Source organism: Cellulosimicrobium composti (assembly GCF_010287905.1).
Taxonomy (GTDB): Bacteria; Actinomycetota; Actinomycetes; order Actinomycetales; family Cellulomonadaceae; genus Cellulosimicrobium; species Cellulosimicrobium composti.
Genome location: NZ_JAAFAN010000026.1, coordinates 1 through 54,008, shown reverse-complemented (window position 1 = coordinate 54,008; position 54,008 = coordinate 1). Strand labels below are relative to the sequence as shown.

The window sequence follows — 54,008 nt, the reverse complement described above, 5'->3', positions numbered from 1 at the left end:
GTCGAGGACGCCCCGACGCGGCCGGTCCGCCGCGTGCCGGCGGCGACGGGCGAGCTCGTGCCGTCGAACGGCGCGCGCACCGGACGCCCCGCGGGCCGTGGCGCGGCCTCCGGACGCGGTCCGGCGGGTCCCGCCGCACCCGTCGGGGTCGTGTCGCACGGCATGGCCGCGCGCCTCGCCGAGCGCGACGCCATGCGGCGGCACCGGATCCGCACGCGCGTGCTCGCGTGGACCGGCGGGCTGCTCGTGGTCGCGGGCCTCGCCTGGGTCGCGTTCTTCTCGTCCGTGCTCGGGCTCGACCTGGAGGACGTGACGCTCGCGGGCGAGGGGACGGTCGTCGACCCGGCCCAGGTCGAGGCCGTCGTGGCCGAGTCCGCGGGGGTCCCGCTGCCGCGGCTCGACACGGTCGCGCTGCGCGAGCGCGTCCTCGACCTCAACGGCGTGCGGGACGTCGAGATCCGGCGGGTCTGGCCGTCGGGGCTCGCGGTGCTCCTGGAGTCGCGCGAGCCGGTGGTCGCCGTCCCCGTGGACGACGGCTTCGCGCTGCTCGACGCCGAGGGCGTGCACGTGCGCACCGACCCTGCCGTGCCCGAGGGGCTCCCCGAGATCGACGCCCCGCTCGACGAGCAGGGGGCGCGCGCGCTCGACGCGGCGCTCGTGCTGCTCAACACGCTCCCGCCCGACCTGCACGCGCAGGTCGCGGAGGTCTCCGCGCCGACGCGCGACGCCGTCCGGATGACCCTGCGCGACGGCGTGGTCGTCGAGTGGGGGAGCTCCGAGGAGGCCGCGCTCAAGGTGCGCGTCCTGCAGACGCTGCGGGCCGTGCCGGAGAACGCGGGCGTCACCGTGTACGACGTCTCGGCGCCGACGATGCCGGTGACGCGGTGAGCGCGCACGGCGATCGCCGACACGCGCGAGACGGTCGTTGATGATGGGCACGTCGACACCTACGGTCGACCCATGAACGACCTGACATAACTATAACCCTCTAGTTGAGGGTGAAGGTTCAGGGCTGACCGATCGAGAGGCATTGACGTGGCAACTCCGCAGAACTACCTAGCAGTGATCAAGGTGGTCGGCATCGGCGGTGGGGGCGTGAACGCCGTCAACCGGATGATCGAGGTCGGCCTCAAGGGCGTCGAGTTCATCGCGATCAACACGGACGCGCAGGCGCTGCTCATGTCGGACGCCGACGTCAAGCTCGACGTCGGCCGCGAGCTCACGCGCGGCCTCGGCGCCGGCGCCGACCCGGAGGTCGGCAAGAAGGCCGCCGAGGACCACGCCGAGGAGATCGAGGACGTGCTGCGCGGCGCGGACATGGTCTTCGTGACCGCGGGCGAGGGCGGCGGCACCGGCACGGGCGGCGCGCCCGTCGTCGCGCGCATCGCGCGCTCGCTCGGCGCGCTCACCGTCGGTGTCGTGACCCGGCCGTTCACGTTCGAGGGGCGCCGCCGCTCGGTCCAGGCGGACCAGGGCATCGAGAACCTGCGCAACGAGGTCGACACCCTCATCGTCATCCCCAACGACCGCCTCCTGTCGATGTCCGACCGCAACGTCAGCGCGCTGCAGGCGTTCCACCAGGCCGACCAGGTCCTGCTCTCCGGTGTCCAGGGCATCACCGACCTCATCACCACGCCGGGCCTGATCAACCTCGACTTCGCCGACGTGAAGTCGGTCATGCAGGGCGCGGGCAGCGCCCTCATGGGCATCGGCAACGCGCGGGGCGACGACCGCGCCGTCCAGGCCGCCGAGATGGCGATCTCGTCGCCGCTGCTCGAGGCGAGCATCGACGGCGCGCACGGCGTGCTCCTGTCCATCCAGGGCGGCTCCGACCTCGGCCTGTTCGAGATCAACGAGGCCGCGCGCCTCGTCCACGAGGCGGCGCACACCGAGGCGAACATCATCTTCGGCGCGGTGATCGACGACGCGCTGGGCGACGAGGTGCGCGTCACGGTGATCGCGGCGGGCTTCGACGGCGGCGCGCCCCAGGTCCGCGGCGACGCGCGGGCGCTCGGCCAGGTCGCGGGCGCGCAGCGTCCCGCGACGAGCGCGATCCCCGCGGTGCCCGCCGCGCGCCAGACCCCGCCGGTGCCGGCCCCCGCGACCGGGGCGCACACGCTGCCCCGCCCGGTGGTGCCGATCCAGCCGGAGGCCGACGACGTCCCGGTCACGCTCGACGGCGGCCCGGGCCCCGTGCCGGTCCAGCCCGCGACGCCCGCGCCCACCTTCACGGTCGTCGGGTCCGACGACGCGGCGGGTGCGGCGAACCAGAACGCCGACGCGGCCCCCGGCGGGCAGAACCCCGGCGTCGAGGTCCCGCCGCGGATCTTCGACGAGGAGCCCGCGCGCCGGAAGGTCGAGGAGCTCGACGTCCCGGACTTCCTCAAGTGACGGGTCGCGGGCGGCGATGAGCGTCGGCCGGATGCAGCACGGGAGGGGCGGCGTCGACGACGCCGCCCCTCCCGTCGTGCTCGAGGTCGACCTGGGTCCCGGGGTGCGCGCGGGCTTCACGACACGGGCCGGCGGGGTGTCGCCCGAGCCGTGGCAGTCCCTCAACCTCGGTCTCAACGTCACCGACGACGCGGCGCGCGTGCGCGCCAACCGGGCGCGCGCGGGCGCGTGGCTGGGGGCGCCGGTCGCGTTCGCGAGCCAGGTGCACGGCACGGACGTCGCGGTCGTGACGGACCGGGGGAGCGCCGCCGACTCGGTCGGCGAGGCCGACGCGATGGTCGCGGTCGCGGCGGGCGTCGGGCTCGGCGTCCTCGTCGCCGACTGCGTCCCCGTGCTCCTCGCCGACGTCGAGGCGGGCGTGGTCGGCGTCGCGCACGCCGGGCGCCGCGGCCTCGCGCACGGGGTCGTGCCCGCGGTGCTCGACGCGATGCGCTCCGCGGGGGCGAGCGTCGGGCGCGTGCGCGCCGCCGTCGGCCCGAGCGCGTGCGGCCGCTGCTACGAGGTCCCCGCGACGATGCGCGACGAGGTCGCGCTCGCGCGGCCGGCGACGTGGTCGACGACGACGTGGGGCACGCCCGCGCTCGACCTCCCGGCGGGCGTCGTCGCGGACCTGGAGGCCGCGGGCGTCGCGGACGTGGTGCACGTCGGGGCGTGCACGATCGAGGACGAGCGGTTCTTCTCGCACCGCCGGGCGGCCCGGGGCGGCTCGACGACGGGCCGCTTCGCGGGTCTCGTGGCCCTCGCGGGCGCGTGAAGGGCACGACCTCGACCTGCGGGTGAGGTTGACAGGTCCGGGCGTGTCGCTCCGGGATCGCCCGATCCCCTCGGTTAGCGTGAACGCACCGGTCCGACAGCCGGTGGACCGACGGATCGATCGAGGACGGAGCAAGGCCCATGGCGGGAGCGCTGCGCAAGACCATGCTGTATCTGGGCCTCGCTGATGATCGTGGCGAGGACGGGCAGGACGAGTACGTCGACGAGCTCGACGAGACGGGGGCGGACGTGTCGCACGACTACCAGGCCCAGGTGACGCCGCTGCACCGGGCGCTCGGCCCGCGCGAGGTGCCGCAGACGAGCATGACGGCGGCCGAGCTGCGCCGGATCACGACGGTGCACCCGCGCTCGTACAACGACGCGCGCGTCATCGGCGAGGCGTTCCGCGGCGGCACGCCGGTCATCATGAACCTCTCGGACATGGACGACGCGGACGCGAAGCGCCTCGTCGACTTCTCCGCGGGCCTCATCTTCGGCCTGCACGGCGCGATCGAGCGCGTCACCAACAAGGTGTTCCTGCTCTCGCCCGAGCACGTGGAGATCACGGGCGAGGAGCAGGCCGCCTCGCCGGCGCCCGGCCGCGCCGGGTTCTACAACCAGAGCTGACGGTCCTCGCGGCACGGCGCCCCCGCCGACCGCCCGCCGCACGGACCGCACCGGAGGGGCGGGCGCGCCGCGCCCGTCCCTCCGGCGTGCGCGGGGTCGAGCGCCCGCGTCGCGTGTCCCGCGCCCGGGGCGGGCGCGCTCGTCTGGCACAGTTGACCCGTGATCTGGGACCTCATCACAGGGATCGTCGGATTCCTGCTCTGGCTCTACCTGCTGCTGCTCATCGGTCGGCTCGTGTTCGACTGGGTGCAGTTCTTCGCGCGCGAGTGGCGGCCGAGAGGCGCGGTGCTCGTGCTCGCCGAGGTGATCTACTCGGCGACCGACCCGCCGCTGCGCGCGCTGCGCCGGCTGATCCCGCCCCTCACGCTGGGGCAGGTGCGTCTCGACCTGGCGTTCATCATCCTGTTCTTCGCCGTGACCATCGCGGCGCAGATCGTCTCCGCGCTCTGAGACGCTCGTCACTCGCCGGGCCGGCGGTCGGCCCGAACCGCGCCGCTACGTCCGGTTCGCCCCGCCCCCTGTCCGCACCCCGACGGCGCCCGCCCGCACCCCGCGGCGCGCGACCACGGGGCCGCTCCCGGCTCCCCGGGGCAATGTCCGCTACTTTGGAGTCTTGGTGATCGCGAGGTCGCCCGGACCGACACGCAAACGCTATGAGGTGAACCGATGGCACTGCTCACTGCAGAGGACATCCTGAACAAGAAGTTCTCGGCGACGAAGTTCCGCGAGGGGTACGACGTCGAAGAGGTCGACGACTTCTTGGACGAGGTGGTGAGGACCCTCAACTCCGTGCAGGAGGAGAACGAGGACCTCAAGTCGAAGCTCGCTGCCGCGGAGCGTCGTATCGCCGAGCTCAGCCGGGCCGACGCGTCCAGCGCTGCGGTGCAGGCTCCGGTCGTCGACGCGCCCCAGGCCCCCGAGCCGGAGCCGGCTCCGGCCGCGCCGATCTCGCAGGCCGTCGTCTCGAAGAACGCGGCGGAGCCCGAGTCGGCCACGGGCATGCTGCAGCTCGCCCAGAAGCTGCACGACGACTACGTGCGCTCGGGCCAGGAGGAGGGCGACCGGCTCATCGCGGAGGCGAAGGAGGAGGGCTCGCGCATCGTGCGCGAGGCCGAGGAGACCTCGCACCGCACGCTCTCGCAGCTCGAGCAGGAGCGCTCGCTCCTCGAGCGCAAGATCGACGAGCTGCGCATCTTCGAGCGCGACTACCGCACGCGCCTCAAGAGCTACCTGCAGAACCTGCTGGGCGACCTGGACAACCGGGGCAGCGCCCTCCCGCCGCGCAGCAACGTCGGCGGGGCCGCCCGCACGAGCGACCTCGCTCCCGGCCTCTAGCACCTGCGTCGACCGTCCGGCAGCGGCCGGTACGCCTCGCACCTGCCTTCTCCGCTCCGGCGGACCGGCGTGGTGTGTTGTGCGTACCGGCCGCTGCGTCTACTCTCGCGTGACTCGAACTTGGAGGGGCGACATGACCAAGCTCACCACCGCGGCCCGGTCGGCCGTGCGCGACCGCTTCCCGAACCTCGCGAAGGACGTCAAGTCCTTCCCCGTGCGCGACGGGGAGGACCCCTGGACCCTGCGCGAGGTCGAGGAGCTCGCCGCGGAGCTCCTCGCCGAGAAGGAACGCCTGGAGGGTGAGCTCGCCGCCGCGGACGAGGAGCTCTCGAACCTCCTGCGGCACTCCGGCGACGGCGCGGGCGACGACCAGGCGGACTCCGGGTCGAGCGCGCTGGAGCGCGAGCAGGAGCTCACGCTCGTCAACAACGTCCGCGACCTGCTCGCCCAGACGACGCACGCGCTCGACCGCATCGCGGCCGGGACGTACGCGACGTGCGAGGAGACGGGGCTGCCGATCGGGAAGGCCCGCCTGCAGGCGTTCCCGCGCGCGAACCTGTCCGTCGAGGCGAAGCAGCGCGCCGAGCGCCGCTGACGCCGCCACCCGGGGGACCCCGGCGGGCCGACGACGTGGCAGACTTGCCGCCGATGTCCACCTCCGCACGCCCCGAGCCCACCGACCCCGCCGAGCCCGTCGCGGCGTCCGCCCCGGAACCGTCCCGCCATGGTCCCCGACGCGCCCTCGTGGTCTGGACGGTCGTCCTCGCCGCCCTCGTCCTCGTGGCCGACCAGCTCACCAAGTGGTGGGCCGAGTCGAGCCTCACGCTCGGCGACGACACGATCCCGCTCGTGGGGTCGCTGCTCGGCCTGCGGCTCGTCTACAACCCCGGGGCCGCGCTCTCGATCGCGACCGGGATGACGTGGGTGCTGACGATCGTCGTCGTCGCCGTCGTGGTCGTCGTCGTGCGGATGGTGAGCCGCATCGGCTCGCGTGCGTGGGCCGTCGCCCTCGGGCTCCTGCTCGGCGGCGCGCTCGGCAACCTGCTCGACCGGTTCTTCCGCGAGCCCGGGTTCGCGCGCGGTCACGTGGTGGACTTCCTCGCCTACGGGAACTGGTTCGTGGGCAACGTCGCGGACGTCGCGATCGTCGGCGCCGCCGTCATGATCGCGGTCCTGTCGGTCCTCGGGATCGGCCTCGACGGGTCGCGCCACGGGCACGACGCCGCCGACGACACGGACGCCGAGCGGTCCGCGGCGGACGCCGACGCGTCGGCCGAGCACGCCGGCCCGGGCGAGGTCCCGACGGTCGCCTCGCCGGACCCTGCCCCGGAGGCTCGCGACAGCGAGGCTGCGGGTGCCGGCACGCAGGGGCCGGCCGCCGACGCCGGCACCGCGCCCACGACGGCCGAGCGCGAGGGGGACCGGTGAGCCTGCGGTCCCTCCCCGTGCCCGACGGCCTCGCGGGCGAGCGCGTCGACGCGGGGCTGTCCCGCCTCCTCGGCCTCTCGCGCACGCGCGCGGCCGAGCTCGCCGCCGCGGGCGCCGTGCGCCTCGACGGACGGGAGGTCGGCAAGTCCGACCGCCTCGTCCCCGGCGGGTGGCTCGAGGTCGACGTGCCCGACGCCGCCCCCGCGGCGGTCGAGGTCGTCGCCGAGCCCGTGCCCGGCATGGGCATCGTCCACGACGACGACGACGTCGTGGTCGTCGACAAGCCCGTGGGCGTGGCCGCGCACCCGTCGCCCGGGTGGACCGGCCCGACCGTCGTGGGGGCGCTCGCTGCCGCGGGCTACCGGATCTCGACGTCCGGTGCCGCCGAGCGCCAGGGCATCGTGCACCGCCTCGACGTCGGCACGTCCGGCCTCATGGTCGTCGCGAAGAGCGAGGTCGCGTACACGGCGCTCAAGCGCGCGTTCAAGGAGCGCACGGTCGACAAGGTCTACCACGCGCTCGTCCAGGGCCACCCCGAGCCGACGACCGGGACGATCGACGCCCCGATCGGGCGGCACCCGAGCGCCGACTGGAAGTTCGCGGTCACCGCCGAGGGCAAGCCGTCGGTGACGCACTACGAGGTCCTCGAGATGCTCCCCGCGGCGTCGCTCGTCGAGGTGCACCTCGAGACCGGGCGCACCCACCAGATCCGGGTCCACTTCTCCGCGCTGCGCCACCCGTGCGTCGGCGACCTCACCTACGGCGCGGACCCCGTCCTCGCCTCGCGCGTCTCCCTGACCCGGCAGTGGCTCCACGCGGTGCGGCTCGGCTTCGAGCACCCGACGACCGGACAGTGGCTCGAGCTGACCAGCGAGTACCCCGACGACCTCGCGCACGCGCTCGAGGTCCTGCGCGGGGCCTACGCGTGAGCGCGACCCGACCCGTCCCTCTCCCGGAGGGCGGGCGGCTCGTCGTCGAGCGCGTGTCCGACGACGCCGGGCTGGCAGCCGCGCACGCGCTGCGGCTCGCGGTGTTCGTCGACGAGCAGGGCGTGCCCGTCGAGGAGGAGATCGACGACCTCGACGCCGCGCCGACGACGACGCACGTCCTCGTCCGCGACCGCGAGCGGGACGGCGAGGTCGTCGGGACGGGTCGTCTGCTCACCGACCCGGCGCACCCCGGCGAGGTGCACGTGGGCCGGGTCGCCGTCGCCGCGTCGGCCCGCGGCACCGGGGCGGGCGCCGCCGTCATGTTGGCCCTGGAGCGCCTCGCGCTCGCCGAGCACGCGGTGCCCGGCCCCGACGGGCGGTCCGCGGTGCGGGTCCTGCTGTCCGCGCAGGTGCAGGCGATCGGGTTCTACGAGCGCCTCGGCTACACCGTCTCGGGGCCGGTCTACCTCGACGCCGGCATCGACCACCGCGACGCCGCGAAGACCGTCACCGTCGACGCCTGACGCCGTCGCCGGGGCGTGTGCGTCGTGGCACAGCACACGCCTGCCGAGGGTGGGCGGGAGCGTGGGCGGGCCGACTTAGGATCGACGCATGCCGACCGCCACCGAGGACTTCGTCCATCTCCACGTCCACACCGAGTACTCGATGCTGGACGGCGCGGCCCGGATCGGGGACCTGTTCGACGAGGTCGAGAGGCTCGGGCAGAAGGCGATCGCGACGACCGACCACGGGTACGTGTTCGGGGCGTTCGAGTTCTGGTCGCGCGCGCAGGCGAAGGGCATCAAGCCGATCATCGGCGTCGAGGCGTACATCACGCCGGGCACGAGCCGGTTCGACCAGACGCGCGTGCGGTTCGGGCAGCAGGGCCAGGAGGCGGACGACGTCTCGGCCCGCGGTGCGTACACGCACATGACGTTGCTCGCGAAGGACAACGAGGGCCTGCACAACCTGTTCCGCGCGTCGTCGCTCGCGTCGCTCGAGGGGCAGATGGGCAAGTGGCCGCGCATGGACCGCGAGCTTCTCCAGACGTACGGCAAGGGGCTGATCGCCACGAGCGGGTGCCCGTCGGGCGAGATCCAGACGCGGCTGCGGCTCGGCCAGTGGGACGAGGCGGTGCGGACCGCGGGCGAGCTGCAGGACATCTTCGGTCGCGAGAACTTCTTCGTCGAGCTCATGGACCACGGGATCGAGATCGAGACCCGGGTCACCAAGGACCTGCTGCGCCTCGCGGAGACGATCGGCGCGCGGCTCGTCGCGACGAACGACCTGCACTACGTGCGCGAGGAGGACGCGTCGAGCCAGGAGGCGCTGCTCGCGATCAACTCGGGCTCGACCCTGGACGACCCGGACCGGTTCAAGTTCGACGGCACCGGCTACTACGTGAAGTCTGCGGCGGAGATGCGCCGCGTGTTCGCGGAGCTCCCCGAGGCGTGCGACAACACGCTCCTCATCGCGGAGCAGTGCGACGTGTCGTTCGACACGAACGCGAACTACATGCCGAAGTTCCCCGTCCCCGAGGGCGAGGACGAGACGAGCTGGTTCGTCAAGGAGGTCGAGCGGGGCCTGCACCGGCGCTACCCGAACGGCATCCCGGACGCGGCGCGCAAGCAGGCGCAGTACGAGACCGAGGTCATCATCCAGATGGGCTTCCCGGGGTACTTCCTCGTGGTCGCCGACTTCATCAACTGGGCCAAGGAGCAGGGCATCCGTGTGGGGCCCGGGCGCGGCTCGGCCGCGGGCTCGATGGCGTCGTACCTCATGGGCATCACGGAGCTCGACCCGCTCGAGCACGGCCTGATCTTCGAGCGGTTCCTCAACCCCGAGCGCGTGTCGATGCCCGACGTCGACGTCGACTTCGACGAGCGCCGGCGCGGCGAGGTCATCCGGTACGTCACGGAGAAGTACGGCGACGACCGCGTCGCGCAGATCGTCACGTACGGCACGATCAAGGCCAAGCAGGCGCTCAAGGACTCGGCGCGCCTGCTCGGCTTCCCGTTCGCGATGGGGGAGAAGCTCACCAAGGCGATGCCGCCGGCGGTGATGGGCAAGGACATCCCGTTGTCCGGGATCTTCGACCCGAAGCACGAGCGGTACGCCGAGGCGGCGGAGTTCCGCCAGCTCCACGACTCCGACCCGGAGGCGCAGCGCGTCGTCGAGCTCGCGCGCGGCATCGAGGGCCTGAAGCGGCAGTGGGGCGTGCACGCGGCGGGCGTCATCATGTCGAGCGACCCGCTCATCGACATCATCCCGATCATGCGCCGCCCCCAGGACGGTGCGGTCATCACGCAGTTCGACTACCCGACGTCCGAGGGCCTGGGGCTCATCAAGATGGACTTCCTCGGGCTGCGCAACCTCACGATCCTCGACGACGCGCTCGAGAACATCACGATGAACGGCAAGGACCCGATCGAGATCGAGTCCCTCCCGCTCGACGACAAGGCGTCCTACGACCTCCTCGCGCGCGGCGACACGCTCGGCGTGTTCCAGCTCGACGGCGGCCCGATGCGCGCGCTGCTGCGGCAGATGAAGCCGGACAAGTTCGACGACCTCTCGGCCGTCATCGCGCTGTACCGCCCGGGCCCGATGGGCATGAACTCGCACACGAACTACGCGCTGCGCAAGAACGGGCTGCAGAAGATCGAGCCCATCCACCCCGAGCTCGCGGAGCCGCTCGCGGAGATCCTGGACGAGACGTACGGCCTCATCGTCTACCAGGAGCAGGTGCAGCGCGCCGCCCAGATCCTTGCGGGCTACTCGCTCGGCCAGGCCGACCTGCTGCGCCGCGCGATGGGCAAGAAGAAGAAGGAGATCCTCGACAAGGAGTTCGTCCCCTTCCAGGCGGGCTGCCGCGAGCGCGGCTACTCCGACGCGGCGATCCAGGCCGTGTGGGACACGCTCGTGCCGTTCGCCGGGTACGCGTTCAACAAGGCGCACTCGGCCGGGTACGGGCTCGTGGCGTACTGGACGGCGTTCCTCAAGGCGAACTACCCGACCGAGTACATGGCTGCGCTGCTGCAGAGCGTGCGCGACGACAAGGACAAGCTCGCGCTCTACCTCAACGAGTGCCGGCGCATGCACATCACGGTGCTCCCGCCCGACGTCAACGACTCCGCGGCGAAGTTCACGGCCGTCGGGACGGACATCCGCTTCGGCCTCACGGGCGTGCGCAACGTCGGCGCGAACGTGGTCGACGCGATCATCCGCACGCGCGAGGAGAAGGGCGCGTTCACCTCCTTCACGGACTTCCTCGACAAGGTGCCCGCGGTCGTCTGCAACAAGCGCACGATCGAGTCGCTCATCAAGGCGGGCGCGTTCGACTCGCTCGGGCACGCGCGCCGCGCGCTGCTCGTGGTGCACGAGCAGGCCGTGGACTCGGTCATCAGCGTCAAGCGCAAGGAGGCGGAGGGCCAGTTCGACCTCTTCGCGGACTTCGGGGGCGCGGACGACGAGGACGGCCTGTCCTTCTCGGTCGACGTGCCCGACCTGCCGGACTGGGACAAGAAGCAGCGGCTCGCGTTCGAGCGCGAGATGCTCGGCCTCTACGTCTCGGACCACCCGCTGTCGGGGCTCGAGCACGTCCTGACGCGCGCGGCGGACACCGGGATCGCGAACCTCCTCGCGGACGAGGGCCGGCCGGACGGGTCGACGGTGACGATCGCGGGTCTCATCACGTCGCTCCAGCGCAAGATGAGCAAGAACGGCAACCCGTGGGCGGCCGTGACGATCGAGGACCTCGAGGGCGCCGTGGAGGTCATGTTCTTCGGCGAGACGTACCTCGCGTACTCGACGATCCTCGCCGAGGACCAGGTCGTCGTGCTGCGCGGGCGCGTCCGCCGCCGCGACGACACGATGCAGCTGCAGGCGATGGAGGTCTCGCTCCCGGACATCACCGTGGGCGCGGAGTCCCCGCTCGCGGTCAAGGTGTCGCACACGCGGTGCGTCGAGCCGGTCATCCTGCGCCTGCGCGAGGTCCTCGCGACCCACCCCGGCTCGGCCGAGGTGCACGTGCAGGTGCTCGAGCCCGGCAAGACGACGATCGTGCGCGCGGGCGACGGCCTGCGGGTCGAGAAGTCGCCCGCGCTCTTCGGCGACCTCAAGGCCCTGCTCGGGCCGTCGTGCCTCGTCTGACGCGGTCGCGGCGGCGCGCCGCGGCGGCGGACCTAGACTCGCGAGCGTGATCCGACTCAACCCCGAGCAGCGCGTCTTCGTCACCGAGCGGCACCTGGCCACGCTCACGACCCTGCGGGAGGACGGGAGCCCGCACGTCGTGCCGGTCGCGTTCACGTGGGACCCGGACGCGGGCGTCGTGCGGATCACCACGAACCGCGGGTCGGTCAAGGCCCGCAACGCGCGCCGGGCCGGGCCGGACGGGGCACGCCCGCGTGCGGCCGTGTGCCAGGTCGACGGCGGGCGCTGGCTCACGCTCGAGGGCACGATCGAGGTCGTCGAGGACCCGGACGAGATCGCCGACGCGGTCGCTCGGTACGCCCGCCGCTACCGGCCGCTCGAGCCGAAGACCGAGCGTGTCGTCCTGCGGCTCACGCCCGACAAGGTGATGGCGTCGACCTACATGGCGTGACGCCGGCCCGCAGACCCCACTGGCACCACTGGCTCCGCGGGACGGCCGCGGGGGGCTCAGGCGACGGTCGCGCTCTCGGAGCCCTGCGGCCGGTCCACCGAGACGACGTCCCCGCGGTGGAGCTGGCGGCCCCGGCGCGTGTCGACCTCGCCGTTGACGCGCACCTCACCCTCGGTGACGAGCTCGCGCGCCTCGGCGCCGGACTCGGCGAGCCCGGCGAGCTTGAGGAACTGCCCGAGGCGGATGACGTCGTCGGAGATCTCGACCGGGCGGGCGTCGCGGGGGAAGCTCATGGTGACCATTGTCCCCGGCCGTGTGCGCGGTGACGACCGCCCGGCATGCGCGGTGCGTCGCGACCGGTGGACGGGACGCCTCGTCGCGCCGGTGCGCGGGCTCCTAGACTCGTCCCATGATCACCCGCATCGATCTTCGAGGGCGTTCCCTGTCCGCACGCGAGCTCGCCGAGACCCTGCCCCGCGCGGAGGTCGGCGTCGAGGACGCGGCGCATCAGGTGGCGCCCATCATCGAGGCGGTGCGGACGCGCGGTGCCGAGGCCCTGCGCGAGTACGCCGAGCGCTTCGACGGTGTGCGCCCGGAGCACCTGCGGGTGCCCGCGGACGCGATCGCCGCGGCGCTCGCGGACCTCGACCCCGCCGTGCGCGCGGGTCTCGAGGAGGCGATCCGGCGCGTGCGGCTCGTGCACGCCGCGCAGCGTCCGCAGGACTTCTCGGTCGAGCTCGGGCCCGGGGCGCGCGTGCGCCAGCGCTGGGTGCCCGTACGCCGGGTCGGGCTCTACGCGCCGGGCGGGCTCGCGGTGTACCCGTCGTCCGTCGTCATGAACGTGGTCGCGGCGCAGGAGGCCGGCGTGCGCAGCCTCGCGGTCGCGTCCCCGCCGCAGCGCGACGGCGCGGGGCTCCCGCACCCGACGATCCTCGCGGCGTGCGCGCTGCTCGGCGTCGAGGAGGTGTACGCCGTCGGGGGAGCCCAGGCCGTCGCGATGTTCGCGTACGGGGCCGCGGGGAGCGAGCCGCAGGACGGCGACGTGCTGTGCGAGCCGGTCGACGTCGTCACCGGCCCGGGCAACGTGTTCGTGGCCGCGGCCAAGCGGCTCGTGCGCGGCGTCGTGGGGATCGACGCCGAGGCGGGCCCGACCGAGATCGCGATCCTCGCGGACGGCACCGCCGACCCGGGGCACGTCGCGGCCGACCTCATCAGCCAGGCGGAGCACGACCCCCTGGCCGCGGCGGTGCTCGTCACGCCCTCCGTCGAGCTCGCGGCCGCGGTCGAGGCGCGCCTCACCGATCTCGTCCCGGCGACGAAGCACGCGCAGCGCGTCGCGCAGTCGCTCGCGGGCCCGCAGTCCGCGGTCGTGCTCGTCGACGACCTCGAGCACGGCCTGCAGGTCGTCGACGCGTACGGCGCGGAGCACCTCGAGATCCAGACGGTCGGCGCGTCCGAGCTCGCGGACCGGGTCACGAGCGCGGGCGCGATCTTCGTGGGCCCGTGGGCGCCCGTGTCGCTCGGCGACTACATGGCCGGCTCGAACCACGTGCTCCCCACGGGCGGGTGCGCGCACTTCTCCAGTGGCCTCGGCGTGCACAGCTACGTCAAGGCGGTCCAGGTGATCGAGTACGACCGCGACGCCCTCGAGGAGCTCGCCGACCGGATCGTCGCCGTCGCGAACGACGAGGACCTGCCGGCCCACGGCGAGGCGGTGCGGGCGCGGTTCCTGTGACCCGGCCGCGCGGGGTCGGCGTGCCGGTGCGGCGCGCCGTCCCGCGCGACGCCGACGACCTCGTCGGTCTGCGCGTCCACCTCATGCGCGCGATGGGTGAGCGGGACGCCGACGACCCGACGTGGCAGGCGCGTGCCCGCGCGTGGTTCGCCGACCGCCTCCGGACCCCCGACGTCGTGGCCTTCGTGGTCGACGGGTCGGACCGCGTCGCCGCGTGCGCGCTCGTCGAGCTGCACCGGTCGGCCCCGTCGGCGCGCAACCCGCACGGCACGACGGCGCACCTGTCGAACGTGTGCACCGTGCCCGGCGCCCGCGGCCGGGGGTACGCGCGCGCGTGCGTCGAGGCGGCGCTCGACTGGGCGCGCGAGGTCGGCGCGGACTCCGTCTCCCTGCACGCGACGCCGGACGGCGAGCGGCTCTACCGTGCGCTCGGGTTCGTCGACACGACGTACACGGAGCTGCGGCTGCGGTGGTGAGTCGCGCCCGGCGCGCTCAGCGCACGCCGAGCACGAACGGGTGCACGGCCGCGGCGCCCGCACGGCGCAGGAGCCGCGCCGCGACCGCGAGGGTCCACCCCGACTCGGTGTAGTCGTCGACCAGGAGCACGCGCCGGCCCGCGAGCCCGGCGAGCGCCGGGTCCGACAGCTCGAGCTGCAGGCGCCCCGCGACCCCGGCGAGGCGCGTCGCGGAGTTCACGTCGTGGCGGCCGGGCTCCTCGCGCCCGGGGACCGGGCCGACGGCGCCGATGAGCGGGCGCCCGAGGTAGCTCGCGAGGCCGTGGGCGAGGTGGAACGTCAGCCGGGGGCGGGTCACCGACCGCACGGCCACCACGCCGTCGACGAGGAGCCGGCGCTCCGGTGCCGCTCCCGCTCCCGCCCCCGCGCCCGGGGCGCCGTCCTCCGGGTCCGCCTCGGCCCCTTCCTCGGCCGCCGGGGTCTCGTACAGGTCGGGCCACTCGTCGAGCACGCGCGCCGCCGCGCGCCGCAGCGCGACGGGCGTGTCGTCGTCGGGCGTCGCGGGCGCGAACAGCTCGCGCAGCGGGGCCGACCAGCCCAGGCCGTCGAGCCGCGCCACGGCGCGTCCCGTCTCGGCGAGCTCGTCGGGGCCGAGGCGGCCGCGCAGGTCGAGCCCGAGGCGGTCCATGCCGCTCGGCCACTGGCGGCGCGCCACGACCTCGACCCCCGGACGGTCCATGTCCGCGCGCGCGGCCGCGACCGCCTCCGCGTCCGGCAGCGCGGGCAGGGTCACGCCGCCGCACGAGTCGCAGCGGCCGCAGCGCCACCCGTCCTCGAGCTCCGGGTCGTCGAGGGCGGCGCGCAGGAACGCCATCCTGCACCCGTCGGTGGCCTCGTAGTCGAGCATCGCCTGCTGCTCGGCCGAGCGCGTCGCGTCGACGCGCTCGTACCGCTCGGCGTCGTACGTCCACGGCTCGCCGGTCGCCTCCCAGCCGCCCTTGACGCGCCGCACCGCGCCGTCCACGTCGAGCACCTTGAGCATGCCCTCGAGGCGCGAGCGCTTGAGGTCGACCTGCGTCTCGAGCTGCGCGACCGACTGCGTGCCGCCAGCGGCCAGCGCGTCGAGCGTCGCGCGGACCTGCGCCTGGGGCGGGAACGCGGTCGACGCGAACCACTCCCAGATCCGCCGGTCCTCCTCGCCCGGGAGCAGCACCACGACGGCCGAGTCGACGCCGCGCCCGGCGCGGCCGACCTGCTGGTAGTAGGCGATGGGCGAGCTCGGCGCCCCGAGGTGCACGACGAAGGCCAGGTCCGGCTTGTCGAAGCCCATGCCGAGCGCGGACGTCGCGACGAGCGCCTTGACGCGGTTCTCCTTGAGGTCCTCCTCGAGGCGCTCGCGCTCGGCCGGGTCCGTCTGACCCGTGTACGACGCGACGGCGAGGCCCGCGGCCCGGAGCTGGCTCGCGACCTGCTCCGCGGCCGAGACGGTGAGGCAGTAGACGATGCCCGAGCCGTCGACGTCCTGCAGCGCCTCGGCGAGCCACGCGACGCGCGTCGGCTGGTCGGGCAGGCGCAGCACGGCGAGGTACAGCGACTCGCGGTCGAGCCCACCACGCAGCACGAGCACGTCCTCGTGCCCCTCGCCCGGCGCGCCTGCGGCGTGCGCCGCGCTCACGCCGAGCTGCTCCGCGACGTCCGCGGTGACGCGCGCGTTCGCCGTCGCGGTCGTCGCGAGGACGGGGATGCCCGGCGGGAGGTCGGCCAGGAGGGTGCGGATGCGCCGGTAGTCGGGCCGGAAGTCGTGCCCCCAGTCGGAGATGCAGTGCGCCTCGTCGACGACGACGAGCCCGGCGTCGGCCGCGAGCCGGGGGAGCACCTCGTCGCGGAAGCCCGGGTTGTTGAGCCGCTCGGGCGAGCACAGCAGCACGTCGACCTCGCCCGCGCCGATCGCGCGGTGGACGTCGTCCCACTCGGTGACGTTGGCCGAGTTGATCGTCACCGCCTTGATCCCGGCGCGCGCGGCGGCCGAGATCTGGTCGCGCATGAGCGCGAGGAGCGGGGACACGATCACCGTCGGGCCGGCGCCGCGGTCGCGCAGCAGCCGGGTCGCCACGAAGTACACGGCCGACTTGCCCCACCCGGTGCGCTGCACGACGAGCGCACGACGGCGGAACGCCACGAGCGCCTCGATCGCGCGCCACTGATCCTCGCGCAGCGTCGCGTCGTCGCGCCCCACCAGGGCGCGCAGCGCGGTCTCGGCGTCCTCGCGCAGCGACTGCCCGTCGAGGAGACCGCGCAGCATGGCGAGCTTGGCCCGCCTGGCGGCCTCCCCGCCGTCGGACGCCGGAGGGGAGTCCGGGGCCGGCGCGGTCGCGGTGGCCCGGCCGCCCTCGCGCGGCGCGACGTCGGCCGGCGGCGCGTCCGGCTCCGGGCCGGCCGGTGCCGCCCCGGCCCACGGGTCGCCGAGCGGGTCTGCGGGCTCGTCGAGCGGCGGCTCGTCGGCCGGGTCGAAGGGCAGGTCGGCGTACGGGTCGGTGGGGCTCACCCGCACGATCGTAGGCGCACCTGCCGACCCTCGGGCCGTCGTGCACAGGGCGTGGCCCGCGCCGCCCGGGTGGGCGTGCGGGCCGCGGTGCGCGACGGCGTCGGACGGGTCAGGACCGCATGTCCATGACCACGCGCCCGTCGATCCGGCCCTCCTCCATCTCGGAGAAGATCGCGTTGACGTCGTCGAGGGGGCGCACCGTGTACGTGGGGCAGACCTTGCCGCGCGCGAAGAAGTCGAGCGCCTCCGCCATGTCCTTGCGCGTCCCGACGATCGACCCGCGCACGGTGAGCCCGAAGAGCACGGTCGTGAAGATGTCGAGCGGGAACCGCTCCGGCGGGAGCCCGACGAGGGACACCGTCCCGCCGCGGCGCAGCGCACCGACGGCCTGCGGGAACGCGTGCGCGTTGACGGCGGTGACGAGCGCGCCGTGGACGCCGCCGCCCGTCTGGCCCTGGATCTCGGCTGCGGGGTCGGGCGACGTGGCCGCGTTCACCGTGACCTCGGCCCCGTGCTTGCGCGCGAGCGCGAGCTTCTCCTCGTCGACGTCGACCGCGGCGACGCGGCGACCCATCGCGACCGCGTACTGCACCGCGACGTGCCCGAGCCCGCCGATCCCGGAGACGAGCACCCACTCGCCCGGCTTGGTGTCGGTGACCTTGAGCCCCTTGTACACGGTGACGCCCGCGCAGAGGATCGGGCCGACGGCCGACAGGTCCACCCCGTCCGGGATCACGGGGCAGTAGCGTGAGTCGACGAGCATGTACTGCCCGAACGACCCGTCGACGGAGTAGCCGCCGTTCTTCTGGTCCGGGCACAGCGTCTCCCAGCCCGTCTCGCAGTACTCGCACTCGCCGCACGCGCTCCACAGCCAGGCGTTGCCGACCGTGTCGCCGACCCGGACCCGCGTCACGCGGTCGCCGACGGCGACGACCGTGCCGACGCCCTCGTGGCCCGGGACGAACGGGGGAGCGGGCTTCACGGGCCAGTCGCCGCGCGCGGCGTGCAGGTCGGTGTGGCAGACCCCGGTGTAGTCGACCTGGACCAGGGCCTCGTACGGCCCGGGGGACGGGACGTCGACCTCGTCGACGACCAGGGGCTCGGTGAACGAGCGGACGACGGCGGCACGCATGGTGGGCACGGGGATCACCTCGGTTCTCGCGACGGGCGGCCGGACCGTGCCGGCGGTCCGGCCTCGTCTCGACGCTACGCGCGCCGCGACGCCCGGTCACGGGCCGCGGCGCGACGCGCGACTCAGGTCCGTGCGGCTCGTGACCTTCGCCCCTCCACGACGAGGGCGAGCGTCCCGGCGACGACGACGACCCACTCGCTCGCCGCGGCGAGCACCTGCTGCGTCCCGCCGACCGACTCGTGGACGCCGAAGAAGCCCACCGTCGTCGAGAGGTAGAACGCGGCGAGCGTGAGGGCCCCGAAGCCGACCGCGCCGAGGAGCGGGAGCCAGTGCCGCCACACGAGCACGAGGAGCCCGAGGACGAGGCCTGCGACGGCGTTCAGCGCGAACAGCGGCCCGACGACCTCGATGTCCTGGTACCCCTCGACGAAGAGGACGAGGTGGACGTCGGCCGAGAGCAGCAGGCCGGCGGCGGTCAGTCCCCGCAGCACCCACGCCCCGAGCGCGCGTCCCTCGCGCGCCGGCGGGACGGGCGGGCCCCCGGTCACGGCCATGGTCGCTCCCTGCGGGTCGGGGCGCGGTCGGCTCGCGCCGGTGCTTCAATTGAACCGCCGTCCCGGTCGCAGCGCGCGCGGGCGGCGGGACGGGCCGCGGGCCCGTCCGTCCACGCACCGCGCGAGGAGGCCGGCCATGGACGTACCGCGCCCCGGACCCGACGTCGACGAGAGCGGTCCCAGGACCGTTCCGTCCCCTCCCGGCACCGCGCCCGCGACGGGCGTCCGGCCCGGCGCGTGCCTCGCGTGCGCGGGGACCGTCGAGAGTGCGGACGGGCGGCGCCCGGTCGTGGCGACGCGGCGCGCGGTTCTCGCGGGGTCCGGTGCGAGCGCGGCGCTCCTGCTGCTCGCCGCGTGCGGGGGCGAGCCGCCGTCGGGCACGCGCGGCGGGAGCGCCGACGACGACGCGGACGACGACCGGGACGACGACGGCGGGGGAGGGCGGCTCGTCGGACCGGGGGAGGCGCTCGCGAGCACGTCCGACGTCCCCGTCGGCGGCGCGCTCGCCGTGACGGTCGGCGGGGCGCAGCTCCTCGTCACCCAGCCCGAGGAGGGCACGTTCGCGGCGTTCAGCGCGATCTGCACGCACGAGGGCTGCACGGTCGGTCCCGGGGACGGCGAGCTGCTGTGCCCGTGCCACGCGTCGCGCTACGACCTCGCGACGGGCGCGGTGCTCGGGGGGCCCGCGCCCGCGCCGCTGCCCGAGGTGCCGGTCACGGTCGACGGCGGCGAGGTCACCTCGGCCTGACGGGGCTCCGGCGGGCGGGGAACCGTGCCCGCGTGCCGGACGTCACGGACGCGGGGCGGCGCACGGTTCGTAGACTGTCCTGGTGACCCCACCCCCCGTCGCGGGACGACCCGTGCTCCCGCTGCGCCCCGAGCTCGCCGGCGTCGAGCCCTACGGCGCGCCGCAGCTCGACGTCCCGGTCCTGCTCAACGTCAACGAGAACCCGTACGCGCCGAGCGCCCGCGTGGTCGACACGATCGCGCAGGCGGTGCGCGACGCCGCCGCGGGGCTCAACCGCTACCCCGACCGCGACTTCCTCGGCCTGCGCGCCGACCTCGCGGCGTACCTCGGCACCGAGTCGGGCGTCGCCCTCGCCCCCGAGCAGCTCTGGGCGGCGAACGGCTCGAACGAGATCATGCTCCACGTGCTCCAGGCCTTCGGCGGCCCGGGGCGCACCGCCGTCTCGTTCGCCCCGACGTACTCGATGTACCCCGAGTACGCGCGCGACACGCACACGGACTGGGTGGTCGGTCGCCGCGCGGACGACTTCACGATCGACCCGGAGCACGCGCGCGAGGTCGTCGCGCGCGAGCAGCCGTCCGTCGTCCTGCTCGCGAGCCCGAACAACCCGACCGGCACCGCGCTGCCCGCGGCCACCGTCGAGGCGGTGTGCGAGGCGGCGCTCGCGGTCCGCGTCCCGCTCGCGGACGGTGGCGCGGCGCCCGCGGTCGTCGTCGTCGACGAGGCGTACGGCGAGTTCCGGCGCGCCGGGACGCCGTCCGCGCTCGAGCTCCTCGACCGCTACCCGAACCTCGCCGTGACGCGCACGATGTCGAAGGCGTTCGCGCTCGCCGGCGCGCGCGTCGGCTACCTCGCGGCGTCGCGCGAGGTCGTCGACGCGCTGCGCGTGGTGCGTCTGCCGTACCACCTGTCGGCGGTGACGCAGGCGGTCGCGCGCGCGGCCCTCGCGCACTCCGCCGAGCTGCTCGCCCAGGTCTCGGAGCTGCGCGAGCGCCGTGACGAGACCGTGGCGTGGCTGCGCTCGCTGCGGCACCCGGACGGGCGCCCGCTCGAGGTCGCCGAGTCCGACGCGAACTTCGTGCTGTTCGGGGCGTTCGAGGACCGGCACGCGGTCTGGGCGGCGTTGTTGGAGCGGGGCGTGCTCATCCGGGAGACTGGTCCCGACGGCTGGCTGCGGGTGTCGATCGGCACCGGCGACGAGATGAGGGCCTTCCGACAGGCCCTCGTGGAGGTGGCAGGACTGTGAAGCGCACCGCGCGCGTCGAGCGCGCGACGTCCGAGTCGAGCGTGCTCGTCGAGCTCGACCTCGACGGGACGGGGCGGACCGAGATCTCGACGTCCGTCCCGTTCTACGACCACATGCTCACGGCGCTGGGCAAGCACTCGCTCATCGACCTCAAGGTCGTCGCGACGGGTGACACCCACATCGACGCGCACCACACGGTCGAGGACGTCGCGATCACGATCGGCGAGGCGCTGCGCGTCGCGCTCGGCGACAAGGCGGGCATCGGGCGCTTCGGCGACGCGACGGTCCCGCTCGACGAGGCGCTCGCGCTCGCGGTGGTCGACGTCTCCGGGCGTCCGTACCTCGTCCACTCGGGCGAGCCCGAGGGCCAGGAGTACCACCTCATCGGCGGGCACTTCACCGGGTCGCTCACGCGGCACGTGCTCGAGTCGATCGCGCACCACGCGGGCATCTGCATCCACGTGCGAGTCCTCGCGGGCCGCGACCCGCACCACATCGTCGAGGCGCAGTTCAAGGCGCTCGCCCGCGCGCTGCGCGCGGCCGTGTCGCCCGACCCGCGCGTCGAGGGCGTCCCGTCCACGAAGGGGGCCCTGTGAGCACGCACGACGACGACGCGCTGGGCGGCGTCGAGATCCCCGACGACCTGTCGTCCCTGACGGGGCCCGCGGCGCCGGACCTCGTCGCGCTCATCACGCAGATCGCGGGCGCCGAGCCCCTCGCCGCGGCGTGCTCGCTCGCGCAGGTCGAGGCGGACGTCGTGCCGACGGACGTGGGCGCGGTCGCCGTGCTGCGCGACACGTCCGGCGACGCGCCCGCGCACGCGGCCGCGGCGCTGACGACCCTCGTCAAGGGCGTGCCGCTCGTGCTCGTCGAGCGCACCGGCGAGCAGCTCACCATGACGCGCTGGAGCGACGGCGAGCCCGGCGACCGCCTCGCGCCCGGCCTCGTGCTGGGCGGTGCCCCCGAGGCGCTCGAGGACCTGCTGACCGGCACCACGACGCTCGCCGACCAGGAGGGCGTGGTCGCGAGCTCGTCGATCTCGCGCTGGAAGGCGATGCGTCTGCTCACGTCGGCCGCGCGCCGGGCGAGGAAGGGCGGCGCATGAGCGAGCAGCCCACGTCGGCGTCCTCGGGCACCCGGCGACCGTCCGTCGTCGTCCTCGACTACGGGTTCGGCAACGTCCGCTCCGCCGTGCGCGCGCTCGAGCGCGTCGGCGCCGACGTCGAGCTGACCGCCGACCGCGCCCGCGCGCAGGACGCGGACGGTCTCGTCGTGCCCGGCGTCGGGGCGTTCGCCGCCGTCATGGCCGGGCTGCGCGGCGTGCGCGGCGACGAGATCGTGGGCCGCCGCCTCGCCGGCGGGCGGCCCGTGCTCGGCATCTGCGTCGGCATGCAGGTCATGTTCGAGCAGGGCGACGAGCACGGCACGCTCACCGACGGGCTCGGGGAGTGGGCCGGACTCGTCGACCGGCTCGAGGCGGACGTCGTGCCGCACATGGGCTGGGACACCGTGGACGTCCCCGAGGGCAGCGTGCTGTTCCGGGGCGTCGAGGACGAGCGCTTCTACTTCGTCCACTCCTACGCCGCCCGGACGTTCACCACGGGCCAGGACCTGCCCGCGGACTCGCCCGTCCGTCGGCCTCTCGTCACGTGGTCCGAGCACGGCGGCCGGTTCGTCGCCGCCGTCGAGAACGGCCCGCTGTCCGCGACGCAGTTCCACCCCGAGAAGTCCGGGGACGCGGGCGCGACCCTGCTCGAGAACTGGGTCCGCTCGCTCTGACCTTGCGCGCCCCGCGGCGCGCACCCCCACCGGCGTGCCGACGCGCCCGCCGCCCGCACGACCGACACCGATGGAGAACCCCGTGACCGACCGCCTCGTGCTGCTCCCCGCCGTCGACGTCGCCGACGGCCAGGCCGTCCGCCTCGTCCAGGGCGAGGCGGGCTCCGAGACCTCGTACGGCGACCCGCTCGCCGCCGCGCTCGACTGGCAGTCGGGAGGCGCCGAGTGGATCCACCTCGTGGACCTCGACGCCGCGTTCGGCCGCGGCTCCAACGCGGAGCTGCTCGCCGACGTCGTCGCGCGCCTCGACGTCCAGGTCGAGCTCTCGGGCGGCATCCGTGACGACGCGTCGCTTGAGCGTGCGCTCGCGACGGGCGCGCGCCGCGTCAACCTCGGCACGGCCGCGCTCGAGAACCCCGAGTGGACGGCGAAGGTCATCGCGGAGCACGGCGACGCGATCGCCGTCGGCCTCGACGTGCGCGGCACGACCCTCGCGGCGCGCGGCTGGACGCAGGAGGGCGGCGACCTCTGGGAGGTCCTCGACCGCCTGGAGGCGGCCGGGTGCGCCCGGTACGTCGTCACCGACGTGACGAAGGACGGCACGCTCCGCGGCCCGAACCTCGACCTCCTGCGCGACGTCGCGGCCCGGACCGAGGCGCCCGTCGTCGCGTCGGGCGGCATCTCGAGCCTCGAGGACCTCGAGGCCCTGCGCTCGCTCGTGCCGGCCGGCGTCGAGGGCGCGATCGTCGGCAAGGCCCTCTACGCGGGCGCGTTCACGCTGCCGCAGGCGCTCGACGTCGCGGGCCGGCCGTGACGACGGACCACGACCCCGCGCGCCCGGGCAAGGCGCTCCCGCCGAGCTCCGGCTTCGCGGGCGACGACGGGTCCGCCGACCCGGCGCTCGTCGCCCTGCTCGACGCGTACGCCGCGGGCACGGCACCGCTCGCGGACGTCGTCGCGCGGCTCGGCGAGACGCGCGTCCTCGTGCCGATCCTCGCCGAGCTCGAGAGCGCGGAGGAGGGCGAGCACGGGCACACGGTCGACAAGGAGGCGTCGGCGGGCGTCGTCGCGATCCAGGCGCCCGACGGGCGGCGCGCGCTGCCCGTGTTCACGTCCGTCGCCGCGATGGCGGCGTGGCGCGCGAGCGCGCGGCCGGTCCCGGTCGACGCCCGCCGTGCGGCGCTGTCCGCGGTGAGCGAGGACTGGTCGCTGCTCGTCCTCGACCCGGGCGGTCCCGTGACGGCCCTCGTCCCGCGCCCGGCCGTGTGGGCCCTCGCCCAGGGCAAGACCTGGGCGCCCGCCGTCGTCGACGGCGTCGTCGCCCCCGAGGTGCTCGACGCCGTGCAGCGCTCGGTCGCCGGGATCGAGCACGTCGCGCAGGTGTGGGCCGAGCCCGGCCGCCGGGCCGAGGTCGCCGTCGTGCTGCGCATCCACGCGGGCCTGGACCGCACGGGCCTCGACGCCGTCCTCGGGCAGGTCAACGCCGCGCTCGCCACGGACCCCGTGGTGTCCGAGCGCGTCGACGGCCTCGAGCTGCGGGTCGGCCGCGCCGGCTGAGCGTGCTCAGCGGCGGCGCAGGCGGCTCAGGCCCCACGCGAGCGCGGCCGAGAACGCGACGACCGCGCCGAGCGCCTGGCCCCCCAGGATGACGCGGTTGAGGTCGAGCGCGGGCTGCCACCGCACGCCCGCGTCGTCCACGACGTACACGCCCTTGGCCACGACGCGGACGCCGAAGCCTCCGCCGCCGCCCGAGCCCTCGCCGCCCGCCTCGCCGCCGGCGTTCCCGGACCCCGGGTCGGACGACGAGCCCGCGCCCTGCGTCCCCTCGCCGTCCTGCGCCGCGGCGGCCGCCGCGCCGACGCGCCGGCGCCAGTCCGCGGCGCCCTTGCCCGAGAGCTCGCCCGCGCCGGAGCCCCATCCCGAGCCCGTCCCGCCCCAGACCGTGGCGACGGGGATGACGAGCGTGCCGTCCCGCTCGTAGGACTCCCCGAAGACGCGGCGCACGGTGAGCGTGTCGCGGGCCGCGTGGGTGATGTGCGCCGGGTCGACAGGCGCCGTGTCCGAGCTCCCGTGTGTGCTCATGGCACGAAGGGTAGACCCGGGGTCCGCGCTGCGCGCGGGAGGCGTGCGCGGGAGCGGTGCGCGGCAGGACGCCCGCGGGTTCGCGACGCCCGCGCCGCGCGGGTCAGGCGTCGCACTCCGGCAGCTCGGTGAACGCCGACTCGTCGCCGAGGAGCGTCTGCAGCGTGCTCACGGGCACGAGGAGCGACTTGTCGGTCGAGGTCTTCGCGTAGACGACCCCGATGACCTCGCCCGCGTCGTTGAGCGCGGCCGAGCCGGAGCTGCCGGGCTCGACCGGGGCGTCCGTGACCAGCACCTCGCCGAGGTTCTCGTTGAGCGGGTCGGTCGTCGTGCCGATCACCGCGCCCTGCGTCACCGTGAGGCGACCCCCCTCGGGATAGCCCACGACCGTCACCGCGTCTCCCGGCGCCGGGTCCGACGCCGCGAGCGTGGGCGCCGACGGCAGGTCCTCGGCCGTGCGGACGATCGCGAGGTCCGCGAGGCCCGCGACGCTCGCCGTCTGCGCCGCGATGTCGCGGCCGTCGTACGTGAGGAGCTGCAGCGAGCGCGACGAGTCGACGACGTGCTTGTTCGTGATGAGCGTCCGCGAGTCGACCGCGAACCCGGACCCTGTCGACAGTCCGTCGCAGCGGACGTTGCGGATCCGGACGGCCATGCGGCGCACCGCGTCGAAGCCGTCGGGGGAGAGGTTCTCCGAGCCGGCGGGGTCGTCGGGCGCGACGAGCGACGGGACGACCGAGTCCGGCACCGGGTCCGGGAGCTCCGGGAGCACGCCGCACCCCGCGAGCGCGCCCGCGCCGAGCGTCCCGGCGACGGCGAGCGCGACGACCCGGCGGGGCCCGCGCGTCATCCGGCGAGCTCCTGCTGGAGCTGGGCGTTCGCGTCGGTCGCCTCCTGGCACAGCAGGTCGACCTGGTCGGCGAAGCGCTCGAGGTCCGCGGGGTCGTACGCGTCGCGGTTGTTGAGGTAGCCGATGAGCTGGGACTGCGCCGTCGTGCACTGGCCGAGCGCGGCGGCGACCTTGCCCGCCGCCTCGGAGACACGGCTCTGGTAGTCGAGGTACTGCTGCGACGCCTCGTTCTCGTCGCCGAGCTGGGCCTTCTCGTTGGCGAGCTCGCTGATGCGGTCCTGCGCCGCGGTGAGCTGCGTGCGTGCGGACTCGAGCTCCGCGTTGGCGCCGTCGAGCTCGGTGCGCAGGCGTGCGACGTCCTCGCCGAGGCCGCGGGCCTCGCGCTCCCAGTCCGCGCTCGTCTCCTGCCAGCGCGTGGTCGTCAGCCACAGGTACGCGCCCACGCCCAGCGCGGCCACGAGCGCGAGGGAGAGCACGACGATCGCGACGACGGCGCCGCGGCGGCGGCGGGGTCGCGGAGCGGGCGCGGGCTGCTCGGCGGACGCGCCACCGGTCCCGACGCCGGACGCGGCGGCGGGGCCGGCCGGCGCCTGTTCGGTCGGGACGCGACCGGTGACGCCGGAGCCGGGCGGGACGGAGGCCGGCGCGGGCGGGTGCTCCGCGCCGTGGGCTCCCGGTGCGGGCGCGCCGGAGGCCGGGGCGAACGACGGCGGGCCGCCGGCGCGCGACGCCGGCGCGCCGGGGGGCGCGGGCGGGGTCGCTCCGTGCGGCGGCGGGACCGGCGGCGTGCTCAACTCACCGCGCCCGTGTACTTCTCGCCCGGGCCCTCGCCCGGGGCGTCCGGGTAGACCGACGCCTCGCGGAACGCGAGCTGGAGCGAGCGCAGCCCGTCGCGCAGGGAGCGGGCGTGCTGGTTGCCGATGTCCGGGGCGCTCGCGGTGACGAGCGCGGCCAGCGCGTTGATGAGCTTGCGCGCCTCGTCGAGGTCGAGGTGGCCCTGCTCCTGGGCGTCCTCGGCGAGGCCGCACTTGACGGCGGCGGCGCTCATGAGGTGCACGGCCGCGGACGTGATGACCTCGACCGCGGCGACGTCGGCGATGTCGCGCACGGCGTCCGCGGCGGGGTCGGGCACGGCGGCGTTCTCGGTACTCATGACGTCCATCTTTCCATCCGCGCCGCGGGGCCGGCCACGCGCGCGACCGCCCCGGGACGACGTCGGTCGTCGCCCGAGGACGACGTCGGCCGCCGCCCCGGGGGACGGCGGCCGACGTGCGGACCGGGGCGGCGGGGCCGCCGGTCGTCAGACGCGGACGGGCTCCGCGGCGGTGCCGGGCTGGCCGCCCTCGACCGGGGCGCCGGTCGCGGCGAGCGCGGCGCGCAGGGCCTCGCCGAGGCCCGTGTCGACGTTCGTCCAGTACGTGATCGCGCGCTCGCGGATGTCCGCGCTGCGCACGGCGCCCACGTGCCCGGTGATCGTCTCGAGGAAGCGCTCGCGCGCGGCGTCGTCGAACACCTCGCGGTAGAGCGTGCCCGCCTGGCCGAAGTCGTCGTCCTCCGGGTGCAGCGTCGCGGCCGAGCGCGTCAGCTCGCCGTCCGCCTCCCACCCGGTCGACTCGGCGGCGCGCGCCGGGTCGGCGTGCGCGCCGCCCTGGCTGTTGGGCGCGTAGACCGGCGTCGTGGCCGAGGAGAAGGAGTAGCGCATCGCGCCGTCCTTCGCGTACGAGTGACCGCCCTCGGCGGCCGCGTGCGGCGCGTTGACGGGGAGCTGCGCGTGGTTCGTGCCCACGCGGTACCGGTGCGCGTCGGCGTAGGAGAAGATGCGCGCCAGCAGCATCTTGTCGGGGCTCGCCGCGATGCCCGGCACGAAGTTGCTCGGCGCGAACGTCGCCTGCTCGATCTGCGCGAAGTAGTTCTCCGGGTTGCGGTTCAGCTCCATGACGCCCACCTCGACGAGCGGGTAGTCGGCGTGCGGCCACACCTTCGTGAGGTCGAACGGGTTGAAGCGGTACGTCTTCGCGTCCTCGTACGGCATCACCTGGACGGACAGCGTCCAGCGCGGGAAGTCGCCCGCCTCGATGTGCTCGTACAGGTCACGGATGTGGTGGTCCGAGTCCGAGCCCGCTAGCTGCGAGGCCTCGTCGGCCGTGAGGTTGTCGATGCCCTGCTGGGTCTTGAAGTGGTACTTGACCCAGAAGCGCTCGCCCGCGGCGTTGATCCACTGGTACGTGTGCGAGCCGAACCCGTCCATGTGGCGCCAGCTCGACGGCAGGCCGCGGTCGCCCATGAGCCACGTCACCTGGTGCGCGGACTCGGGGGACAGGGTCCAGAAGTCCCACTGCATGTCGTTGTCGCGCAGGTTGGAGCCCGGGAGACGCTTCTGCGAGCGGATGAAGTCGGGGAACTTGATGCCGTCGCGCAGGAAGAACACGGGCGTGTTGTTGCCGACGAGGTCGTAGTTGCCCTCGGTCGTGTAGAACTTCAGCGCGAAGCCGCGCGGGTCGCGCCACGTGTCGGGGGAGCCCTGCTCGCCCGCGACGGAGGAGAAGCGCGCGAGCATCTCGGTCGTCGTGCCGGGCTGGAAGAGCGCGGCACGCGTGAACGCGCTGACGTCGTTGGTCACCGTGAACGTCCCGAACGCACCGCCGCCCTTGGCGTGCACGACGCGCTCCGGCACGCGCTCGCGGTTGAACTGGGCGAGCTTCTCGACGAGGTAGTGGTCGTGCAGGACGATCGGGCCGTCGGCACCCACCGACTGCGAGTGGGCGTCGGACGCGACGGGCGCACCGGCGTTCGTGGTGGTGAAGGGGGCGGTCATGGGTCTCCTTCCGGGACCGCGAGGGCGATCCCTGATCCGGTCATTACGGGGCAAATAGGGTGCCGGACGGGCGCGCGGGAGCCCGGTCCGGCAGAGGGGTCAGGTCAGTCCGCGCAGTCGGGGCACAGGCCCCAGAACGTCACCTCGGCGGTGTCGATCCGGAACCCGGAGGTGCTGCTGGGCGTGAGGCACGGGGCGTGACCGACCGTGCAGTCGACGTCGGCGACGGCGCCGCACCCGCGGCACACGACGTGGTGGTGGTTGTCGCCGAGCCGGCGCTCGTAGCGCGCGGGGTGCCCGGCGGGCTCGATGCGGCGCACCAGGCCCTTGTCGGTGAGCGTGTGCAGGACGTCGTACACGGCCTGGACGGAGACGGAGCCGAGCGCCGCGCGCGCGGCCCGCAGGACGTCGTCCGCGTCGGCGTGCTGCTGGACCTCCACGGCGTCGAGCACGGCGAGGCGCGCGGCGGTGACGCGCAGGCCGTGGTCGCGCAGCTCGCTCTCGTGGCGCGCGCGTCGTGCCCCGTCGTCGAGGCCCGAGCCCGCGGTCGTCGTCGCTCCAGTCGCCATGGCACCACTCTAGTCACATAAACTGGAAGAGTTCCAATGATGGATCGACTCAGGTATTCGCCGGACGTGGTGACCGCCGCGCGGGGACGAGCGGCACGCGAGGTCTGCTATCCTTGATGGCTGACCGACTCGTACGCGTCCGCACCGCCCGGTTCCGGGAGGCGCAGGGGCGTACCAGTGCGCAAGTGGATTCCATCCCACCCGGGTCTCGACCGCCGACGAACGTCGCGACAGAGGCCGGGTCCTGGTCCGGGACGAGCCCCTGGGGGTCCGACCCGCCGTGGCCGTCGCGTCCCCCCCGACGGCCCGACCTGATGGCCTCCGCCCTGCGCTCAGGGACGGAGGCCTTCTTCGTCCCGGGCGGTCTACCGACGACTTCCTAGGAGCATCACATCAGCGAGCCTCGCATCAACGATCGGATCCGCGTCCCCGAGGTCCGACTCATCGGTCCCGGCGGGGAGCAGGTCGGCGTCGTCCGCACCGAGGTTGCCCTGAGCCTTGCCCAGGACGCCGACCTCGACCTCGTCGAGGTCGCCCCGGACGCCCGGCCCCCCGTCGCCAAGCTCATGGACTTCGGCAAGTTCAAGTACGAGTCCGACATGAAGGCGCGTGAGGCGCGGCGCAACCAGGCGAACACGGTCCTCAAGGAGATCCGCTTCCGCCTGAAGATCGACCCGCACGACTACGGCACCAAGAAGGGCCACGTCGAGCGCTTCCTGGCCGCGGGGGACAAGGTCAAGGTCATGATCATGTTCCGCGGTCGCGAGCAGTCGCGCCCCGAGATGGGCGTGCGCCTGCTGCAGCGCCTCGCGGAGGACGTCGCGGAGCTCGGCTTCGTCGAGTCGATGCCGAAGCAGGACGGCCGCAACATGACGATGGTGCTCGGCCCGGTGAAGAAGAAGGCCGACGCCAAGAGCGAGCAGCGCAAGCGCGCGCAGGAGGCGGAGCCCCGTCTGACCAAGTCCGCGCAGCGCGCCGCCGCCCGGACGACGGACGCGCCGGAGGCCGAGGCACCGGAGACGACGGCCCCCGAGGCCGCTGCCGCCCCGGCGCCCGAGCCCGCTCCGGCGCCCGAGCCCGCTCCGACGCCCGAGGCCGCCCCGGCACCCAAGGCTGCCCCGGCACCCAAGGCTGCCCCGGCACCCAAGGCCGCTCCGGCGCCGAAGGCCGCCCCGCGCCCCGCCGCGGCACCGCGTCCCGCGACGGAGTCGAAGCCTGCCGCGCCGCGGCCGGCCACGCCCCGTCCGGCGCCCGCGGCCTCGCCCGCGTCGTCGGGCTCTGCGAAGCCTGCGGCACCCAAGCCCGCCGCGCCCAAGCCGGGCGCCCCGCGCCCGGCGCCCAAGCCGGCGCCGCGGGGCAAGGCCGGCTGACGCCGGCAGCACGGACCGACCCTGCTCGGGGTCCGAGCCCACCGGCCAGGACCCGAACACGTCGGCCGCCGCGAGGCGGCTGACCGGACACAAGGAGAGACGGCAGTCATGCCGAAGAACAAGACGCACTCGGGTGCCAAGAAGCGCTTCCGCATCACGGGCAGCGGGAAGGTCATGCGCGAGCAGGCCAACCGCCGTCACCTGCTCGAGCACAAGGCGACCAAGCGCACGCGCCGCCTCGCCCAGGACCAGGTGGTCTCGCCCGCCGACGTCAAGACCATCAAGAAGCTGCTCGGCAAGTGACCCGGCAGGTGGCGGGACCCGCCACCGACCGGCTCACCCCTGAGCCCCGAACTGCAAGGAGCATCACGTGGCACGCGTGAAGCGGGCGGTCAACGCCCAGAAGAAGCGCCGTACGACCCTCGAGCGCGCCAGCGGCTACCGCGGCCAGCGCTCGCGCCTCTACCGCAAGGCGAAGGAGCAGGTCACCCACTCCCTCGTCTACTCCTACCGCGACCGCAAGGCGCGCAAGGGCGACTTCCGCAAGCTGTGGATCCAGCGCATCAACGCCGCGTCGCGCGCCCAGGGCCTGACGTACAACCGCCTCATCCAGGGTCTCAAGGCCGCGGGTGTCGAGGTCGACCGTCGCCTGCTCGCGGAGCTCGCGGTCAACGACGTGGCCGCGTTCAACGCGCTCGTCCAGGTCGCGAAGGACGCGCTGCCCGAGGACGTCAACGCGCCGAAGGCCGCAGCCTGACCAGCGCGCACGACGCCACGGACGCCCGGACGGCGCACGGCCCGCTCGACCCCACGCTGACGAACCCTCGCAGCGACCGGGTCAAGGCGGTCCGCGCGCTGGCCGGGCGTCCGGCGCGTTCACGGCACAAGCAGCTCCTCGTGGAGGGGCCGCAGGGCGTGCGCGAGGCCGTCCGGCACGCGCCCGCGCGCGTGCGCGACGTCTACGTGACGCCCGCCGCGGCCGGACGCCACCCGGAGATCGTCGACGACGCGCGCGCCGCCCAGCTGCACGTGCACGTCGCGACGGCCGAGGTGCTGGCCGCGATGAGCCCGGACGCGCAGGGCGTGCTCGCCGTCGTCCGGGCCGAGGCGCCGAGCCTGGCGGACGTGGCGGCGTCGCTCGCGCGCCCGGACCGCGACCGGCCCGCGCTCGTGGCGGTCCTCGCGACCGTCCGCGACCCCGGCAACGCCGGCACCGTCGTGCGTGCCGCCGACGCGGCGGGTGCGGACGCCGTCGTGCTCGCGGGGGAGTCGGTGGACGTGCACAACCCCAAGGTCGTGCGCTCGACCGCCGGGTCCCTGTTCCACCTGCCCGTCGTCACGGGCGTGAGCCTCGCCGACGCGCTCGCCGCCCTGCGCGGCGCGGGCCTCACCGTGCTCGCCGCGGACGGTGCGGGCGACCTCGACCTCGACGACCTGCTCGACGTGGCCGGGTCGGGCGGGGCGGACGGCGCCTCGCGCCCGGCCGTGGACCTCGCGGCACCCACCGCGTGGGTGTTCGGCAACGAGGCGTGGGGTCTGCCCGTGGAGGACCGCGCGCTCGCCGACGCCGTGGTGCGCGTCCCGATCCGCGGGCGTGCCGAGTCGCTGAACCTTGCGACGGCCGCGACCGTGTGCCTGTACGCGTCCAGCCGGGCCCACCGCCCCCGGCGCGGCGCGGCGTGAGGCTCTTCGCGGCGCTGTACCCGGGCGCGGGCGCCCTCGACCACCTCGCGCTCGCGCTGGCGGACGCGCACGCGCAGGAGGCGCGGCGGCCCGACGGCGCCCCGCTCGTGCGGTGGACCGCGCCCGAGACGTGGCACCTCACCGTCTCGTTCTTCGGGGACGTGCCCGAGGGCGCGGTGCCCGAGCTCGCTGACGCGCTCGAGGCGGTCGCGCGCGACGTCCCGCCGCTCTCGCTGAGCCTGCGCGGTGCGGGCGTGTTCGACCGACGCGTGCTGTGGGTGGGGGTCGGGGGCGACGGTGCCGACGCCCTGCACGACCTGAGCGTCGCGGTCGCCGAGGCCGCCGGGGACGTCGGCGTCCGCGTGGACCGCCGTCCGCGCCGGCGCGCCCACCTCACCGTGGCGCGCGCGGCGGCCGGGGCGCGCCAGGCGCAGCGCCGCGCGCGCTCGCGCGCGGGCGGGCCGGGCCGGCGCCCGGACGTCACGGCGGGCGACCCGCTCGCCGGGCCCGCCGCCGCCCTGGCGGTGTACGCCGGTCCGGTGTGGACCGCGGACGTGCTCCACCTCGTCGAGTCCGACCTCGGCGACACGTCGGGGCACCCCGTGCACCGGACCCTGCGCACTGCGCCGCTCGGCGGTCCCGGTGCGCGTGCGGACGCCCACTCCTGACGGGTGCGCACGACCCCCGCCGGCGCCCGGGTGCCTGTGCGAGGATGGCGGCATGTGCACGCGCGGTGGTCGTCGATTTCCCGGGCCCGTCACGGGCCCGCGCGACTGACACGCGCTCCCTCCCGCCGTGCGCGGGACGGACCGGGCCCGGACGGGCGCCCTAGAATGACGGCGACGCGCGCACGAGCGCGCCCCGCGCGTGCCGCCCCGGGCGGCGCGACCCGCGGGGCGACGCCGCCCGCCGCCCGCTCCCCGCAGTCCCGCCCCCGCCAGGAAGGCACGCATGTCCAGCCCTGACGCCGACGTCGTCACCCCCCAGACGGGGGACGGCGGCCCGGACACCACCGCACCCTCCCCGCTCGACGCCGACGCGCTGCAGCGCGCGCTCGACGCCGGCCTCGCCGCGATCGCCGCGGCGCGCGACCTCGACGCCCTCAAGGCCGCGCGCACCGAGCACATGGGCGACCGCAGCCCCCTCGCGCTCGCGAACCGCCGGATCGGGTCGCTCGACCCCGCGGACAAGAAGACCGCGGGCAAGCTCCTCGGCCCCCTGCGCGGCCGCCTGAACCAGGCGCTCGCCGCGCGCCAGGCCGAGCTCGAGGCCGAGCGCGACGAGCGCGTCCTCGTCGAGGAGGCCGTCGACGTCACGCTCCCCGTGGACCGCGTGCCGTCCGGTGCGCGCCACCCGCTCGAGACACTGCAGGAGCGCGTCGCGGACTTCTTCGTCGGTCTCGGCTGGGAGATCGCCGAGGGCCCCGAGGTCGAGGCGGAGTGGTTCAACTTCGACGCGCTCAACTTCGGCGTCGACCACCCGGCGCGCCAGATGCAGGACACGTTCTACGTGGCCGGCCCGGACGGCGCCGACGGCACCCCCCAGCCGTCCAACATCGTGCTGCGCACGCACACGTCGCCGGTCCAGGCCCGCTCGCTCCTCGAGCGCGGCGTGCCGCTGTACGTCGCGTGCCCGGGCAAGACGTTCCGCACCGACGCGCTGGACGCGACCCACACGCCCGTCTTCCACCAGGTCGAGGGCCTCGCGATCGACAAGGGCCTGACCATGGCGAACCTGCTCGGGACGCTCGACGCGTTCGCGCGCGCCATGTTCGGCCCCGACGCGCGCACGCGCCTGCGCCCCGCGTACTTCCCGTTCACCGAGCCGAGCGCCGAGATGGACCTGTGGTTCCCGCAGAAGAAGGGCGGCCCGGGCTGGATCGAGTGGGGCGGCTGCGGGATGGTCAACCCCAACGTGCTGCGCTCGGTCGGGGTCGACCCCGACGAGTACTCGGGCTTCGCGTTCGGCATGGGCATCGAGCGCACGCTCATGCTGCGCCACGGGATCGCGGACATGCACGACATGGTGGAGGGCGACGTGCGCTTCTCCGCCCAGTTCGGAACGGAGATTTGATGCCCTACGTCGCCATCGACTGGCTGGGCGACCACGTCGAGCTGCCCGAGGGCCTCACGGCCGAGCGGCTCGCCGCCGACCTCGTCCGCGTCGGCCTGGAGGAGGAGGCGATCCACGGCGCCGCCGTGACGGGGCCCCTCGTCGTGGGTCGCGTGGTCACGATGACCCCCGAGCCGCAGAAGAACGGGAAGACGATCAACTGGTGCCTGGTCGACGTCGGTCCGGAGCACAACGCCACGGAGATCAAGGGCGTGGACCCCGCCGACATGCCGGCGGGCGGCGCGCGCGGCATCGTGTGCGGCGCACACAACTTCGCCCCGGGCGACCTCGTCGTCGTCGCGCTGCCGGGCTCCGTCCTGCCCGGCCCGTTCCCCATCGCGAGCCGCAAGACGTACGGGCACGTGTCCGACGGCATGATCTGCTCGCAGCGCGAGCTCGGCCTCGGCGAGGACCACGACGGCATCATCGTGCTGCCGCGCCTCGGGTACGCGGCGCAGGACCTCGTGCCGGGCCAGGACGCGGTCACGCTCCTCGGCCTGGGCGACGAGGTACTCGAGATCAACGTGACCCCCGACCGCGGGTACGCGTTCTCCTACCGCGGCGTCGCGCGCGAGTTCGCGCACTCGACGGGCGCGCGCTTCACGGACCCGGGCCTGCCCGGCTCCCTGCCCACGCCACCGCCCGCGGCGACGCCCGACGGCTTCCCCGTCGAGGTGGACGACGCGGCACCGGTCCACGGCGTGGTCGGGTGCGACCGGTTCGTCACGCGCGTCGTGCGCGGGATCGACCCGGCCGCGACGACGCCGGCGTGGATGCAGCGCCGCCTCACGGCGTCGGGCATGCGGCCCATCTCGCTCGCGGTCGACGTGACGAACTACGTCATGCTCGACCTGGGTCAGCCGCTGCACGCGTACGACCTCGACAAGGTCGCCGCGCCGGTCGTCGTGCGTCGCGCGGCGCCCGGCGAGCGGCTCACGACGCTCGACGACGTCGACCGCGCGCTCGACCCCGAGGACCTGATCATCACGGACAGCCCCGACGGCGCGCGCGGGTCGCGCGTGCTGGGCCTCGCGGGCGTCATGGGGGGCGCGTCGTCCGAGGTCGGCCCGACGACGACGGCGGTCCTCGTCGAGGCCGCGCACTTCGACCAGGTGTCGGTCGCGCGCACCTCGCGCCGCCACAAGCTGTCGAGCGAGGCGGCCAAGCGGTTCGAGCGCGGCGTGGACCCGCTCCTGCCCGCGGTCGCGGCGCAGCGCGTCGTCGACCTGCTCGTCGAGCTCGGGGGCGGGACCGCCGACCCCGCGGTGAGCGACCTCGACCGCGTGACGCCGCCCGCCGCGATCCGCCTCCCCGTGGGCGAGGCCGAGCGTCTCGTCGGCGTGCCGTACACGCTCGAGCAGGTCGTCGGCACGCTCGGCGCGATCGGGTGCACGGTCGAGGCCGACGACGTCGACGCGACGGGCGTGCTCGTCGTGACGCCGCCGTCGTGGCGGCCCGACCTCACGGAGCCGGCCGAGCTCGTCGAGGAGGTCGCGCGACTCGTCGGCTACGACGAGATCCCGTCGCTGCTGCCCGCGGCCCCGGGTGGTCGTGGCCTCACGCGCGAGCAGCGCGTGCGCCGGTCCGTCGCGCGGGCGCTCGCCGAGGACGGTTTCGTCGAGACGCTGAGCTACCCGTTCGTGGGTGCCGCCGAGCTCGACGCGCTGCGCATCCCCGCGGACGACGAGCGTCGCCGCGCGCTACGCCTCGTCAACCCGCTCGCGGACGACCGCCCGCTCCTGCGCACCGACGTGCTGAGCACGCTCCTGGAGACCACGCGCCGCAACGTCGGCCGCGGTCTCACGGACGTCGCGCTGTTCGAGGTCGGTCTCGTCACGCACCCGCGCCCCGGCGCGCCGGCCGCGCCGTCGCTCCCCGGCGGCGTGCGTCCGGGCGACGACGAGCTGGCCGCGATCGACGCCGCGCTCCCGGCGCAGCCCCGGCACGTCGCGGGGGTCCTCGTGGGCCGTCGGGAGCGCGCCGGCTGGTGGGGCCCGGGCCGCGCCGCTGACTGGACCGACGCGCTCGGGGCGGCCCGCCGGGTCGCCGCGCGCGCCGGCGCGGAGGTCGGCGTCGTCGCCGACACCGGGCGCGCGCCGTTCCACCCCGGGCGGTGCGCGCGCCTCGAGCTCGCGGACGGGACCGTCGTCGGGCACGCGGGCGAGCTGCACCCCAAGGTGCTCGAGAACGTCGGCCTGCCGGCGCGGACGGTCGCGTTCGAGGTCGATCTCTCGGCGCTCGTCGCGGGCGCGTCCGACGCGCCCGTGCAGGCGACGCCCGTCTCGGGCTTCCCCGCGGCGAAGGAGGACCTCGCGTTCGTCGTCGACGAGTCGGTGACCGCGGAGTCGCTGCGGGCGGCGATCGTCGAGGGCGCCGGCGGGCTGGCCGAGGAGGTCGCGCTGTTCGACGTCTTCACGGGCGAGCAGGTGGGCGCCGGGCGCAAGTCGCTCGCGTTCTCGCTGCGGCTGCGTGCCGCGGACCGCACCCTCACCGCGGACGACGTCGCGCGCGTCCGCGAGGGCGCCGTCACCGCCGCGCGCGAGCGGGTCGGCGCGGAGCTGCGCGCATGAGCGGGCCGGGCCCCGCGGGCGCCGTCGCGCCCGCCCGGACCGCGCTCGTCACGGGCGCGTCCCGCGGCATCGGCCGCGCGATCGCCGTCGGGCTCGCCGCGGCCGGCCTCGACGTCGCGCTCCTCGCGCGCGACGCCGACCGTCTCGCCGGGGTCGCCGCGGAGATCGCCGCGCTCGGCGAGCGGGACGGCGCGGCCGGTCGCGCCGTCGTCGTGACGGCGGACGTCACGGACGCCGGCGCGGTCGCCGCCGCGGTGCGCGCGGCGGAGGACGCCCTCGGCGGCGTCGACCTCCTCGTCAACAACGCGGGCCGCGTCGACGCCGAGGTGCCGCTGTGGGAGGCGGACCCCGACGAGTGGTGGGCGATCGTCGAGACGAACGTCCGCGGGCCGTTCCTCCTCGCGCGTGCGGTCGTGCCGGGCATGCTCGCCCGGGGCGGGGGCCGCGTCGTCGACCTCAACAGCGGCGCGGGCTCGCACGACATGGACGGCGCGAGCGCGTACAACGCGAGCAAGACGGCGCTCCTGCGGATCGGCGCGAACCTGCACCGGTCCGGGTTCGACCGCGGCCTGCGCACGTTCGAGGTCTCGCCGGGCGTGGTGCAGACCGACATGACCGCGTCGATGACCATGCACGAGGGCCGCACCGAGTGGACGCCCGTGGAGCGCACGGTCGAGATGGTAGTCGCGATCGCGGCGGGCGAGCTCGACGCGTTCTCCGGCGCGTTCGTGCGCGTCACGCACGACTCGCCGCAGTCGCTGCGGGCGGCGCTCGTGGCGGGGGAGCGCGACGGGCGCGCGGTCCCCGGCCAGGACGGGCGACGCCTGCGCGTCACGCGCTGGGGCGACGACGACCCGATGCCGGGCGCGCTCCCGGCGCGCTGAGGGGCGCGACAGCAGGACGTGGGCGGAGCCCGTCCCGGCGACGCCGGGGCGGGCTCCGCCGCGTCACGGGCACCCTGCCGGGGCCGGCGCGCGGCGTCGTAGGATGCGGTGACCGACACGGGGTGCCCCGCGCACGCGGGGCTGAGATCACACCCGTCGAACCTGCTCTGGCTCGTACCAGCGAAGGGATGTCCGCCGATGCCGCTCACCGTGCCCTCCGTCACCCCCGCCGTCGCGCCCGGACCCGGGAGCGCGACCTCCGACGACGCGCCCTCGCGCCCGCGCGTGCTCTCGGTCGCCGGGACGGACCCGACCGGCGGGGCGGGCATCCAGGCCGACCTCAAGGCGTTCTGCGCGCACGGCGCGTACGGCATGGCCGTCACGACGGCGCTCGTCGCGCAGAACACGCACGGCGTCCGGTCGGTGCACGTGCCCGGCCCGGGGTTCCTGCGCGAGCAGCTCGACGCCGTCTCCGACGACGTGCACGTCGACGCGGTGAAGATCGGCATGGTCGCCGACGCGGCGAACGGTCGCACGATCGCCTCGTGGCTGGACGCGCTCGTCGCCGAGCGCGCACGCACCGGCGCGCCGCGGCCCTGGGTCGTGCTCGACCCGGTCATGGTCGCGACGTCGGGCCACCGGCTGCTCGACGAGGGCGCCGAGGACGCGGTGCGCGACCTCGCGACGCGCGCGGACGTCGTCACGCCCAACCTGCCCGAGCTCGGGGTGCTGACCCGCCGCCCCGCTGCCACGACCTGGGACGACGCGCTCGCGCAGGCGGCCGCGTACGCCCGGGCGAGCGGCGCCGGCGTGCTGCTCAAGGGCGGGCACCTCACGGGCGGCGCCTCGCCCGACGCGCTCGTCGTCCCGGTCGCGGACGACGTGCGCGTGACGACGTTCGACGCCGAGCGCGTCGACACCCCGCACACGCACGGCACCGGGTGCTCCCTCTCCGCGGCGCTCGCGGCCCTGCGCCCGCGCCGCGCGAGCTGGGAGGACGCGGCGCGCGACGCGAAGGCGTGGCTCACGGGCGCCCTGCGCGCGGGTGCGGCGCTGCGCGTCGGGAGCGGGCGCGGTCCCGTGGACCACCTGCACGCCGTGGCCGCGCCCGTCGGCGGCTAGCACCGCCGGACGGGCTCGCGACGGTGGCGCGCCGGGCGCGCCGGTGCTACACCGTCCTCCATGACGAACGACCTCGGTGCTCCGGCCCCGTCGCGCGGCCGCCTGCTCGCCGCGCGCGCCGTCGCCGTCGTGGCGGCGCTGTTCTGGGGCGTCCTCTTCTTCGGCCTCGTCGACCTCGCGACCGTCGTGCTGCAGGACGAGCGGTTCGCCCGGCACTACCTGGTGGAGGCGGGCTGGGGCCTGCTCTACACGGGCCTCGCCATGTTCCCGCTCCTCGCATGGGCCGTCCGGCCCCGCGCGACGGTGCTGCTGCAGGGGGTGCTCGTGACGGGTGCTGCCGTCGCGCTCGCCGGGCTCGTGGCGGGCGCGTTCGGGCAGCTCCTGCCCGCCCTCGGGCTCGCGGCGTCCGCGCTCGTCCCCGCCGTCCTCGCACGGCAGGACCTGCGCCCCGCGCGCGTCACGCCCCGGGCGGTGCACCCCGCGCTCGCCGGGCTCGCGCTCGCGGGCCTGGGCGGCGCGGTCGCCTACGCGGTCGCCGTGCTGCGCGCGGCCGCGGCGGGCGAGCCCGACGACGAGACGTGGGGCCTCCAGCACCTGCCGATGCAGGCGGGGCTCGGGCTCGCGCTCGCGGCGTGCGCGCTCGCCGTCGCCGTCGTGCACGCGGGCGGCGCCGCGCGGTGGCGCGCCGGGGTGGTGCCGCCCGCGCTCGTGGCCGTGTCCCTCGGCGCGTGCTCGGTGCTCTACCCGGAGCACCTCGCGAGCCTCGGGACGGTGGGCGGGGTCGCGTGCGCGGCGTGGGGTGCCGCGCTCGGCGCGTGCGGGGTCCTGCTCCCCGACACGCGCGTGCTGGGCCGCGCCGCGCCCGCGACCCCGCGCCGCTGACGCCGGCAGGCGTCACACCCCCTGGGGGACCTCCCGGACGCCCGCCGACCAGGCGGGCTCGACGTCGGCGAGGGCGGCGCGCACGACCGCGACGGTCGCGCGCGCGACGGCGAGGCGCTGCGCGGGGGACGCGTCGAGCGGGCGGGTCGTGACCTTCGCCCCGACGACGGGGACCGGGCCGCACGCCACGAGGAACGCCCGCACCTCGTCCGGGCCGAGGATCGACTCGTCGGAGCCGGGCAGCGCCGGGTCGGGGCCGTGCGGCGGCACGTGCGCGTCGTCCCACGGCCCGCCCCAGCGGCCCGCCACCCCCGCGGCCCCCGAGAGCATCGCGCTCGCGAGCAGCCCGGCGCCCGCCGCGGCGCGCGCGTGCTCGACGGGCGTGGCGGCGCTGCGGCCCTCGATCGCGGAGCGTCCCCAGTTGAGCCCGACGTGCAGCGGGTGGCCCGTCGCCCGCGCCGCGCGGCCGACGGCCTCGATCTCGTCCTCGAGCGGGAGGAAGCCCTTCTCGGCGACGCCCCACGGGCGGGGAGCGTCGCAGTGCTCGACGACGAGCGGGAGCCCGGCGGGCGCGACGGCGGCGAGCTCGACGAGGCTGCGCTCGAGCGCGGCGGCCGAGCCGGTGCCCGGACCCGGAGCCGACTGGAGCTCGACCGCGACGACCCGGCGTCCGTCGTCGGCGAGGCGCCCGGCCGCGTCGAGCACGCGCGCGACGCCCTCGACCGCCTCGCGGCGACCGGCCTCGTCGTCGGACGCGAGCCCGTAGGACCGGTCCGCGGTGGCGCGTCGCGCCGTCGCCGCGACCGTCGTCGGCATGAGGGACCAGCGCGCGGGGAGGGCGGCTGCCACGGTCGCGAGGGCCGCGACGTCGTCCGGGTCGACGGGGTGCTCGATCCCGTCGAGCCCGTCGTCGTCGAGCGCGGCGTACCAGCCACCCGGGTCCGGGACGCCCGCGAGGGCGTAGGCCCCCAGGAGCACGTGCGGGCGGGGGTGCGGCGTTCCAGGCATGGGTCCTCGTCGTGGGTCGTGGGTCGGTGGGTGGGTGCGCGGGTCAGGCGCGCGCGACGTCCTCGTCGGCGGTCGCGTGCTCGCAGTCGTAGCCCGGTGGGAGCCAGCGCCAGGTCGCGTGGACGTCCCGCGCCTCGACGCCCGCCGGGCGGTCGGCGACGCACGCGTCCGCCTGCTGCCGCACCGCGACCGTCAGGTAGTACGCGACGAGTACCCCGGTGAGCAGCACGACGAGCACGGTTACGGTGCGCCGCAGCGCGGGGGAGGGACCGCCGTCGGACCCGTCCTCCTCGCCCGGGCGCGCGGGCACCCAGTCCCAGCTCACGCCGTCGTCGGCGCGGAGCCGGGCAGGAGCAGCACCTTGCCGGTCGTCGCGCGGCTCTCGAGCGCGCGGTGCGCGTCGGCGGCCTCGGCGAGGGGGAAGGTGGCCCCCACGCGCACGTGCAGCGTGCCGCCCGCGACGGCGCCGAGCACCTCGGTCGCGCGCTCGACGAGCTCGGCGCGGGTCGCGGTGTGGTCCGACAGCTTGGGCCGCGTGAGGAAGAGAGACCCTCCCGCGTTGAGGCGCTGCGGGTCGAACGGGGGGACCTGCCCGGAGGAGCCGCCGTAGAGGACGAGCGTGCCGCGGCGGCGCAGCGACGCGAGCGACGCGTCGAACGTGTCCTTGCCGACCGAGTCGTACACCGCCGCGACGCCCTCGCCGCCCGTGAGCCCGCGCACGACCTCGGGCAGCTCGGCGGTGAGGTCCGCGAACGCGGTGTACTGGATCACGTGCTCCGCCCCGGCGCCGCGCGACAGCTCGGCCTTCTCGGGGGTCGACACCGTCGAGATCACGTGCGCGCCCCGCGCGACGAGCATCTGGGTGAGGAGCAGGCCGACGCCGCCCGCGCCCGCGTGCACGAGCACGCGGTCACCCGGGCGCACCGGGTAGGACGACGTGCACAGGTAGTGCGCGGTGAGGCCCTGGAGCGCGACGGCGGTCGCGTCCTCGAGCGGCACGGCGTCCGGCACGTGCAGCGCCTGCTCGGCGTCCACGAGGACGAGGTCCGCGTACGACCCGGGCGCCTCGGTCCACACGACGCGGTCCCCGACGGCGAACCCCTCGACGCCCTCGCCGACCTCGGCGACGACGCCCGCGCCCTCGCTCCCGACGACGTGCGGGTACTCCATCGGGTACACGCCCGCGCGCTGGTACGTGTCGATGAAGTTCACGCCGGCCACCGCCGACCGGACGAGGACCTGGCCCGGGCCCGGCGTGGGGTCGGGCAGCTCGGTGTACTCGAGGACCTCGGGGCCGCCCGCCGTGCGGGCCACGATCGCGTGCATGGGCTCAGCCTAGGGTCGTGCGGGGGTCATGGGGTACCCGCCCTTCTGTCGCACGAGATCGGCACGCCGTGCCTGGATCGGCAGTCCGGGCTGCCGATCCCACGCGCGGCTGCCGATCTCCTGCGTGGCTGCCGATCTCGTCTCGACGCGCCGACCCGGGACGCCGTTGCATAACTATGTATAGTTCTGCATATGACGATCAGAGTCGCGGTCGCGGGTGCGTCCGGGTACGCGGGCGGGGAGACGCTCCGCCTGCTCGCCGGCCACCCCGAGGTGGAGATCGGCGCCGTCACGGCGCACAGCAACGCCGGGACGCCCCTCGGGGCGCACCAGCCGCACCTGCGATCCCTCGCCGACCGCGTGCTCGTGCCGACGAGCGTCGAGCACCTCGTGGGGCACGACGTCGTCGTCCTCGCGCTCCCGCACGGCGCGTCGGGCGAGATCGCGGCGCAGCTCCCGGACGACGTCCTCGTCCTCGACCTCGGCGCCGACCACCGGCTCGCGTCGGCGGCGGACTGGGAGGCGTTCTACGGGTCCGAGCACGCCGGGACGTGGCCGTACGGCCTGCCGGAGCTGCTGCTCACCCACGAGCCCGGCGCGGCCGCGACGGAGACGAAGCAGCGCGAGCGCCTCGCGGGCGTGCGCCGCATCGCCGTGCCCGGCTGCAACGTCACCGCGGTCACGCTCGGCATCCAGCCCGGCGTCGCGGCCGGCCTCGTCGAGGCCCGCGACCTCGTCGCGGTGCTCGCCAACGGGTACTCCGGCGCGGGCAGGTCGCTCAAGCCGCACCTGCTCGCGTCCGAGGCGCTCGGGTCGGCCCAGCCCTACGCCGTGGGCGGCACGCACCGGCACATCCCCGAGATCGCGCAGAACCTGCGCGCCGCGGGCGCCCCCGACGTGAGCATCTCCTTCACCCCGACCCTCGTGCCGATGTCCCGCGGCATCCTCGCCACGGTCACCGCGCGCCTCGCCGACGACGCCGCGCGCCTCGACCCCGCGGCGCTCGACGCGCGCGTGCGCCAGGCGTGGGAGGACGCGTACGCGGGCGAGCCGTTCGTGCGCGTGCTGCCCGCGGGCCAGTGGCCGACGACCGCGATGACCCTCGGCGCGAACACCGCGCTCGTCCAGGTCGCCGTCGACCACGCGGCGGGCCGCGTCGTCACCGTCACCGCGATCGACAACCTCGTCAAGGGCACCGCGGGCGCCGCGGTGCAGTCCATGAACATCGCGCTCGGCCTGCCGCAGACGGCGGGCCTCACGACCGAGGGGGTCGCCCCGTGACCGTCACCACCCCGCAGGGGTTCCGGGCCGCCGGCGTCGCGGCCGGGCTCAAGTCCACGGGCGCGAAGGACGTCGCGCTCGTCGTCAACGACGGGCCGCTCGACGTCGCGGCCGCCGTGCTCACGAGCAACCGCGTGTTCGCGGCACCCGTCGCGTGGACGCGCCAGGCGGTGAGCGACGGTCGCGCGACAGCGGTCGTGCTCAACTCGGGCGGCGCCAACGCGTGCACGGGGCCGGAGGGGTTCGCCGACACGCACCGCACCGCCGAGCACGTGGCCGACGTGCTCGCGACGTCCGCGGGCGACGTGCTCGTGTGCTCGACGGGACTCATCGGCGTGCGCCTGCCCATGGACCGGCTCCTCGCCGGGGTCGACGCCGCCGCGGCGGCGCTCGCGGACCCGGCCGCCACGGTCGACGGCGGCGGCGACGCCGCGCTCGCGATCATGACGACGGACACCGTGCCGAAGACGGTCTCCGTGGTCCGCGAGGTCACGGACGCCACCGCGACCGACGGCGCTGCGACGTGGTCCGTGGGCGGCATGGCCAAGGGCGCGGGGATGCTCGCGCCGGGCCTCGCGACGATGCTGTGCGTGCTGACGACGGACGCCGTCGTGGACGCCGCGACGGCCGACGCCGCGCTGCGCGCCGCGACCCGCACCACGTTCGACCGGGTCGACTCCGACGGCTGCATGTCGACCAACGACACCGTGATCCTCCTCGCGTCGGGCGCGTCCGGGGTCGAGGTCGGGCTCGACGCGCTCACCGACGCCGTCACCGAGGCGTGCGCGTCCCTCGCGCGCCAGCTCGTGGCCGACGCCGAGGGCGCGAGCCACGACGTCGCCGTCACGGTGGTGGGCGCGTCGAGCGAGGACGCGGCCGTCGCGGTCGCGCGCGCCGTGACCCGGTCGAACCTGTTCAAGACCGCGATCTTCGGCAACGACCCGAACTGGGGCCGCATCGTGTCCGCCGTCGGGACCGTCCCCGAGGACGTCGCCCCGTTCGACCCGCTCCTGCTCGACGTGACGGTCAACGACGTCCAGGTCTGCCGGGCCGGGGGAGTGGGCGAGCCGCGCGAGCTCGTCGACCTCGCGGCCGAGCGGGAGGTGCGCGTCGAGATCGACCTGCACGCCGGCTCCGCGACCGCGACCGTCTGGACCAACGACCTCACGCACGACTACGTCCACGAGAACAGCGCGTACTCCTCATGAGCGACCCGACCGCCCCCACGCCCCACCCCGACGACGCCGCGTTCGACACCCGGACCGACCTGCGCCCCGAGCAGAAGGCCGAGGTGCTCGTCGAGGCCCTGCCGTGGCTCCAGGAGTTCGCCGGCGCGCTCGTCGTCGTCAAGTACGGCGGCAACGCCATGGTCGACGACACGCTCAAGGCGGCGTTCGCGCAGGACATGGTGTTCCTGCGCCGGGTCGGCCTGCGGCCGGTCGTCGTGCACGGCGGCGGCCCGCAGATCTCCGCGATGCTCGACCGGCTCGGCATCGAGTCGGAGTTCCGCGGGGGGCTGCGCGTCACGACGCCCGAGGCGATGGACGTCGTGCGCATGGTCCTCACGGGCCAGGTGTCGCGCGAGCTCGTCGGCCTCATCAACGCCCACGGCCCGTACGCCGTCGGGCTCTCGGGCGAGGACGGCGGCCTCCTGCAGGCCCAGCGCCGGCACGCGACCGTGGACGGCGAGCCCGTCGACGTCGGGCTCGTCGGCGACGTCGTCGAGGTGCACCCGGCCGCGGTCCAGGACCTGCTCGACGCCGGCCGCATCCCCGTCGTCTCGACGATCGCGCCCGACCTCGACGACCCGACGCAGGTGCTCAACGTCAACGCCGACACCGCCGCCGCGGCGCTCGCGGTCGCGCTCGGCGCGAAGAAGCTCGTGGTGCTGACCGACGTCGAGGGCCTGTACACGTCGTGGCCGGACCGGGGCTCGCTCGTCGCGCAGATCTCCCGCTCCGAGCTCGCGGCGCTCCTGCCGTCGCTCTCGGCGGGCATGGTCCCCAAGATGGAGGCGTGCCTGCGCGCCGTCGAGGGCGGGGTGCCGGCGGCCACCGTGATCGACGGCCGCGTGCCGCACTCGACCCTGCTCGAGGTCTTCACGACCCAGGGCAACGGGACGATGGTCGTCCCCGACGCCGCGCCCGCGGCGACCCCGACCGACGGAGGCGCCGCGTGACCGAGCCCACGACCGGCGGGACGCCCGCCACGACCCCCGCCCAGGACGTCGCCGCGCCGGCCGACGGCTCCGTCGCGCAGTGGACGGACCGGTACACCCACGCGGTCATGGACACGTTCGGCCCGCCGCAGCGCGTCCTCGTGCGCGGCGAGGGCGCGTACGTGTGGGACGCCGACGGGAAGCGGTACCTCGACCTCCTCGCGGGCATCGCGGTGAACGCGCTCGGCCACGCGCACCCGACGCTCACGGCCGCGATCTCGGCCCAGCTCGGCACGCTCGGCCACGTCTCGAACTTCTTCGGCACCCCGACGCAGATCGCGCTCGCCGAGCGCCTGCTCGCGCTCGCCGAGGCACCCGAGGGCTCGCGCGTGTTCTTCACGAACTCGGGCACGGAGGCCAACGAGGCGGCGTTCAAGATGACGCGCCGTACGGGACGCACGCGCGTCCTCGCGCTCCAGGGCGGCTTCCACGGGCGGACCATGGGGGCGCTCGCGCTGACGTCGAAGGCCGCGTACCGCGAGCCGTTCGAGCCGCTCCCGGGCGGGGTCGAGTTCGTCGCGTTCGACGACGTCGCCGCGCTCGAGGAGGCGTTCTCGCCCGCGGCCGTGGCCGAGCGCGGCGAGGTCGCCGCGCTCGTCGTCGAGCCCGTGCAGGGCGAGGCGGGCGTGCGCTGCCTCTCGCCGGGCTACCTCGTCACCGCGCGCGAGCTCACCGCTCGGCACGGCGCGCTGCTCGTGCTCGACGAGGTGCAGACCGGCGTCGGGCGCACCGGATCGTGGTTCGCGTACCAGCAGCCCGAGGTCGGCGGTGGGATCGTGCCCGACGTCGTCACGCTCGCCAAGGGCCTCGGCGGCGGCTTCCCCGTGGGCGCGGTGATCGCGTACGGCGAGCGCGCCGCGACGCTGCTCGGCCGGGGCCAGCACGGCACGACGTTCGGCGGCAACCCCGTCGCCGCCGCGGCCGCCCTCGCGACGCTCGGCGTGATCGAGCGCGACGGCCTGCTCGACAACGTCCGCACGGTCGGCGCGCTCCTGCGCGAGCGGATCGCGGGCGCGGGCAACCCGCTCGTCGCGGGCGTGCGCGGCCGCGGGCTCCTGCTCGCGGTGCAGCTCGCGCGGCCCGTCGCGGCCGACGTCGCGCGCGCGGCGCTGGACGCGGGACTCGTCGTCAACGCCGTCGCGCCCGACGCGATCCGCCTCGCACCGCCGCTGGTCCTCACGCCCGAGCAGGCGCGCGACGTCGTCGCGTTCTTCGCGACGGTGAGCGTCCCCGGGAGCGAGGACGCCACGGGCGCCCCGGCGACCGACCCCACGACCCCCGCCACCCCGACGACGAGGAGCTCCTGATGGCCCCCCGGCACTTCCTGCGCGACGACGACCTCACGCCCGCCGAGCAGCGTCAGGTCCTCGAGATCGGCCTCGCGTTCCGCGACGACCGCACGTTCCGCCAGCCCCTCGCGGGCCCGCAGGGCGTGGCCGTGCTGTTCGACAAGCCCACGCTGCGCACCCAGCTGTCGTTCGCGACGGGCATCGCCGAGCTCGGCGGCTTCCCGGTCGTCGTGGACGGCCGCCTCGCCCAGGTGGGGGTGCGCGAGTCCGTCGCGGACGTCACGCGCGTGCTCGACCGGCAGGCGTCGGCGATCGTGTGGCGCACGTTCGGCCAGGACCGCATCGAGGAGATGGCGTCGATCAGCCGCGTGCCCGTCGTCAACGCCCTCACCGACGACTTCCACCCGTGCCAGATCCTCGCGGACCTGCTGACGATCGCCCAGCTGCGCGGCGGCACGGGGGCCCTCGCGGGCCAGACGCTCGCCTACGTCGGCGACGGCGCGAACAACATGGCGCACTCCTACCTGCTCGGAGGCGCGACCGCGGGGCTGCACGTGCGCGTCGGGACCCCGGAGGGCTACCCGCCGGACGAGCGGGTCCTCGCCGACGCCGAGCGGGTCGCCGCCGAGACCGGCGGGTCGGTGCTCGTCACGGCCGACCCGGTCGAGGCGGTCGCGGGCGCCGACGTCGTGGCCACCGACACGTGGGTGTCGATGGGCGACGAGGACGAGGCCGAGCTGCGTGCCCGGCCGTTCGTGCCGTACCAGGTGAACGACGCGCTCCTCGCGCACGCGAAGGACGACGCGATCGTGCTGCACTGCCTGCCCGCCTACCGCGGCAAGGAGATCACCGCCGAGGTCATCGACGGCCCGCGCTCCGCCGTCTGGGACGAGGCGGAGAACCGTCTGCACGCGCAGAAGGCGCTGCTCACGTTCCTCCTGGAGCGGTCGTGACCGAGGCCCGCACCGCGACGACGAAGACGGCGCGCCACGCGCGCATCGCCGAGATCGTGCGCCGCACGGAGATCCACTCGCAGGCCGAGCTCGCGCGCGAGCTCGAGCGCGAGGGCCTGTCCGTGACGCAGGCGACGCTGTCGCGCGACCTCATCGAGCTGCGCGCCGAGAAGGTCCGCGGCGCGTCGGGCGCCCTCGTCTACGCGCTGCCGGGGGAGGGCGGCGACCGCAGCGTGCAGACCGCGGAGTCGCCGGAGTACCTCGCGGCCCGGCTCGCCCGCCTGTGCTCGGAGATGCTCGTCTCCGCGGAGGCGTCCGCGAACCTCGTCGTGCTGCGGACCCCGCCGGGCGCCGCCAACTACCTCGCGTCGGCGATCGACCACTCGGTGCTGCCGGGCGTGCTCGGGAGCATCGCGGGCGACGACACGATCCTCGTCATCGCGCGCGACCCCGACGGCGGCGCCGATCTCGCGCGCCGCTTCCTCGACCTCTCCGGACCGGTCGGGCCGGGCGCGTGACCCGGGCGCACGACTGCCACACTGGACACCGACCCACCCGCACGCCAGAGAGAGATCCGTCATGACTGAACGCGTCGTGCTCGCCTACTCGGGCGGGCTGGACACGTCCGTCGCCATCGGCTGGATCGCCGAGGCCACGGGCGCCGAGGTCGTCGCCGTCGCGGTCGACGTCGGCCAGGGCGGGGAGGACCTCGAGGTCATCCGGCAGCGCGCCCTCGACTGCGGCGCCGTCGAGGCGTACGTCGCGGACGCGCGCGACGAGTTCGCGACCGAGTACTGCATGCCCGCGCTGCGCGCGAACGGCCTCTACCTCGACCGGTACCCGCTCGTCTCGGCGCTCTCGCGCCCGGTCATCGTCAAGCACCTCGTGCGCGCGGCCCGCCGGTTCGGCGCGACGACCGTCGCGCACGGCTGCACCGGCAAGGGCAACGACCAGGTGCGCTTCGAGGTCGCGACGACGTCGCTCGCACCCGACCTGAGGACGATCGCGCCGGTGCGCGACCTCGCGCTCACGCGCGAGAAGGCCATCGAGTACGCCGAGCGGCACGCGCTGCCCATCGCGACGACGAAGCACAACCCGTTCTCGATCGACCAGAACGTGTGGGGCCGTGCGGTCGAGACGGGCTTCCTCGAGGACATCTGGAACGCGCCGACCAAGGACGTCTACCACTACACCGACGACCCGACGTTCCCGCCCGTCGCGGACGAGGTCGTCGTCACGTTCGAGCAGGGCGTCCCCGTCGCGCTCGACGGCGTCGCCGTGACCCCGCTCCAGGCGGTCCAGGAGATGAACCGCCGCGCGGGCGCCCAGGGCGTCGGCCGGATCGACATCGTCGAGGACCGCCTCGTCGGCATCAAGTCGCGCGAGGTCTACGAGGCGCCGGGCGCGATCGCGCTCATCACGGCCCACCAGGAGCTGGAGAACGTCACGCTCGAGCGCGAGCAGGCCCGCTTCAAGCGCGGCGTCGAGCAACGCTGGTCCGAGCTCGTCTACGACGGCATGTGGTTCAGCCCGCTCAAGCGGTCGCTCGACGTGTTCGTCGACGACACCCAGCGCTACGTGTCCGGCGACGTGCGCCTCGTGCTGCACGGCGGCCGGGCGACCGTGACGGGCCGCCGCTCGGAGACGAGCCTGTACGACTTCAACCTGGCGACGTACGACGAGGGCGACTCGTTCGACCAGTCGCAGGCCAAGGGATTCATCGAGATCTACGGTCTCACCGCGAAGCTCGCCGCCGCGCGCGACGAGAAGTTCGGCAACGGTGCGGACCTCGGGGCAGGAGCACAGTGAGCACGCACGACGACCAACACGGCACGGACACCCCCGCGGACGCCGCGGCCGGCGAGGGGACGGCGCCCGCGCGCGTGAGCCTGTGGGGCGGCCGGTTCGCCGGCGGCCCCGCGGACGCGCTCGCGGCGCTGAGCAAGAGCACGCACTTCGACTGGCGCCTCGCGGGCCAGGACGTCGCGGGGTCGAAGGCCCACGCGAAGGTCCTGCACGCCGCAGGCCTGCTCGACGACGACGAGCTCGAGGGCATGCTCGCCGCGCTCGAACGGCTGCGCGAGGACGTCGCGTCGGGCGCGTTCGTCGCGGCCGACGACGACGAGGACGTGCACACCGCGCTCGAGCGCGGGCTCATCGAGCGGGCCGGTCCCGAGCTCGGCGGCAAGCTGCGCGCGGGCCGGTCGCGCAACGACCAGATCGCGACGCTCACGCGCATGTACCTGCGCGACGAGGCGCGCACGATCGCGCGGCTCGTGCTCGACGTCGTCGACGCGCTGATCGAGCAGGCCGCCGCGCACCCGGGCGCCGCGATGCCGGGGCGCACGCACCTGCAGCACGCGCAGCCGGTGCTCCTCGCGCACCACCTCCTCGCGCACGCGTGGCCGCTGCTGCGCGACGTCGACCGGTTCATCGACTGGGACGTGCGCGCCGCGCGCTCGCCCTACGGGTCGGGGGCGCTCGCGGGCTCCTCGCTGGGGCTGGACCCGGCGGCGGTCGCGGCCGAGCTCGGGTTCGACGGGCCGGTCGAGAACTCGATCGACGGCACCGCGTCGCGCGACGTCGTGGCCGAGTTCGCGTTCGTCGCGGCGATGCTGGGCGTCGACCTGTCACGTCTCGCGGAGGAGGTCATCCTCTGGGCGACGAAGGAGTTCGGGTTCGTCCGCCTGCACGACTCCTACTCCACGGGGTCGAGCATCATGCCGCAGAAGAAGAACCCCGACGTCGCCGAGCTCGCGCGCGGAAAGGCGGGCCGCCTCATCGGCGACCTGGCGGGCCTGCTCGCGACGCTCAAGGGCCTGCCGCTCGCGTACAACCGCGACCTCCAGGAGGACAAGGAGCCGGTGTTCGACCAGGTCGACACGCTCGAGGTGCTCCTGCCCGCGTTCTCGGGCATGGTCGCGACGCTCAAGTTCGACACCGAGCGCATGGCGTCGCTCGCGCCGCAGGGGTTCTCGCTCGCGACGGACGTCGCCGAGTGGCTCGTGCGCGAGGGCGTGCCGTTCCGCGTCGCGCACGAGGTCGCCGGCGCGTGCGTGCGCGTGTGCGAGGAGCGCGGCATCGAGCTCTGGGACCTCTCGGACGACGACCTCGCGGGCATCTCCGAGCACCTCACGCCGGGTGTGCGCGACGTGCTGAGCGTCGAGGGCTCGCTCGCGTCGCGCGACGCCGTGGGCGGCACGGCGCCGGTGCGCGTCGCCGAGCAGCTGGAGGCGGCGAAGGAGCGCTCGGCCGAGTACCGCTTCTGGGCCCAGGGCTGACGCGGCCCGGGCCGGGGTGAGCGCATGAGCGTCGGTCCCGACGTCCTCGCGGACCTCGTGCGCCGCGTGCGCGCCGCCGTCCCGCGTCTCGGCGGGCCGCCGTCACGGCCCGGCCACCACCCGGGCGAGCCGGCCGCGCCGGGCGCCGGGCCGTCGTCGGGCACGCGGCTCGTCGTCGTGGACGGTCCGGCCGGCTCCGGCAAGACGACGCTCGCCGCCCAGCTCGGCGACGCGCTGCCCGCGCAGGTGCTCCACATGGACGACCTGTACGAGGGCTGGCGCGGTCTCGAGCCCGCGTGGGGACGTCTCGACGAGTGGGTCCTCGCGCCGCTCGCCGCGGGCCGCGCCGGGCGGTACCGGCGCTTCGACTGGGCTCTCGACCGATTCGCCGAGTGGCACGACGTGCCGCCCGCGCCCTACCTCGTGGTCGAGGGCTGCGGGGCCGGCCGGCGCGAGGCCGACGCCGTCGCGGCGCTGCGCGTGTGGGTCGAGGCACCCGACGACGTGCGGCTGCGCCGCGGGCTCGAGCGCGACGGCGAGGACCAGCGCGCGCACTGGCTCGCCTGGATGCGCGACGAGCGCGAGCACTACGCGCGCCACGCCTCGCGCGAGCGCGCCGACGTCGTGCTCGACGGCTGGGGGAACGTCGTCCGGGCCGCGCCGCGGTGACGCCGGCCCCGGGGCCCGGCGACCGCCTGGCCCCGCCGGGCGTCCGCGCGGGGGCGTACATTGCCCAGGACGGAAGGTGGTGCGGATGACGACGGACGCCCTGACGGGGACGGGCCCCGAGGACGCGCGCGTCCTCGGGCCGTGGGACGTGCCGGCGCGCGGCTGGTTCGCGCGGGACGTGCACGACGTCGCGCGCGACCTGCTCGGTGCGCTGCTCACGCGTCGCAGCGCCGCGGGCGACGTGACGCTGCGGATCACCGAGGTCGAGGCGTACGACGGCGAGCAGGACCCGGGCTCCCACGCCTTTCGCGGGCGCACGGAGCGCAACCGCGCGATGTTCGGCGAACCGGGTCGGCTCTACGTGTACCGGCACCTCGGCCTGCACCACTGCGTCAACGTGGTGTGCGGCCCGGTCGGCCGCGCGTCCGCCGTCCTGCTGCGGGCGGGCGAGGTGACCGACGGCGTCGGGCTCGCCCGCGCACGACGGACGGCGTCCGGCCGGTGCGACTCCGACCGCCAGATCGCGCGCGGTCCCGCGCGCCTCGCCGTGGCGCTCGACCTCGACCTGGGCCAGTACGGCGCCGACCTCACCGACCCCGAGGGCGAGCTCGTCCTGCACCGGGCGTCGAGCGGCTCGTTCCGGCCCGTGGTCGCCACGGGACCGCGCGTCGGCGTCTCCGGGGTCGGGGGAGACGGCGACCGCTACCCGTGGCGCTACTGGCTCGCCGGCGACCCGACGGTCTCGGCGTACCGCCGTGTGAGCGCGCGGGCGCGCTGAGCGCGCACGGGGCCCGCGGAGCGCGGGGGTCCGCGGGGTGTCGGCGGCCCCGGGGGCGCCCGCGTCGTGGGCGGTGGCCGGACGCGGTCGCGCGGCACGGCAGACTAGGACCCGCGGGCCGTACGGGCCGCACGGACCGTGCCCCGGCCGGGGCACTCGACGAAGGAGCAGAAGTGAGCGACGTTCTCGACGAGCTGCAATGGCGAGGCCTGGTGGCGCAGTCCACCGACGAGGCCGCGCTGCGCGCCGCGCTGGCCGAGGGCCCGATCACGTACTACTGCGGCTTCGACCCGACCGCGCCGAGCCTGCACCACGGCCACCTGGTCCAGCTCATCCTGCTGCGCCACCTCCAGCTCGCGGGGCACCGCCCCATCGCCCTCGTGGGCGGCGCGACGGGCATGATCGGCGACCCGCGCCAGTCCGGCGAGCGCGTGCTCAACTCCAAGGAGACCGTCGCGGAGTGGACCGAGCGCCTCAAGGGCCAGGTCTCGCGGTTCCTCGACTTCGAGGGGGAGAACGCCGCGCGCGTCGTCAACAACCTCGACTGGATCTCGGGCCTGTCGGCGATCGACTTCCTGCGCGACGTCGGCAAGCACTACCGCCTGGGCACGATGCTCGCGAAGGACACGGTCGCGCGCCGCCTCCACTCGGAGGAGGGCATCAGCTTCACCGAGTTCAGCTACCAGATCCTCCAGGGCATCGACTTCCACGAGCTCTACCGCCGGCACGGGGTCACGCTCCAGACCGGCGGCAACGACCAGTGGGGCAACCTGCTCTCGGGCGTCGACCTGATCCGCAAGACGGAGGGCGCCTCCGTCCACGTCATGACGACGCCGCTCATCACGAAGGCGGACGGCACCAAGTTCGGCAAGACCGAGGGCGGCGCCGTGTGGCTCGACCCGGACATGATGAGCCCGTACGCGTTCTACCAGTTCTGGCTCAACGCCGCGGACGACGACGTGGTGCGCTTCCTGAGGATCTTCACCTTCCGCACGCGCGAGGAGATCGCCGAGCTCGAGGCCGCCGTGCTCGAGCGGCCGGGCGCGCGCGAGGCCCAGCGGGCGCTCGCGGCCGACGTCACGACACTCGTCCACGGCGCCGCCGCGACGGAGGCCGTGATCGCGGCGAGCCAGGCGCTGTTCGGGCGCGGCGAGCTCGCCGCGCTCGACGAGCGGACCCTGGGTGCGGCGGTCGCCGAGCTCCCGCGCACCGCGGCGGCGGTGGGCGACCTCGTGGTCGACCTCTTCGCGTCGTCGGGTCTGGTGGCGTCGAAGGCGGCCGCGCGCCGTGCTGTCGCGGAAGGAGGCGCGTACGTGAACAACACCAAGGTCGCGAGCGACGACGCCGTCCTCTCCGCCGCCGACCTGCTGCACGGGCGCTACGCGCTCCTGCGCCGGGGGAAGAAGACCCTCGGCGTGGCGGTCGCCGGCTAACCAGGTCGGGTCGTCGTCCCGCGGCGGGCGATCATCACCGGAGGAGGGGCCGGACCGCGTCGAGCGGCCCGGCCCCTTCGCGCGTCGTCGCGGCCGTGCGTCCGCGCTCCTCGCACGCGTGGGGCCGCGTCCCTGCGGGCCTCTCGGCCGCGGCACGGAGCCGATTTGGCACGGCCGCGGACCGCGTGTAGTGTTCTCGACGTTCGCCCGGCAGGGAGGAACGGACACGGGTCTCGATCGCACGAGACGGTGGCTGGTCCCCCGGGCGTTCCCCCTTCGAGGAACAGCACGGAGCTTCGCGCGCCGTGCCGGTCCATGAAGGCTGCCTGTTCCACGGCCCTTTCCGCTCGGATCACCGAGTTGGAGCGGACACCAAGGATCTGGTAGATTGGAGAAGTTGCCCCAAGCGAGGTTCTGCCCGGTCGGGTGGTGCTGAGTTGGTGTGTGTCGGTTGTTTGAGAACTCAACAGTGTGCTTGTTAGTCAATGCCAAATTTTTTGTCCCTGTGGCATGGCT

55 protein-coding genes and 1 riboswitch are annotated in these 54,008 nt (G+C 75.1%); of the genes, 42 read left to right on the top strand and 13 right to left on the bottom strand.

Translation table 11 applies throughout. The features are described 5' to 3' along the window. The 12 genes from GYH36_RS09590 to GYH36_RS09535 form a co-directional block, all read left to right on the top strand. Positions 1 to 888: cell division protein FtsQ/DivIB (locus GYH36_RS09590; protein WP_246209313.1), on the top strand; the 888-nt coding region annotated here is incomplete at its 5' end. Positions 889 to 1,035: 147 nt separating this feature from the next. Then, positions 1,036 to 2,391, top strand: a complete 1,356-nt coding sequence (gene ftsZ, locus GYH36_RS09585; RefSeq protein WP_024840632.1) for a cell division protein FtsZ — start codon at positions 1,036 to 1,038, stop codon at positions 2,389 to 2,391. A gap of 31 nt (positions 2,392 to 2,422) precedes the next feature. Then, a complete protein-coding gene (pgeF, locus tag GYH36_RS09580) occupies positions 2,423 to 3,205 on the top strand; it encodes a peptidoglycan editing factor PgeF (protein WP_081772329.1) in 783 nt (260 codons plus the stop codon). A 140-nt stretch (positions 3,206 to 3,345) separates the two neighbouring features. Further along, positions 3,346 to 3,831 carry a cell division protein SepF gene (locus GYH36_RS09575; RefSeq protein ID WP_024840634.1) on the top strand — a complete coding sequence of 162 codons (486 nt, stop codon included), beginning with the start codon at positions 3,346 to 3,348 and terminating at the stop codon, positions 3,829 to 3,831. A 159-nt stretch (positions 3,832 to 3,990) separates the two neighbouring features. After that, positions 3,991 to 4,281, top strand: a complete 291-nt coding sequence (locus GYH36_RS09570; protein ID WP_024840635.1) for a YggT family protein — start codon at positions 3,991 to 3,993, stop codon at positions 4,279 to 4,281. A 216-nt stretch (positions 4,282 to 4,497) separates the two neighbouring features. Beyond that, positions 4,498 to 5,166: a DivIVA domain-containing protein gene (locus GYH36_RS09565; RefSeq protein ID WP_024840636.1), complete on the top strand. Its 669-nt coding sequence runs from the start codon at positions 4,498 to 4,500 to the stop codon at positions 5,164 to 5,166. Between the two features lie 133 nt (positions 5,167 to 5,299). After that, positions 5,300 to 5,761, top strand: a complete 462-nt coding sequence (locus GYH36_RS09560; RefSeq protein ID WP_024840637.1) for a TraR/DksA family transcriptional regulator — start codon at positions 5,300 to 5,302, stop codon at positions 5,759 to 5,761. 53 nt (positions 5,762 to 5,814) lie between these two features. Continuing rightward, positions 5,815 to 6,594: a signal peptidase II gene (locus GYH36_RS09555; protein ID WP_162289728.1), complete on the top strand. Its 780-nt coding sequence runs from the start codon at positions 5,815 to 5,817 to the stop codon at positions 6,592 to 6,594. Continuing rightward, positions 6,591 to 7,523 (top strand): RluA family pseudouridine synthase, encoded by a 933-nt coding sequence (locus GYH36_RS09550; protein WP_115942416.1) that lies wholly within the window; start codon positions 6,591 to 6,593, stop codon positions 7,521 to 7,523. The genes GYH36_RS09555 and GYH36_RS09550 overlap by 4 nt, the downstream gene beginning before the upstream one ends. After that, positions 7,520 to 8,047 (top strand): GNAT family N-acetyltransferase, encoded by a 528-nt coding sequence (locus GYH36_RS09545; RefSeq protein WP_312028579.1) that lies wholly within the window; start codon positions 7,520 to 7,522, stop codon positions 8,045 to 8,047. Before GYH36_RS09550 ends, GYH36_RS09545 begins: the two co-directional genes overlap by 4 nt. Positions 8,048 to 8,135: 88 nt before the next feature. Beyond that, positions 8,136 to 11,672 (top strand): DNA polymerase III subunit alpha, encoded by a 3,537-nt coding sequence (gene dnaE, locus GYH36_RS09540; RefSeq protein ID WP_024840641.1) that lies wholly within the window; start codon positions 8,136 to 8,138, stop codon positions 11,670 to 11,672. A 46-nt stretch (positions 11,673 to 11,718) separates the two neighbouring features. Continuing rightward, the gene (locus GYH36_RS09535; protein WP_024840642.1) at positions 11,719 to 12,123 is read left to right on the top strand and encodes a pyridoxamine 5'-phosphate oxidase family protein; all 405 of its coding nucleotides are present in this window, start codon (positions 11,719 to 11,721) and stop codon (positions 12,121 to 12,123) included. A 56-nt stretch (positions 12,124 to 12,179) separates the two neighbouring features. Here the strand turns inward: GYH36_RS09535 and GYH36_RS09530 are convergent, their stop codons facing one another. Next, positions 12,180 to 12,416, bottom strand: coding sequence for an RNA-binding S4 domain-containing protein (locus GYH36_RS09530; RefSeq protein ID WP_034604362.1), 237 nt, complete (start codon positions 12,414 to 12,416; stop codon positions 12,180 to 12,182). Between the two features lie 116 nt (positions 12,417 to 12,532). Between GYH36_RS09530 and hisD the strand changes: the two genes are divergently transcribed. Together hisD and GYH36_RS09520 are read left to right on the top strand one after the other, a co-directional pair. Then, the gene (gene hisD, locus GYH36_RS09525) at positions 12,533 to 13,858 is read left to right on the top strand and encodes a histidinol dehydrogenase (RefSeq protein ID WP_024840644.1); all 1,326 of its coding nucleotides are present in this window, start codon (positions 12,533 to 12,535) and stop codon (positions 13,856 to 13,858) included. Continuing rightward, positions 13,855 to 14,334: a GNAT family N-acetyltransferase gene (locus GYH36_RS09520; protein WP_115942418.1), complete on the top strand. Its 480-nt coding sequence runs from the start codon at positions 13,855 to 13,857 to the stop codon at positions 14,332 to 14,334. The genes hisD and GYH36_RS09520 overlap by 4 nt, the downstream gene beginning before the upstream one ends. Before the next feature lie 16 nt (positions 14,335 to 14,350). Here the strand turns inward: GYH36_RS09520 and GYH36_RS09515 are convergent, their stop codons facing one another. From GYH36_RS09515 to GYH36_RS09505, 3 genes are all read right to left on the bottom strand, one after another. Beyond that, positions 14,351 to 16,615, bottom strand: a complete 2,265-nt coding sequence (locus tag GYH36_RS09515; RefSeq protein ID WP_162289732.1) for a RecQ family ATP-dependent DNA helicase — start codon at positions 16,613 to 16,615, stop codon at positions 14,351 to 14,353. A gap of 352 nt (positions 16,616 to 16,967) precedes the next feature. After that, on the bottom strand, positions 16,968 to 17,990 hold the full coding sequence (gene adhP, locus GYH36_RS09510) for an alcohol dehydrogenase AdhP (RefSeq protein ID WP_162289731.1): 1,023 nt from the start codon (positions 17,988 to 17,990) through the stop codon (positions 16,968 to 16,970). 122 nt (positions 17,991 to 18,112) lie between these two features. Next, entirely contained in the window at positions 18,113 to 18,544 is a 432-nt protein-coding gene (locus GYH36_RS09505) for a hypothetical protein (protein WP_115942420.1), read from the bottom strand. Positions 18,545 to 18,680: 136 nt separating this feature from the next. On the opposite strand from GYH36_RS09505, the gene GYH36_RS09500 reads away from it, so the two are divergent. The 7 genes from GYH36_RS09500 (at position 18,681) to GYH36_RS09470 (ending at position 23,874) form a co-directional block, all read left to right on the top strand. Beyond that, positions 18,681 to 19,292 carry a Rieske (2Fe-2S) protein gene (locus GYH36_RS09500; RefSeq protein WP_115942421.1) on the top strand — a complete coding sequence of 204 codons (612 nt, stop codon included), beginning with the start codon at positions 18,681 to 18,683 and terminating at the stop codon, positions 19,290 to 19,292. Between the two features lie 82 nt (positions 19,293 to 19,374). After that, on the top strand, positions 19,375 to 20,538 hold the full coding sequence (locus GYH36_RS09495) for a histidinol-phosphate transaminase (RefSeq protein WP_034604240.1): 1,164 nt from the start codon (positions 19,375 to 19,377) through the stop codon (positions 20,536 to 20,538). Further along, positions 20,535 to 21,134, top strand: a complete 600-nt coding sequence (gene hisB / locus GYH36_RS09490) for an imidazoleglycerol-phosphate dehydratase HisB (protein ID WP_024840651.1) — start codon at positions 20,535 to 20,537, stop codon at positions 21,132 to 21,134. Before GYH36_RS09495 ends, hisB begins: the two co-directional genes overlap by 4 nt. Beyond that, positions 21,131 to 21,643, top strand: coding sequence for a hypothetical protein (locus tag GYH36_RS09485; protein WP_024840652.1), 513 nt, complete (start codon positions 21,131 to 21,133; stop codon positions 21,641 to 21,643). The genes hisB and GYH36_RS09485 overlap by 4 nt, the downstream gene beginning before the upstream one ends. Then, complete coding sequence (gene hisH, locus GYH36_RS09480) at positions 21,640 to 22,317, top strand: imidazole glycerol phosphate synthase subunit HisH (RefSeq protein ID WP_115942423.1); 678 nt, start codon at positions 21,640 to 21,642, stop codon at positions 22,315 to 22,317. The genes GYH36_RS09485 and hisH overlap by 4 nt, the downstream gene beginning before the upstream one ends. 82 nt (positions 22,318 to 22,399) lie before the next feature. Beyond that, on the top strand, positions 22,400 to 23,131 hold the full coding sequence (priA, locus tag GYH36_RS09475) for a bifunctional 1-(5-phosphoribosyl)-5-((5-phosphoribosylamino)methylideneamino)imidazole-4-carboxamide isomerase/phosphoribosylanthranilate isomerase PriA (protein WP_024840654.1): 732 nt from the start codon (positions 22,400 to 22,402) through the stop codon (positions 23,129 to 23,131). Next, on the top strand, positions 23,128 to 23,874 hold the full coding sequence (locus GYH36_RS09470; protein WP_162289727.1) for an SseB family protein: 747 nt from the start codon (positions 23,128 to 23,130) through the stop codon (positions 23,872 to 23,874). Before priA ends, GYH36_RS09470 begins: the two co-directional genes overlap by 4 nt. Positions 23,875 to 23,880: 6 nt before the next feature. Here GYH36_RS09470 and GYH36_RS09465 read toward each other — a convergent pair whose 3' ends face one another. The 6 genes from GYH36_RS09465 to GYH36_RS09440 all read right to left on the bottom strand — a co-directional run bounded on the left by GYH36_RS09465 (position 23,881) and on the right by GYH36_RS09440 (position 28,633). Continuing rightward, complete coding sequence (locus GYH36_RS09465) at positions 23,881 to 24,399, bottom strand: hypothetical protein (RefSeq protein ID WP_155100271.1); 519 nt, start codon at positions 24,397 to 24,399, stop codon at positions 23,881 to 23,883. Between the two features lie 103 nt (positions 24,400 to 24,502). Beyond that, a complete protein-coding gene (locus GYH36_RS09460) occupies positions 24,503 to 25,249 on the bottom strand; it encodes a S1C family serine protease (RefSeq protein ID WP_162289726.1) in 747 nt (248 codons plus the stop codon). After that, the gene (locus GYH36_RS19680) at positions 25,246 to 26,043 is read right to left on the bottom strand and encodes a hypothetical protein (protein ID WP_246209312.1); all 798 of its coding nucleotides are present in this window, start codon (positions 26,041 to 26,043) and stop codon (positions 25,246 to 25,248) included. Before GYH36_RS19680 ends, GYH36_RS09460 begins: the two co-directional genes overlap by 4 nt. After that, a complete protein-coding gene (locus GYH36_RS09450; RefSeq protein WP_024840659.1) occupies positions 26,040 to 26,402 on the bottom strand; it encodes a DUF1844 domain-containing protein in 363 nt (120 codons plus the stop codon). Before GYH36_RS09450 ends, GYH36_RS19680 begins: the two co-directional genes overlap by 4 nt. Before the next feature lie 147 nt (positions 26,403 to 26,549). Further along, positions 26,550 to 28,064, bottom strand: coding sequence for a catalase (locus tag GYH36_RS09445; RefSeq protein WP_162289725.1), 1,515 nt, complete (start codon positions 28,062 to 28,064; stop codon positions 26,550 to 26,552). Positions 28,065 to 28,168: 104 nt separating this feature from the next. Then, a complete protein-coding gene (locus GYH36_RS09440) occupies positions 28,169 to 28,633 on the bottom strand; it encodes a Fur family transcriptional regulator (RefSeq protein WP_024840661.1) in 465 nt (154 codons plus the stop codon). A 392-nt stretch (positions 28,634 to 29,025) separates the two neighbouring features. On the opposite strand from GYH36_RS09440, the gene infC reads away from it, so the two are divergent. The 10 genes from infC to GYH36_RS09390 all read left to right on the top strand — a co-directional run bounded on the left by infC (position 29,026) and on the right by GYH36_RS09390 (position 39,256). After that, the gene (gene infC, locus GYH36_RS09435; RefSeq protein ID WP_081772321.1) at positions 29,026 to 30,003 is read left to right on the top strand and encodes a translation initiation factor IF-3; all 978 of its coding nucleotides are present in this window, start codon (positions 29,026 to 29,028) and stop codon (positions 30,001 to 30,003) included. Between the two features lie 108 nt (positions 30,004 to 30,111). After that, positions 30,112 to 30,306 (top strand): 50S ribosomal protein L35, encoded by a 195-nt coding sequence (rpmI, locus tag GYH36_RS09430; protein WP_024840663.1) that lies wholly within the window; start codon positions 30,112 to 30,114, stop codon positions 30,304 to 30,306. A 67-nt stretch (positions 30,307 to 30,373) separates the two neighbouring features. Next, positions 30,374 to 30,760, top strand: a complete 387-nt coding sequence (gene rplT / locus GYH36_RS09425; RefSeq protein ID WP_024840664.1) for a 50S ribosomal protein L20 — start codon at positions 30,374 to 30,376, stop codon at positions 30,758 to 30,760. Positions 30,761 to 30,816: 56 nt separating this feature from the next. Then, positions 30,817 to 31,686, top strand: a complete 870-nt coding sequence (locus tag GYH36_RS09420) for a TrmH family RNA methyltransferase (RefSeq protein WP_162289730.1) — start codon at positions 30,817 to 30,819, stop codon at positions 31,684 to 31,686. Then, a complete protein-coding gene (thpR, locus tag GYH36_RS09415; RefSeq protein WP_024840666.1) occupies positions 31,683 to 32,354 on the top strand; it encodes an RNA 2',3'-cyclic phosphodiesterase in 672 nt (223 codons plus the stop codon). The genes GYH36_RS09420 and thpR overlap by 4 nt, the downstream gene beginning before the upstream one ends. 283 nt (positions 32,355 to 32,637) lie before the next feature. Beyond that, on the top strand, positions 32,638 to 33,759 hold the full coding sequence (gene pheS / locus GYH36_RS09410; RefSeq protein WP_024840667.1) for a phenylalanine--tRNA ligase subunit alpha: 1,122 nt from the start codon (positions 32,638 to 32,640) through the stop codon (positions 33,757 to 33,759). Beyond that, positions 33,759 to 36,368, top strand: a complete 2,610-nt coding sequence (gene pheT, locus GYH36_RS09405; protein ID WP_162289724.1) for a phenylalanine--tRNA ligase subunit beta — start codon at positions 33,759 to 33,761, stop codon at positions 36,366 to 36,368. The genes pheS and pheT overlap by 1 nt, the downstream gene beginning before the upstream one ends. Next, entirely contained in the window at positions 36,365 to 37,252 is an 888-nt protein-coding gene (locus tag GYH36_RS09400; RefSeq protein WP_024840669.1) for an SDR family oxidoreductase, read from the top strand. Before pheT ends, GYH36_RS09400 begins: the two co-directional genes overlap by 4 nt. 108 nt (positions 37,253 to 37,360) lie before the next feature. Then, positions 37,361 to 37,458, top strand: a riboswitch (TPP riboswitch). After that, entirely contained in the window at positions 37,451 to 38,374 is a 924-nt protein-coding gene (thiD, locus tag GYH36_RS09395; RefSeq protein ID WP_162289723.1) for a bifunctional hydroxymethylpyrimidine kinase/phosphomethylpyrimidine kinase, read from the top strand. It overlaps the preceding riboswitch by 8 nt. A gap of 60 nt (positions 38,375 to 38,434) precedes the next feature. Then, positions 38,435 to 39,256: a hypothetical protein gene (locus tag GYH36_RS09390; RefSeq protein WP_162289722.1), complete on the top strand. Its 822-nt coding sequence runs from the start codon at positions 38,435 to 38,437 to the stop codon at positions 39,254 to 39,256. A 12-nt stretch (positions 39,257 to 39,268) separates the two neighbouring features. Here GYH36_RS09390 and GYH36_RS09385 read toward each other — a convergent pair whose 3' ends face one another. Genes GYH36_RS09385 through GYH36_RS09375 form a run of 3 tightly spaced genes read right to left on the bottom strand, consistent with a single transcriptional unit; the run spans position 39,269 to position 41,590 of the window. Next, entirely contained in the window at positions 39,269 to 40,264 is a 996-nt protein-coding gene (locus GYH36_RS09385) for a DUF4862 family protein (RefSeq protein ID WP_162289721.1), read from the bottom strand. Between the two features lie 43 nt (positions 40,265 to 40,307). Beyond that, a complete protein-coding gene (locus GYH36_RS09380) occupies positions 40,308 to 40,589 on the bottom strand; it encodes a hypothetical protein (protein ID WP_115942431.1) in 282 nt (93 codons plus the stop codon). Then, positions 40,586 to 41,590, bottom strand: coding sequence for a quinone oxidoreductase family protein (locus tag GYH36_RS09375; protein ID WP_162289720.1), 1,005 nt, complete (start codon positions 41,588 to 41,590; stop codon positions 40,586 to 40,588). Before GYH36_RS09375 ends, GYH36_RS09380 begins: the two co-directional genes overlap by 4 nt. Before the next feature lie 192 nt (positions 41,591 to 41,782). On the opposite strand from GYH36_RS09375, the gene argC reads away from it, so the two are divergent. From argC to tyrS, 11 genes are all read left to right on the top strand, one after another. Next, the gene (gene argC, locus GYH36_RS09370) at positions 41,783 to 42,871 is read left to right on the top strand and encodes an N-acetyl-gamma-glutamyl-phosphate reductase (RefSeq protein WP_155100149.1); all 1,089 of its coding nucleotides are present in this window, start codon (positions 41,783 to 41,785) and stop codon (positions 42,869 to 42,871) included. Then, positions 42,868 to 44,079, top strand: coding sequence for a bifunctional glutamate N-acetyltransferase/amino-acid acetyltransferase ArgJ (gene argJ, locus GYH36_RS09365; protein WP_162289719.1), 1,212 nt, complete (start codon positions 42,868 to 42,870; stop codon positions 44,077 to 44,079). Before argC ends, argJ begins: the two co-directional genes overlap by 4 nt. Beyond that, positions 44,076 to 45,050, top strand: a complete 975-nt coding sequence (gene argB / locus GYH36_RS09360) for an acetylglutamate kinase (RefSeq protein ID WP_162289718.1) — start codon at positions 44,076 to 44,078, stop codon at positions 45,048 to 45,050. The genes argJ and argB overlap by 4 nt, the downstream gene beginning before the upstream one ends. Positions 45,051 to 45,157: 107 nt before the next feature. Next, complete coding sequence (locus tag GYH36_RS09355; RefSeq protein ID WP_162289729.1) at positions 45,158 to 46,396, top strand: acetylornithine transaminase; 1,239 nt, start codon at positions 45,158 to 45,160, stop codon at positions 46,394 to 46,396. Continuing rightward, entirely contained in the window at positions 46,396 to 47,331 is a 936-nt protein-coding gene (gene argF, locus GYH36_RS09350; protein ID WP_115942436.1) for an ornithine carbamoyltransferase, read from the top strand. Before GYH36_RS09355 ends, argF begins: the two co-directional genes overlap by 1 nt. Beyond that, positions 47,328 to 47,849 carry an arginine repressor gene (locus GYH36_RS09345; RefSeq protein ID WP_024840680.1) on the top strand — a complete coding sequence of 174 codons (522 nt, stop codon included), beginning with the start codon at positions 47,328 to 47,330 and terminating at the stop codon, positions 47,847 to 47,849. Before argF ends, GYH36_RS09345 begins: the two co-directional genes overlap by 4 nt. A 61-nt stretch (positions 47,850 to 47,910) precedes the next feature. Further along, on the top strand, positions 47,911 to 49,140 hold the full coding sequence (locus GYH36_RS09340; protein WP_162289717.1) for an argininosuccinate synthase: 1,230 nt from the start codon (positions 47,911 to 47,913) through the stop codon (positions 49,138 to 49,140). A gap of 74 nt (positions 49,141 to 49,214) precedes the next feature. Next, entirely contained in the window at positions 49,215 to 50,612 is a 1,398-nt protein-coding gene (argH, locus tag GYH36_RS09335) for an argininosuccinate lyase (RefSeq protein ID WP_312028580.1), read from the top strand. 24 nt (positions 50,613 to 50,636) lie between these two features. Further along, complete coding sequence (locus GYH36_RS09330; RefSeq protein WP_024840683.1) at positions 50,637 to 51,281, top strand: uridine kinase family protein; 645 nt, start codon at positions 50,637 to 50,639, stop codon at positions 51,279 to 51,281. Between the two features lie 85 nt (positions 51,282 to 51,366). Continuing rightward, positions 51,367 to 52,059, top strand: a complete 693-nt coding sequence (locus tag GYH36_RS09325; RefSeq protein ID WP_024840684.1) for a DNA-3-methyladenine glycosylase — start codon at positions 51,367 to 51,369, stop codon at positions 52,057 to 52,059. Positions 52,060 to 52,232: 173 nt separating this feature from the next. After that, positions 52,233 to 53,492, top strand: a complete 1,260-nt coding sequence (tyrS, locus tag GYH36_RS09320; protein WP_162289715.1) for a tyrosine--tRNA ligase — start codon at positions 52,233 to 52,235, stop codon at positions 53,490 to 53,492. Positions 53,493 to 54,008: the final 516 nt, after the last annotated feature.

What these genes read in the sequence shown, in the direction of transcription:
- pgeF (WP_081772329.1), top strand. Translation starts at nt 2,423, where the DNA reads ATGCAGCACGGGAGGGGCGGCGTCGACGACGCCGCCCCTCCCGTCGTG.
- GYH36_RS09575 (WP_024840634.1), top strand. Translation starts at nt 3,346, where the DNA reads ATGGCGGGAGCGCTGCGCAAGACCATGCTGTATCTGGGCCTCGCTGAT.
- GYH36_RS09565 (WP_024840636.1), top strand. Translation starts at nt 4,498, where the DNA reads ATGGCACTGCTCACTGCAGAGGACATCCTGAACAAGAAGTTCTCGGCG.
- GYH36_RS09560 (WP_024840637.1), top strand. Translation starts at nt 5,300, where the DNA reads ATGACCAAGCTCACCACCGCGGCCCGGTCGGCCGTGCGCGACCGCTTC.
- GYH36_RS09555 (WP_162289728.1), top strand. Translation starts at nt 5,815, where the DNA reads ATGTCCACCTCCGCACGCCCCGAGCCCACCGACCCCGCCGAGCCCGTC.
- dnaE (WP_024840641.1), top strand. Translation starts at nt 8,136, where the DNA reads ATGCCGACCGCCACCGAGGACTTCGTCCATCTCCACGTCCACACCGAG.
- GYH36_RS09530 (WP_034604362.1), bottom strand. Translation starts at nt 12,416, where the DNA reads ATGAGCTTCCCCCGCGACGCCCGCCCGGTCGAGATCTCCGACGACGTC.
- hisD (WP_024840644.1), top strand. Translation starts at nt 12,533, where the DNA reads ATGATCACCCGCATCGATCTTCGAGGGCGTTCCCTGTCCGCACGCGAG.
- GYH36_RS09515 (WP_162289732.1), bottom strand. Translation starts at nt 16,615, where the DNA reads ATGCTGCGCGGTCTCCTCGACGGGCAGTCGCTGCGCGAGGACGCCGAG.
- adhP (WP_162289731.1), bottom strand. Translation starts at nt 17,990, where the DNA reads ATGCGTGCCGCCGTCGTCCGCTCGTTCACCGAGCCCCTGGTCGTCGAC.
- GYH36_RS09505 (WP_115942420.1), bottom strand. Translation starts at nt 18,544, where the DNA reads ATGGCCGTGACCGGGGGCCCGCCCGTCCCGCCGGCGCGCGAGGGACGC.
- GYH36_RS09500 (WP_115942421.1), top strand. Translation starts at nt 18,681, where the DNA reads ATGGACGTACCGCGCCCCGGACCCGACGTCGACGAGAGCGGTCCCAGG.
- hisH (WP_115942423.1), top strand. Translation starts at nt 21,640, where the DNA reads ATGAGCGAGCAGCCCACGTCGGCGTCCTCGGGCACCCGGCGACCGTCC.
- GYH36_RS09465 (WP_155100271.1), bottom strand. Translation starts at nt 24,399, where the DNA reads ATGAGCACACACGGGAGCTCGGACACGGCGCCTGTCGACCCGGCGCAC.
- GYH36_RS09460 (WP_162289726.1), bottom strand. Translation starts at nt 25,249, where the DNA reads ATGACGCGCGGGCCCCGCCGGGTCGTCGCGCTCGCCGTCGCCGGGACG.
- GYH36_RS09450 (WP_024840659.1), bottom strand. Translation starts at nt 26,402, where the DNA reads ATGAGTACCGAGAACGCCGCCGTGCCCGACCCCGCCGCGGACGCCGTG.
- GYH36_RS09445 (WP_162289725.1), bottom strand. Translation starts at nt 28,064, where the DNA reads ATGACCGCCCCCTTCACCACCACGAACGCCGGTGCGCCCGTCGCGTCC.
- GYH36_RS09440 (WP_024840661.1), bottom strand. Translation starts at nt 28,633, where the DNA reads ATGGCGACTGGAGCGACGACGACCGCGGGCTCGGGCCTCGACGACGGG.
- rpmI (WP_024840663.1), top strand. Translation starts at nt 30,112, where the DNA reads ATGCCGAAGAACAAGACGCACTCGGGTGCCAAGAAGCGCTTCCGCATC.
- pheS (WP_024840667.1), top strand. Translation starts at nt 32,638, where the DNA reads ATGTCCAGCCCTGACGCCGACGTCGTCACCCCCCAGACGGGGGACGGC.
- pheT (WP_162289724.1), top strand. Translation starts at nt 33,759, where the DNA reads ATGCCCTACGTCGCCATCGACTGGCTGGGCGACCACGTCGAGCTGCCC.
- GYH36_RS09400 (WP_024840669.1), top strand. Translation starts at nt 36,365, where the DNA reads ATGAGCGGGCCGGGCCCCGCGGGCGCCGTCGCGCCCGCCCGGACCGCG.
- thiD (WP_162289723.1), top strand. Translation starts at nt 37,451, where the DNA reads ATGCCGCTCACCGTGCCCTCCGTCACCCCCGCCGTCGCGCCCGGACCC.
- GYH36_RS09390 (WP_162289722.1), top strand. Translation starts at nt 38,435, where the DNA reads ATGACGAACGACCTCGGTGCTCCGGCCCCGTCGCGCGGCCGCCTGCTC.
- GYH36_RS09385 (WP_162289721.1), bottom strand. Translation starts at nt 40,264, where the DNA reads ATGCCTGGAACGCCGCACCCCCGCCCGCACGTGCTCCTGGGGGCCTAC.
- GYH36_RS09375 (WP_162289720.1), bottom strand. Translation starts at nt 41,590, where the DNA reads ATGCACGCGATCGTGGCCCGCACGGCGGGCGGCCCCGAGGTCCTCGAG.
- argC (WP_155100149.1), top strand. Translation starts at nt 41,783, where the DNA reads ATGACGATCAGAGTCGCGGTCGCGGGTGCGTCCGGGTACGCGGGCGGG.
- argB (WP_162289718.1), top strand. Translation starts at nt 44,076, where the DNA reads ATGAGCGACCCGACCGCCCCCACGCCCCACCCCGACGACGCCGCGTTC.
- GYH36_RS09355 (WP_162289729.1), top strand. Translation starts at nt 45,158, where the DNA reads ATGGACACGTTCGGCCCGCCGCAGCGCGTCCTCGTGCGCGGCGAGGGC.
- argF (WP_115942436.1), top strand. Translation starts at nt 46,396, where the DNA reads ATGGCCCCCCGGCACTTCCTGCGCGACGACGACCTCACGCCCGCCGAG.
- GYH36_RS09340 (WP_162289717.1), top strand. Translation starts at nt 47,911, where the DNA reads ATGACTGAACGCGTCGTGCTCGCCTACTCGGGCGGGCTGGACACGTCC.
- GYH36_RS09330 (WP_024840683.1), top strand. Translation starts at nt 50,637, where the DNA reads ATGAGCGTCGGTCCCGACGTCCTCGCGGACCTCGTGCGCCGCGTGCGC.
- GYH36_RS09325 (WP_024840684.1), top strand. Translation starts at nt 51,367, where the DNA reads ATGACGACGGACGCCCTGACGGGGACGGGCCCCGAGGACGCGCGCGTC.